We start from the raw sequence: 56,652 nt of genomic DNA on the forward strand, positions 1-56,652 counted from the left end.
TTCACCTGGGAAGTGCCTCCGGCGGTGGCAGGAACAAGGACCTCGACAATCCTCATTCTTGCTGGTCAGAGGCACTTTCTGCTTTCCTGACCGCCTGCCGGACAACCCGCTTCATGAAAGCCCGAGGCTAGAATCGATGCACGCCGCTGCGAACCCAGCGGAGTGGCGGTTCCACGCGCAGCCGCACCGGCTGGCCGACGGGCCCACCGTCCCGTCGGCCGATCGTGTGCTCCAGCGCCGCCCGGACGCAGCGGGCCTGGATATCGACGGCCCAGGCGATCTGCCTCTCGCTGCCCGACAGCTCCGGCAAGACCAGGCGTCTAGCACCCGCGCGCGGGCGGCTTCCACTTCGACCTGGGACTCGGCGCGCAGCCACTTCCGCTCCTCGACGGGCAGGGCCCGGAAAGGCCGATGATCACGGGCGTCCCCGTCTTGATCCAGACGGCACCAGCTATCAGTACAGCTGCCCGCGTGCCGTTCGCAAGGCGCCCGTGATCAGCACCCCCGGAGGTTGTCAAACACCTTGTTACACCCACCGCGTGAACCGCAGGCCGCACAACCGGCGAGTGGGCACACCGCTTCACGCACAACGCGTCCTCGATGCCGTGGTGCCCGGCCAAGTGCTCCTCGACATCATCCGCCGTCCGCTGGGCACCCGTCCCAGCCCCGAGGCCGCCACCGACTCCGTGCTCACCGAAGGCGGAGAATAGCGCACGGTTGAAATACCACTCCTTCACCAGTGAGCCCTGCGGGCGCCCGGCCGCGCACGGTGGCCTGAACGCGTCCGAGCCGCCGGAGGCACGTGCTCAGGCGCCGACGTAGGCCGCGAGGTGCTCGCCCGTGAGGGTGGAGCGGGCGGCGACGAGGTCGGCAGGGGTGCCGTCGAAGACGACCCGGCCGCCGTCGTGGCCCGCGCCTGGGCCCAGGTCGACGATCCAGTCGGCGTGCGCCATGACCGCTTGGTGGTGCTCGATGACGACGACCGACGTGCCGGAGTCCACGAGCCGGTCGAGCAGCCCGAGCAGCTGCTCGACATCGGCGAGGTGCAGCCCCGTGGTCGGCTCGTCGAGGACGTAGACGCGGCCCTGCTCCGCCATGTTCGTGGCCAGCTTGAGGCGTTGCCGCTCGCCGCCCGAGAGCGTGGTGAGCGGCTGGCCGAGGGTGAGGTAGCCGAGGCCGACGTCGGCGAGTCGGCCGAGGATCTGGTGCGCCGCCGGGATGCGCGCCTCGCCCGCGCCGAAGAACTCCTCGGCCTCGGCCACCGGCATCGCCAGCACCTCGCTGATGTCGCGGCCGCCGAGGCGGTAGGCGAGGACGGCCGCCTGGAACCGTTTCCCCTCGCACTCCTCGCACGGCGCGGCCACCCCGGCCATCATCGCCAGGTCGGTGTAGATGACGCCCGCGCCGTTGCAGCTCGGGCAGGCGCCCTCGGAGTTGGCGCTGAACAGCGCGGGCTTCACGCCGTTGGCCTTGGCGAACGCCTTGCGGATCGGGTCGAGCAGCCCGGTGCAGGTCGCGGGGTTGCTCCGGCGCGAGCCGCGGATCGGGCTCTGGTCGATCACCACGACGCCGTCCCCCGAGGCGGTGACGAGCGACCCGTGCACGAGCGAGCTCTTGCCCGAGCCCGCGACGCCGGTGACCACGACGAGCACGCCGAGCGGGATGTCGACGTCGACGTTCCGCAGGTTGTGGGTGGTGGCGCCGCGGATCGGGAGCGCGCCGGTGGGGGTGCGCACCGCCTTCTTGAGCGCGGCCCGGTCGTCGAAGTGGCGCCCCGTGAGGGTGCCGCCCTTGCGGAGCCCCTCGACCGTGCCCTCGAAGCACACGGTGCCGCCCGCCGTTCCCGCGCCTGGGCCCAGGTCCACGACGTGGTCGGCGATCGCGATCGTCTCCGGCTTGTGCTCCACGACGAGCACGGTGTTGCCCTTGTTCCGCAGCCGCAGCAGCAGGTCGTTCATCCGCTGGATGTCGTGCGGGTGCAGGCCGACGGTGGGCTCGTCGAAGACATAGGTGGTGTCGGTGAGCGAGGAGCCGAGGTGGCGGATCATCTTGACGCGCTGCGCCTCGCCGCCGGACAGCGTGCCCGAGGGGCGGTCGAGCGAGAGGTAGCCGAGGCCGATCTCCACGAACGAGTCGAGCGTCCGCCCCAGCGTCGCGAGCAGCGGGGCCACGCTCGGCTCGTCGAGACCGCGGACCCAGGCGGCCAGGTCGCTGATCTGCATCGCGCAGGCGTCCGCGATGCCGATGCCCGCGACCTTCGACGAGCGGGCGGCCTCGCTGAGCCGGGTGCCGCCGCACTCGGGGCACGCGGTGAACGTGACCGCGCGGTCCACGAACGCCCTGATGTGCGGCTGCATCGCCTCCCTGTCCTTGGACAGGAACGACTTGCGCACCTTGGGGATGAGCCCCTCGTACGTGAGGTTCACGCCCTCGACCTTCACCTTGGTCGGCTCGCGGTGGAGGAAGTCGTCGAGCTCCCGCGCGGTGAAGTCGCGGATCGGCTTGTCGGGGTCGAGGAAGCCGGACTCGGCGTAGAGCCGCACGGTCCAGAAGCTGTCGGACTTCCAGCCGGGGATGGTGAAGGCGCCTTCGGCGATCGACTTGGAGTCGTCGTAGAGCTGGGTGAGGTCGATGTCGGAGACCGTGCCGCGGCCCTCGCAGCGCGGGCACATGCCGCCGGTGCGGGTGAACGTCTGCTTCACCGTCTTCCCGCCGCCGCGCTCGACGGTGATCGCGCCGCTCGCCCGGACGGAGGGGACGTTGAACGCGAACGCGTTGGGCGAGCCGATGTGGGGCTGCCCGAGGCGGCTGAAGAGGATGCGCAGCATCGCGTTGGCGTCGGTCGCGGTGCCGACCGTGGAGCGGGGGTCGGCGCCCATCCGCTGCTGGTCGACGATGATCGCGGTGGTCAGCCCCTCGAGGACGTCGACGTCGGGGCGGGCCAGCGTCGGCATGAAGCCCTGGACGAACGCGCTGTAGGTCTCGTTGATCATCCGCTGCGACTCGGCGGCGATCGTGTCGAAGACCAGTGAGCTCTTGCCCGATCCCGAGACGCCGGTGAACACCGTCAGGCGGCGCTTGGGGATCTCGACGCTGACGTCCTTGAGGTTGTTCTCGCGCGCGCCGTGCACGCGGATGACGTCATGGTGGTCGGCGACGTGCGACGCCGCCGCCCTCTCCGCCCTCGGGGTCTCGCTCATCCTGTCTCCTCTGTCGCGCCTCAGCGTACGGTTCGCTCGGGCGTGGCCGGTGTCCGTCACCGTAGGTGAGGGCCAGGGGGCGACGCTTCTCGAATCCTGATCGGTCCCCTGCGGGGGCCCTGCGGGCGGCTCGCGGACGGCTACGGAGGGTCCGGTGGTTTGCGCCGCCTGCCGCGGTGGCTTGTTTCGTTTCCGGTGCGAGTCAGGGCTGGCACCTACGGGAAGGGGGCGTCGGGTGACCGGCCGTCCCGGTAAACGGCAGGTCTCGCCGTCGGTTGCGACCGTTCGCCGAACGGGCGCGGCCGCGACGGTAGTTGGCGGCCGTTTTCCCGGTGGTCGCTTACGGTGGCGCGCACCCTTCGGGCCTGCCCTGGCCGCCCGAAGCGTTTTCATTCCTGATGTCCGACGAGCTTATGTAGCGCGCCGGTGCTTATCCTCGGCTTATGCCGGGGCGGATGCCCTTTTCACACAGCGCACACTTTGTGTTGAACAGAACGTGCCGCGTTTCAGAAGAGACCCCGACCTCGGTGAGACTGAGCGTTTCACCTGGCGGGTGAGCGCTTGAGTTGGCGGGGCTGAGCGTTTGAGGTGGCGGGCAGAGTAGTGGTTGTCCTTCTCACCTGCGGTGTCTTTCGGGAAAGTGGTCCGGGAGGCCGTGCGGGTTGGGTGTGGTGGGGGCATGGCGATGTCCGTCCGTACGCCGGAGGCTGGGTCCCGGCCGGTGTGGTCGCACTGCTGCACGTTGGAGGATCTTGTCGCGCCGTACGCCCTCGATGCGGCGATGGCGGAACGGTTGGAGGGCGGGGCGGGGTGGGCTCGTCGGTGGACCACGGCGTGGAAGACGGCTGGGGCCGATGTGGTCTGCCCCGTTCAGGACGTGGCGGGTTTCCCGGCTCTGGCGTCGGTGCCGGTCCGCGGGTTCAGCTGGGGGACGCGGCAGCGGCATCGCCCTGGGCTGCGGCCGATGCTGGCGACGGGCCGGATGCATGGTTTCGAAAGCCTGGCGGAGCGTCGTGTGCTGCTGGCTTTGGACTTCACGGGCGATGTCGAGGAGGTGTTGTCCCAGCCGTTCACGCTGCGGTTCTTCCCCCGCGATGGCGGCGGTGAGGATCACACTCCGGATTTTCTGGTGCTGTTGCCGGGGACCGCATTGTTGATCGATGTCCGGCCTGCTGACCTGATCAAGGCGAAGGATGTGGTGAAGTTCGCCGCGGCCGGGCGGGCGGCGGATGCGGCCGGATGGCGCTATCTGGTGGTGACCGGCTGGCGCCGCCACGTGTGGGCCGGGCTGGATGCGCTGTCCGCCCGGCGCCGGCCCATGGCAGACCGCCTCGGCCTGGAGCGGGAGTTGTTGGACGTGATCGGGGAGCGTCCGCGGCGGTTCGGTGAGCTGGTGGATGCCACGTCGTTGCCGGCGGTGGCCCGCGCGCATGCCGTTCACCTGCTCTGGCATCGCCGGTTGGCGATGGATCTGGCCCAGCCGTTGAGCGATGCCGCGTGGATCTACCCGGTGGGGAGGCGGTGATGGACGGCGGACGCCAGCGGTCGCAGAGCGAGGATCTGAAGGATCACGATCTGACCAGGGCCCGGATCCGGATGGCGCATCTGCTGGAGGTGGAGACGGGCTACCGCAGTGGGAGCCGGTATTGGGCCCGGCCCGGTGAGCCCAGGCCCGAGTATGACCCGGAGCGCACCACGCTGACCGAGCGGCGCCGGGCGAAGGTGGCCGAGCTGAAGGGGATGGACCACCGGGAGGCGAAGCAGCTGGGGCTGGAGTGGATCAGCGAGCGCACGCTGGAGCGCATGGCCGCCAAGTACGCCGAGCACGGGCTGATGGGTCTGGCCGATGGGCGGTGGACGCCGCCGCTGCGCGGTCGGCGGGCGATCACCGAGGAGGTCGCCGAGGCGATCCGGGCGGTTCACGCGGAGTGTCCGCATCGCTCGAAGGTGAGCATGAGGACCAAGGAGCGGCTGATCCACCAGTACGTGCGTGAGACGTTCGGCCCGGAGGTCAAGGTCCCGCACTACACCACGCTGGCGAAGGTGTGGAAGGAGTGGTTCGGCTCCGGGGGTGCCCGGCAGCGCTATGTCCGTTCCGCCGCGGCGGTGGAGACGGGGACGGCGATAGTGGTGATCAGCCGGCCGGGCCAGGTGGTCGCGCTGGACACCACGCCGCTGCCGGTGAAGGTCCTCGACGATGTCTTCGGCGTCCCGATCTCCGTGCACCTCACCCTGGCTCTGGACGCTTTCTCGCATTCCTTGGTGGCCTTTCGCCTCACGCCGGTGTCGGACTCGTCGGTGGAGGTGGCGATGGTGCTGCGGGATGTGCTGCGGCCGTTGCCGATGCGCCCGGACTGGGGCGAGGAGATGGAGTGGCCCTACCCGGGTGTCCCGGCCGCGCTGGTCGCGGAGTTCGCCGGGCACCGGGTGGCCGGGCTGCCGTTCTTCGCCCCGGAGACAGTGACCACCGACCACGGCAGCGTCTACAAGAACCACCACGTCGTCTCTGTCGCCCGCACGCTGGGGAGCGAGCTGCTGCCGGCGCGCATGATGCGCCCGACCGACAAGGCTGCTTGCGAACGTGCCTTCGCGGGGATCCAGTCGCTGCTGCTGGAGATGCTGCTCGGCTACCGGGGCGTCGATGTCGCCGACCGGGGAGCCGATCCGGAAGGCGACGCGGTCTGGACGCTCGCGGAGATGGAACACCTGCTGGCGACCTGGATCGTCTCGGTGTGGCAAAACCGCAGGCTGGACCAGTACGCGCCGGCCTGGGACCCCGGTGGGCGGCACAGCCCGAACACGCTGTTCGCCGCTGCGGCGGCCCGTGACGGGATCAGCCTGGAGATCCCCGAGCCCGACCAGTACCACGCAGCCCACCGGCGGGCACCTCCACCAGAAACTGCTGCTCAAGCTCACCGACCAGCAGATCGATCTCCTCACCCTCGCGACACGGCTCACCCCCGGCGAAGCGGCCGGCCTCACCCTGGACGGCTGGAGAGACCGCTACCTACCCATCGACCGGTCACAGCCGCACCAGACGAGAACCTCCTGGTCGGACGCCTGGATCACCCTCGGGATCCCGCGCTACTGCCCTCAGTGCCTCGCCGGTCACGACTCCGCCGACCAGGTCCACAGCGGGGTCTGGATGAGGGGCCTCGAAGATCTCCGACAGGGACCCAATAGGGTTGGCCGGTAGACAATCGAGGGAAGCAGCAAGTGCCACGTCCAAGTCCGTACTCTGGGGGTGAGGTCCGGGAGACGTGGGGTGGGGCGTGACGGCTCGCGGCCGACCCGACCTGCGACGGTTACTGCGCAGGCGGACTACACGCATGCTGTTCGGTGCTGTTCTCTGATCCCGTTGAGCAGTTCGGGACGGGGACCGGGGAGGCGGGCGGGTGCCAGGTGAGAATCCAGCCGGCGGAAAGCGCCACCACGCCGCCTGCCAGGGCGATTGCGCCGCCTGTTCCGATGGCTGCGGCCACCGCGCCCAGGCAAACCGCCCCGACGCCCTGTAGCGTAATGCTGCCGGCGCCGAGCAGGCTGAAGGCTTGGCCCCGGCCATCCTGCGGCAGGGCGTTCAGGAACGGGCGTTGCAGGCCGAGTTGGTAGGCGTATCCGAGGCCACTGAGCAGCAGCAGACAGGACGAGACGCCTACCCCGGGCTGGGCGGCGAAGCCGACCAGCGGTAGTCCCGTCAGCGCGATCAACGGCACTACCAGTCGCTCCCGAGTGGGCGGCCGTAGCAGTCGGCCCACCAGCAGGTCACCGACAAGCATGCCGACCGGAAGACAGCCCATCAGCACCGCGTACCAGCCGGGCGCGAAGTGGCGTTCTCCCGAGTAGGCGACGAGGAGGCCTTGCGAGCCCGCTACGAACGCGACGGGTAGCCACTGGGCCAGCATCAGCCGTCGCACCGTGCGTCGGCGCAGCAGCAGGCCTGCACCTCGCAGGCTTGCACGGACGGCCCCGCTGTCGCTCCCAGCGCTGCCGGGTGTGCCGCCGGACTCTCCCGGTTGCAGCCGGGGGAGCCGGATGCGGATGGCCAGCGCGCAGCCGAGGTAGAGGACGGCGCTGGCCGCGAGCGCCCGGCGTGGGCCGAGTGCCGCGACGGTCGCACCGCCTAGCGCCAGACCGAGCAATTGCGCGCCGGCACCGGCGATGTTGTTCAGTGAACGGCCCAGTACATAGGCGTCACCCTCCAGCGACTCAGCGACCAGCCGACTTGACGCGCCGTGAAACACCGGTGTGGCGAGAGAGACCAGCGCCACGACACTGAGGCTTGCCGCGACCGGCATCCGCACCAGGGCGAGCAGCAGGGCGGCGGCGCACGTCAAGGCGTAGCCGCCGGTAATGAGCGCGCGGGGCGGCAGTTGGTCGGCCAGTGACCCCAGCAACAGCGAGCCGAACAGCTGCGGGATGAAGCCGATACCGAAGGCTGCTGCGCTCAGCGACGCGGAACCGGTGGCCGAGAAGACCAGCACTGAGAACGTGGTGATCCGCAGGATGTCCGCCGTGATCGCGACGGCGCGTGTTGCGAAGAGCAGCCGGAATCGCGGCTCGGCCAGCACCTCCCGGTAGGTGGCACGGTGATCGCCCTGCGCGGGCTCGGCGGTTGGGGTCATGACGCCCAACCTCGCCGTGCTCCCGCGCCCAACACCAATGATTCGTCGCTGGACGAATCGGAACAGACGTCCCTCGGTAGCATGGCGCGGTGCTCCGCTTCGAAGTCTCCGTCGAGGACCTGCTGCGCAGCCGCTTCGCGCTGTCGCCCGCGCTGGACCTCTGCCTGCTGCTGCGCTCACTCGCTGGCCAGGACAGACCGCTGCCGCGCGCCTGGGCCACCCGGCTCCTCCCGGCCTTCGAACGGCTTCGCCGCGAGAGTGAACTGAACGCCGCCCTCGCGCTGCACAACCCGCGATCCGGGCCGAGCTTCGTCGCCCCGCCCCCTCGCGGCCTCAACCAAACCTGGGCAAACGACCTGGCCATGATCCGGGCCACACCGCTGGAAGCGGCCCGCCTCGAAATCGCCACCCACGCGACCGGCCCGTCCGCCGGTGATCCCCGCGTACGCGCGGTGCTGGACTCGAAGGACGCCGTCTCCAGGATCGCCGAGGCGATGGACCGGGCCTGGCACGAGCTGCTCGCCGCGGACTGGCCGCAACTGCGCGCGATCTGTGAGCGCGACGTCGTGCACCGGGTGGGTACGATCGGCGAACACGGATGGGTCACGACCATCGAGAGCCTGCATCCGAGCATCACCTGGCAAGCCGGCGGTATCGAGATCGGCCACTTCTCCCACGTCGAACCAGTCCGCCTCGCCGGCGACGGACTCCTGCTGATCCCTTCGGTCTTCGTCGCGAACATCGCCGCCCACCTGGCAGACCCCTGGCCCTGGCCCAGGACCTTGGTCTATCGTGCCCGCGGCACCGCCGCCCTGTGGGGCGACCAGGAGACCGTCCCCCGACCGGACACGCTGACCGCTCTGATCGGCCGGTCCCGAGCTCGGCTGCTGTTGGCGCTGGACGCCCCGGCCAGTACCAGCCACCTCGCCCGAAGCCTCGCCATGACACCCGGCGCGGTAGGAGACCACCTCGCCATCCTGCGAGGCACGGGACTGCTCGTCCGCGCCCGGTCCGGACGGTCCGTGCTCTACCGCCGCACCCCGCTCGGCGAGGCACTCGTCGCCGGTACGGGCTGAGGGATCGGATCAGCACTGAGCCTTTTCCAACCTGCGTTGCCAGATGGCCAGTTGGCCCGACAATGTGGTGAAGCCCCTGCTAGACGGGTTTTCGACCGAGGGAACCGTGTCCACGAGAGGCTTCGCGTGATTGTCTACCCGTCCGGCATCGATGTGTCCAGCTCTGCCCTTCGCTTCCTGTCCGCCCGTCTGCGGCAACATCGCCGTGTTCTCGGCACCCGGTAGCGGCGGCTGAACGCGGGCCGACAGGCCCTGCTCACGCTCGCCCACCTCCGCAACGGTCAGCCCTACGCCCAGCTCGCGGCCGGGTTCGGCGTCGGGACCACCAACGTCTTACCGCTACGTCACCGAGGCTGTCGAGCTTCTGGCGGCCCTCGCCCCCACGCTCGCCGTAGCCGTACGGGCCGTGTCGACGAAGGCGTATCTGCTCCCGGACGGGACGCTTCTGCCGATCGACCGGATCGTCGCCGACCGGCCCTTCTACTCGGGGAAACACAAGAAGCACGGCATGAACGTGCAGGTCATCGCCGACCCAGGCGGCCGTCTCCTGTGGGCTTCACCAGCCCTGGCCGGAGCCGTCCACGACGTGCGGGCCGCACGCGAGCACGGCATCATCGACGCCCTCACCGAAGCCGGCATCGACTGCTGGGTGGACAAGGGCTATCAGGGCGCGGGCGGCACCGTCCGTCACCCGTACCGGGGCGGATGGGACAAACTGTCCGCTGGCCAACAGGCCGTCAACCAGTCCCAGGCGAAGATCCGCGCCCTGGTCGAGTAGGCGGTCACCACCCTCAAACCCTGGCGACTCCTCCGCAAACTCCGCTGCTCGACGACCCGGATCACGAGCCTCGTCCAAGCTGTCCTCACCCTTCATCTGGCCAGCTCAGACTGAAGATGGAAGAGGCTCTGTGTCTGCGTCGGGCCTCGAAGAGTTCTTCCGTTGGTTCAACAACGCTCGGGACTGACCACCTGCGGTCTTGTCAGCCCGCGAGACCACCCGCCCAACCCAAGCTCACGGAGCAGAACCTCGCCACCTCCCACGCTCATCCCCGCCAACTCAAGCGCTCACCCGCCAGGTGAAACGCTCAGTCTCACTCGGATAAGCGGCAGATAAAGAACCGGCGCGCTACCTGAGCTCAACGGGTCCGCAGGTCACGACGAGAGCGGCGGCCAGGGCAGGCCCGAAGGGTGCGCGCCACCCCAGCCACCCGCCCAGAAGTCGGCCACCCGCAAAGCGGTATGCGCCTGCGCCCGTTTGGCGAACGGTCCCGGCCCAAGAACAAACAGCCCGGTTACCGGGACGGCCGGTCACCCGACGCCCCCTCCCCCGTAGGAGCCATCCCTGACCCGCACCAAGAACGAAACAGGCCACCGCCGCAGGCGGCACGCACCATCGGACCCTCCGTAGCCGCAGCCCCTACGGTCGCGGCTGCCGCGCAGCGTCCCGTGCCGTGAGGGGCAAGCAGGGGTGCGGGGTTGCCCGGGCCCCGGTACTCCCAGCCGTCGGAGACATAGCGACCACCGCCGCCGCGACTTCGAAAGTTTCGGAGGCCCTTCGGGGCCACGGCCCCGAAGGCGCGGACAACTGCCGCGACCATTGACGTACCACCCGCCCCTCACTAGCGTGACGGGCGCCGAGAGCGGCCGAAACTTTCGTCGGTGAGAGGCGGGACCGTGGTGAGCAGCGGTGAGGGCGGGCGGCGCAGCGCGCAGTGGTTCGGCGCGGAGGGCAGGTCCGGGATGATCTACCGGTCCTGGATGCGCAACCAGGGCTTCGGGGCCGAGGTCTTCGACGGCAGGCGGGTGATCGGCATCGCGTCCACGTGGTCGGAGCTGGCCCCGTGCAACGCGCACCTCGACCGGGTCGCCGAGGCGGTCAAGCGCGGGGTGTGGCAGGCGGGTGGCTTCCCGCTGGAGTTCCCCGTGATGGCCACGGGCGAGACGCTGATCCGGCCGACCGCGATGTTCTACCGCAACCTGCTCGCGCTCCAGGCCGAGGAGCTGATCCGCGCCAACCCCCTGGACGGCGTGGTGCTGCTCTCGGGCTGCGACAAGACGACGCCGGGGCTGCTGATGGGCGCGGCCAGCGTGGACCTGCCCGCCGTGATGGTGACGGGCGGGCCGATGCTCAACGGCAAGTACCGTGGCCAGGACGTCGGTTCGGGCACGCACGTGTGGAAGTTCGAGGCCGAGATGAAGGCCGGGCGGATGACCGCGGCGGAGTGCGCGGTCGCCGAGGGCTGCATGGCGCGTTCCAACGGGCACTGCATGACCATGGGCACCGCCTCGACCATGGCGTGCGTGGCCGAGGCCCTGGGCATGCAGCTGCCGGGGTCGGCGACATGGCCCGCGGTGGACGCGCGCCGTTTCGAGGTGGCGCAGGAGGCCGGGCGGCGCATCGTGGCGATGGTCGATGAGGACCTGCGGCCGAGCGCGATCATGACGAGGGCGGCGTTCGAGAACGCGATCCGCGCCAACGCCGCGATCGGCGGCTCGACCAACGCGATCGTGCACCTGCTCGCGCTGGCCGGGCGGCTCGGCGTGGAGCTGGCGCTCGACGACTTCGACGCGCTGGCCAGGCCCGTTCCCACCGTGGTGAACCTGATGCCGTCGGGGCGTTTCCTGATGGAGGACTTCTGCTACGCGGGCGGCCTGCCCGTCGTGCTGCGCCAACTGGCCGACGCCGGGCTGCTGAACGCGGACGCCACGACGGTCACGGGCGCGTCGGTCGGGGAGAACGTCGCGGGCGCCGAGTGCTTCGACGCCGAGGTGATCACGCCGCTTGACGAGCCGTTCCAGCCCGCGGGGACCGGCACCGCGGTGCTGCGCGGGAACCTGTGCCCGGGCGGCGCGGTGATCAAGCAGTCGGCCGCGTCGCCCGAGCTGCTCACCCACCGGGGCCGCGCGGTGGTGTTCGACACGCCCGAGGAGTACCACGCGGTGTGCGACGACCCGGAGACGGACATCGCGGCGGACGACGTGATCGTCATCAGGGGCGCGGGCCCGCGCGGCTACCCCGGCATGCCCGAGGTGGCCAACGTTCCGCTGCCCGCCAAGCTGCTCAAGGCGGGCGTCACCGACATGGTGCGGGTGTGCGACGGGCGGATGAGCGGCACGGGCTACGGCACGGTCGTCCTGCATGTCACCCCCGAGGCGGCCGTGGGCGGCCCGCTGGCCCTGGTGCGCACCGGCGACACCATCGAACTCGACGTGCCGGGGCGTTCGTTGACCCTCGACGTGCCGGACGACGAGCTGGCGCGGCGCCGGGAGGCGTGGCAGGAGCCGCCCGCCGCGGCCGACTCGGGGTACGCGTGGCTGTACACCGAGCATGTCCTCCAGGCGGACCGGGGCGCGGACTTCGGCTTCCTGGTGGGCTCGCGCGGCGCGGCGGTCCCGCGTGAGTCGCACTGAGCCCGCCAGGGCCACCCGGCGCTCCCCCGGCGCCGCCCGGCGGGTGACGATCGCGGAGATCGCCGCCGAGGCGGGCGTCTCCGAGGCCACGGTGAGCAAGGTGCTCAACGGCCGTGACGAGGTGGCGCCCGCGACCAGGGCCCTGGTGCGCGAGCTGCTGGAACGCCGCGGGTACCGGCGGCGCGGGACCCACCGAGTCGACCGCCCCGGCCGCCCGGGCCGTGCGGGGCTGATCGACCTGGTGATCTCAGGGCTGGACTCCCCCTGGGCCACCGAGCTGCTGCGCGGCGCGGAGCGTGAGGCGCGGCGGCACGCCGCGGCGGTGGTGGTCACCGTGGCCGATGGCGACCTGGCGGACGGCGCGTGGCTCGACAGGGTCGCCGGGCGCCGCTCGGACGGGGTGCTGCTCGTGCTCTCGCCGCCGCCCCCCGCGGCGGCGCGGCGGCTGGCGGCGCTCGGGACGCCGTTCGTCCTGGTGGATCCGGTGGGCGGGTTCGACCCGGCGGTGCCGACGGTCGGCGCCACCAACTGGGCGGGTGGGCTTGCCGCGACCGAGCACCTGATCGGGCTCGGCCACCGGCGGATCGGGATCGTCACGGGGCCGCGCGAGCTGGTGTGCGGGCAGCAGCGGCTCGACGGCTACCGCGCGGCGCTCGGCCGGGCGGGGATCGCGTGCGACCCGGCGCTGGTGCGGTACGGCGACTTCCGCCCCGAGGGCGGGGCGCGGGGGGCCGCGGCGCTGCTCGACCTGGCCGAGCCGCCGACGGCCGTGTTCGCCGGGTCCGACCTCCAGGCCAGCGGCGTCTACGCGGAGGCGCACCGCAGGGGGCTGCGCGTCCCCGACGAGCTGAGCGTGGTCGGCTTCGACGACGTGGCGCTGTGCGACTGGGTCTCGCCCCGGCTGACGACGGTGCGCCAGCCGCTGGCCGAGATGGCGCGCGTCGCGGTGCGCACGGTGCTCGCGCCGCCGGGCGACGGGCGGCCGGGGGAAGGCCCTGACGACACCCCGCGCATCGAGCTGGCGACGAGCCTGGTGGTGCGCGCCAGCACCGCGCCCCCGCTCAGGCCCGCCCGGGGTGGGAGCATGGGCCGCGACGGGGGCGGCTGAGGAGGAGATGGCGATGGCCGGGCGTTCACTCGCGGTGTTCGACCTGGACGGGACGCTGACGGACACGCGCCACCGGCTGCGTTTCCTGGAGCGCTCGCCCCGCGACTGGGAGGCGTTCTTCGCCGCCGCGGCCGACGACCCGCCGCTCGGGCGCGGCGTCGCGCTGGCCCTCGAGCACGCCGCGACGAGCGACCTGGCCTATGTCACCGGGCGGCCCGAACGCCTGCGCGGGGCGACGGTCGACTGGCTGCGCGCCCATGGCCTGCCGCGGGGCGAGCTGCTGATGCGGCGCGACGGCGACCGCCGCCCGGCCCGCGTCGCCAAGCCGGAGCTGCTGCGGCGGCTGGCGCGCGGCAGGAAGGTCGCGGTCGTGGTGGACGACGACCGGCTGGTGTGCGACGCCTACCGCCGCGCGGGCTTCCGCGTCGTGCACGCCGACTGGATGGCCGCCACGCCCGAGGTGCTCGAGGAGGCCCAGGAGCGCGAGGGCCGGACGTGAGCTCGTCCCCGCGGGGCCCTGGCCGCGGGAGGGGCGTTCTCGCGGGTGACGGCTCAGGCCACGAGCAGGCGGAGGCCGAGTTCCGCCGCGTCGAGGGCGACGAGGTCGCGGTTGCGCTCGGCCCAACGGCCTGAGGAAAGGTCGTCGCGGAGTCCCTCGACCGCCCGCCGCTCGGCCTCGGGCCCGACCCTGGTCCATACCGATATCGCGCGGCGCACATGGTCGTCCAGGTAGGCCTCGGGGCGGCGCCAGTAGGCCTCGAAGAAGCCGTCGGCACAGTCCCACGGGATGAGCACCGGCTCCGCGCGGCCCCCGATCGCGCGGGTCAGGTCGGCCAGGGAGGGCCAGTCGACGAGAAGGTCGGCGAATTCGGGCAGGTAGTCGCGGGTGAGCCAGAACCGCTGACGCCAGCCGGGGTCACTGGCGTCATAGGTGAACACCACCACGCGGCGGGCCACGCGCCGCATCTCACGCAGCCCGGCGATCGGGTCCCGCCAGTGATGAACAGTGCTCAAGGCCATGGCGGCGTCGAAGGACCCGTCCTCGAACGGGAGGCTCTCCGCGGCGGCGGCCACACACGGCGCCGCGCCAGCGGGACGCTGCGCCCGCATGACCGCCGACGGCTCCACCGCCGTGACGTCGCGATCGGGGGGCTCGTAGGAGCCGGTGCCCGCCCCGACGTTCAGTACCGTCCGCGCGTCCCCGAGCGCCTCCCAGATCCTCGCGGCGATCCTCGGCTCGGTGCGCCGCGTCGCCGGGTAGGCGGACCCGATGACCTCGTACAACTGCGCGCCGAACACCTTCAGTTGCTCCTCCGGCGTCGTCCTGATCCCCATCGCCCTTGCCTCCAGTTCCCTGTCGATGGCCGTCACCATGGCGGCGGCGCGGTCGCGCTGTTCCCGCAGCAGGCCGCGCAGCCGACGCAGGTGCGCGACCGCGTCGGTGGCCGGGTCGTCGACCAGATCCGCGATCTCGCGCAAGCCGAAGCCCAGCCGCCGGTAGGCGAGCACCTCACGCAGTCGCTCCACGTCGCCCGCCGCGTAGGCCCGGTACCCGGCCGCGGTCCGCGCGGACGGCTGCACGAGGCCGATCTCGTCATAGTGATGCAGCGTGCGGACGGTCACGTCGGCCAGCTCGGCCACGCGTCCCACGGTCAGGTGCGCCTCCACGCCACCGACTATGTGGCATGACGCCACGTGAGGGTCAACAGCCGTCCAGGTGACCGGACCCGACATCGCCGCAACGTTCCGCCGTCGGCCCGGTGACCCGGACGAAACGCCTAGTGCACACCGCCCGTGAGGTAGCCCGAGTCGGCCACCGCGATCGCGGGGAGGTCGGGGGACAGGCGTAGCTGTTCGAGGAAGAGGACGACCATCGCCGCGGCCGTGCGGTGGGTCAGGTCGTTGAGCGCGTCATGGCGCGTTCCGGCGAGGGTCACCAGGTGGACATCGGGGAAGCCGCTGTACACCCGGCGCACCTCGGCCAGCGGGCTGACCCGGTCGTGGGTGCCGTGCAGGGCGAGCACGGGAACGCTCACCCGGTCGAGGGCGGGGGCCGGGGCGGTGGCCTCGCCGGGGGACGTGCCGAGGGCGCCACGGCGGAAGCGGCGGTCGAGGGTGAGATGGCGGCGGTGGTGGGGACAGCCGGTGCGCAGGTCGAGCTCGGCCTCCCAGCCCTCGACGGGCGGCGGCGCGCCGGTGCCCGTGGGCAGCCCGACCAGGATCAGCCCGTCGAGGCCAGGCGTCGACTGGGCGGCCAGGGTGATCGCCCGCTGGGCGCCGGTGTCGGCGCCCAGCAGCACGCGGGGGCCGGGGCCCGCGTCGTTGAGCGAGCCCGGCAGCGGTCTGGCCCCTTGGCCCGCCTCGTCGACGGCCACCACCCGGTAGCCGTCGAACGCCAGGCGGCGGCCCAACCGCTCGTACACGCCCGGGTGTTCGCCCCGGCCCGGCAGCACGACGACGGTGCCGCGCGGCGCGGTGCCCGGCGGGGGGTTCCAGCGGTGGTCCCAGAAACGCGGAGCCGGCTCGGGAGTCACGGCATGCCTTTCGCGAAAGGTGTGGGGAGGGTGGGGGGAGACGGGCGAGGCGGTCGGACGACGCGCCGCGGCGCGTCAGCCCCTTCGACAGGCCGTGGTGTTCACCAGGCCGAAGTCGACCACCCGGCGCCGGGTCAGGCCGTACCCTCTCGCGGTTCGTGGCATGGACTCAGGATGGCTTCCCGACCCGGCTCCGGCCAACGGGGGTTCAGCATCCGGACGGCCGCGCGGGCGCCACGTTGCCGTTCATTGCGGACACATTGCGCCAGGTCAACGGCGCTTGCGGTCTCGTGGCCATCGCGCGCCGAGCCTTCCTCGGGCCGTTCGGCGCTGCCTAGGGTGACCGACACCCGCCGCCCGTACCTCTCCCGGGAGAGCCATGACCGAGTCCCCCGAGTCCGTCGACTCCGCCGCGCCCGCCTGGTCGTTCGAGACCGAGCAGCTGCACGCGGGCGCCGAGCCCGATCCCACGACCGGGGCCAGGGCGGTGCCGATCTACCAGACGACGTCGTTCGTCTTCCGCGACACCCAGCACGCCGCCGACCTGTTCTCGCTGGCCGAGCCCGGCAACATCTACACCCGCATCCACAACCCCACGACCGATGCGCTGGAGCAGCGCGTCGCGCGCCTCGAGGGCGGCGTCGCCGGCGTGGCGCTGGCGTCGGGGCAGGCGGCCGAGACGCTGGCGATCCTCAACGTGGCCGGGGCGGGCGACCACCTCGTGTCCTCGACGTCGCTCTACGGCGGCACCTACAACCTGTTCCGGCACACCCTGCCGAGGCTGGGCATCGAGGTGTCCTTCGTGGACGACCCGGACGACGCCGACGCCTGGCGGGCGGCGATCCGCCCCGGGACCAAGGCGCTGTTCGCCGAGACGCTGGGCAACCCGCGCGGCAACGTCCTCGACGTGCGGCTCGTGGCCGACGTCGCGCACGAGGCGGGCGTGCCGCTCATCGTGGACAACACCGTGCCGACGCCGTATCTGCTGCGGCCCATCGAGCACGGCGCGGACATCGTGGTGCACTCGGCGACCAAGTTCCTCGGCGGGCACGGCACGACCATCGGCGGGCTCGTGGTGGACGGCGGCACGTTCGACTTCGGCGGGGACCCCGAGCGCTTCCCCGGGTTCAACGAGCCCGACCCCAGCTACCACGGCCTGCGGTACTGGCCCGACCTGGGCCCCGGCGCGTTCGCCATCAAGCTGCGCGTGCAGCTGCTGCGCGACATCGGCCCCTCGCTGTCCCCGCACTCGGCGTTCCTGCTGCTCCAGGGCGTGGAGACGCTGAGCCTGCGGCTCGAACGGCACTCGGAGAACGCCCTCGCCCTGGCCGAGTGGCTGGAGCGGCGCGACGAGGTGCGGACCGTGCACTACCCGGGGCTGCCGTCGAACCGCTGGCACGGGGCGGCCCGGCGCTATCTGCCGCGCGGCGCGGGCGCGGTGGTGTCGTTCGAGCTGCGCGACGGCGCGGAGGCGGGGCGGCGCCTGGTGGACGCGGTCGAGCTGTTCAGCCACCTCGCCAACATCGGCGACGTGCGCAGCCTGATCATCCACCCGGCCTCCACGACCCACAGCCAGCTCGACCCCGAGCAGCTGGCCGCCACCGGCACGGCGCCGGGGCTTGTGCGCCTGTCGGTCGGTCTCGAGAACGTCGCCGATCTGCGCGCGGACCTGGCGGCCGGGCTGCGGGCGGCGAAGGGAGCGTCCTGACCGGCGGCGCCCCGGCGCCCCCCGTGTCGGGGGCGTGGCGCCATGGCGTCTCCCCCGTGGGCCGCCGCCGCTGGGTGGCGTTGGAGAAGCCGCTGCGCCTCGAGGGCGGCGGCGCGCTTCCCGGCGTCCGGCTGGCGTACGAGACATGGGGGACGCCCGCGCCCGACGCGTCCAACGCCGTGCTCGTGCTGCACGCGCTCACCGGGGACAGCCACGCGGCGGGCCCCGCGGGTCCAGGGCATCCCACGCCGGGCTGGTGGGACGGGTTGATCGGCCCCGGCAGGGCGCTCGACACCCGCCGCTGGTTCGTGGTGGCGCCCAACGTCCTCGGCGGCTGCCAGGGTTCGACGGGGCCCGCGAGCCCGCGGCCCGACGGGCGGGGGCTCTGGGGCGGGGCGTTCCCGCGGCTGACGCAGCGCGACCAGGTGGCGGCCGAGGCGCGGCTGGCCGACGCGCTGGGCATCGGCGCGTGGGCGCTGGTGATCGGCGGCTCGATGGGCGGGATGCGCGCCCTGGAGTGGGCGGTCACGCATCCGCACCGGACCAGGGCGCTGCTGCTGCTCGCCACCACGGCGGCGGCCGGTGCCGAGCAGATCGCGTGGGCCACCGTGCAGGTGGGCGCGATCAGGGCCGACCCGGGCTGGCGCGGCGGCGACTACCACGACGCGGCCCCGGGCCGAGGACCGCACGCCGGGCTCGGGCTGGCGCGGCGGCTCGCGCAGGTGACGTACCGCAGCGAGCCTGAGCTCCAGGCCAGGTTCGGCAGACACCCGCAGGACGGCGAGGACCCGGCGCGCGGGGGCCGTTACCGGGTGGCGTCCTATCTCGACCACCACGCGGCCAAGCTGGTGCGGCGGTTCGACGCGGGCAGCTATGTGGTGCTCACGGAGGCGATGAACGCGCACGACGTGGGGCGCGGGCGCGGCGGGCTCGCCGCGGCGCTGCGCCGGGTGACGGCGCGGACGCTGGTGGCGGGCGTGGACTCGGACCGGCTGTATCCGTTCGCGCAGCAGCGGGAGCTGGCCGACGGGATCCCGGGCGCGGACGCCGCGAGGATCATCGCGTCGCCGTACGGGCACGACGGATTCCTTCTTGAGACGGCCCAGGTGGGGGCGTTGATCCGGGAGTTGACGGCGGCCGATGCCTGAGCGCGGCGGGGCGGTACGGTGGCGCGCATGCGCTGGCGGGGACCGATGTATCGCAGGGTGGACGGGGAGCGGATCGACGGGGTGTGGTGCCACGTGTGGCGGCGGCTGCCGGTCACGGGTGACCACGTGGTGGACGACCTGGGTGTGTGGGCGGACGGCGCGATCCGGTGCGAGGAGGAGCTGAGCCTGGCCGGTCTGCGGCGCGCGCTCGACGAGGGGCGCATCGCGCTGACCGCGCCGGGCGCCGCCGCGCCGCCACCGCCCGAGGGGCCGCGGTGGGATTCGAGGGCGGGCGAGCCGCTGACCGTGGACGGGTTCCTGCTCGATGTGGCCGACCGGATCGAGGAGTTGAACGGCCGCCCCACCGCCGCCGACCGGCTGTGGGACGCGCTCGCCCGCTGGGTCGCCGAGCCGGGCGACGAGGCGAGGGAGGCGCTGGCGGCGGCGTACTCCGCCGTTCCGCCGCACCGCCGCGTCTACGTGCTCGGCGACATGGACCACCAGGACCGGCCCCTGCGGGTCCTGCTCGCCAGGCCGGGCGAGGCGGTGGACGGGGACGGGCCCGAGGCGACGGAGGAGCTGCGCGCGTGGGCGCGGACGTATGCGGAGCGCGCGGTGCGGGCCGTGGACGACGCGGCGCGGCGGCGGGCGGAGGGCCATCCCGACGACCCCCCGGGCCCGGTGTCGGCCACCGTGGTCTCGCACGAGTCGGCGCACCCGCGGGGCTGGCCGACCGGGCCAGGGCTGTTCGTGCTGCGCAACGACCACCCCACGCCCGTGCCGCACGCCGGGGTGACCTACGCGTCGGTGACGCACGCCTACTGGGCCCTGTCGGCGGCCGACCCCGAGGACCGGCGGCGCATCGCGGCGGCCGGGAGCGCGCGGGAGGCGCGCGAGCTGGGCGCGGGCGCCGCGCGGCGGGCGGACTGGGCCGACGTGCGCCTGGCGGTGATGGCGGCGCTGCTGCGCGCCAAGTTCGGTGAACGCCCCGAGCTGGCCGAGGCGTTGCTGGCCACCGGGGACGGGCGGATCAGCTGGACGGGCTTCTCGGATTCCCCGTACTGGCGGGACGTCCCCGACGCGTCGGGCCGGAACTGGATGGGCCGCCTGCTCGAGCTGACGCGCTCCGAGCTGAGGGCCGGGCGCGCCGCGCCCTGAGGGCCGTCCCGGGCCGAGGCGTCAGCCGCGCGGGGGGCGGCCCGTGCGGAGCATGGCGAGGACGGCCTGCTCGACCGGGCCCTGGGTGGCGGGGGTGCCGATCACGGCGTGGGAGCCGAGGCGGTGGAGGACCGGCTCCATGGTGACGCCGTCCTCGTACAGCTCGATGACGCGGGGGTTGATGTAGGAGGCGCGGCACACGGCCGGGGTGTTGCCGAGGTAGTCGGCGACCTCCCGCACGGCGCGCGTGATGGCGCGGCGGCGGGCCGTCTCGCTGCGGGCGGCGTGGCCCGAGACGGCGAGCCCGACGGCCGCGAGCACCGTGCCGTGCCACGTGCGGAAGTCCTTGGCGGTGACGTCCACGCCGCCGAGCTCCCGCAGATAGGCGTTGAGCTCGTCGCCCGTGACGTCGTGCCAGGCGCGGTCGCGCCAGTACGCCAGCAGCCGCTCGCCGCCGCCGCGGCGGCGCTTGAGCGCGGTGACCGCCCGGCACACCTCGGGGTCGTTCACCGCCTGGTCCTGCTGCCGCCCGTGCTTGCCCGGGTAGGTGAACGTGACGCGGCTCGGGCCGCAGCGGACATGGGCGCGCAGCAGGGTGGTCAGCCCATAGGTCTGGTGCCGGTCGGTGTAACGCTCGCTGCCGATGCGGAAGAAGCCCATGTCGAGCAGGCGCGTGGCGCTGCCGAGCACGCGCTCGGCGGTCAGGCCGCGCTGGCCCAGATGGCCGCCCGCCGCCTCGCGGATGCGGGGCAGCGCCTCGGCGACGTCGAGGACGTGGGCGTGCTTGGCCCGCTCCTGCTCGGCGCGGAACTGTTCGTGGTAGAGGTACTGGCGGCGGCCCGCGGCGTCGGTGCCGACGGCCTGGAGGTGGCCGTTGGGGTGGGCGCAGATCCACACGTCGCGCCAGGCGGGCGGGATGACGAGGGACGTGATGCGGGCGAGCGCCGCCGCGTCCCGCAGCGTGCGCCCCGCGGTGTCCAGATAGCGGAAGCCGCGGCCGTGGTGCCTGCGCAGGAAGCCGGGGTCGGTGGGGCGGGTGTGCCGCAGCCTGGTCGGCCGGGCGCGGGGCGCCGAGGTGTCAGCGGGCTCATGCATGGGGAAGCCGCTCCCAGCGCGTGATCGAGAGGGGGAACGCCACGGGAACGCCGCCGCGGCGGCCTGCCCACCGTAATCGGCGAGGCCACGGGGCGCGTACCTGACACGCGGGCGCGGGGCTGCCGCCGCTTTCGCTGGTCAGGGGGCATGCCGCCCGGGTGGCCAGCGGGGTCTTCGGCAACCCGCACTCGGCGAACCCCGCCTCGCTGGCCTCGACGGACGACCTGCCCGAGCTGGGGAGTTTCGACGACATGTGCTTCCCCGGGGCACGGTGGAGGCCCGCCGAGGACGGGGTGCCGAGCAATTCCCTTGCGGGAGGCGGAGCGTTGGGGTGGGCTTGGCTGCCTGGACGAGAGGAGCGGGATGGCGGTCGTGGTGGTGGGCGCGGGGATCGTGGGGGCCTCGGTGGCGTACCACCTGGCGCGCCGCGGGGTGGCGGTGACGCTGGTCGAGCGGGACGCGCGCCCCGCGGCGGGGGTGACGGGCCTGTCCTTCGCGTGGATCGGGAACGCCGGTGGCGAGTGGCCAGGCGGCGCCGAGGATCTGCGGGGTCCGGTGCTCGACGACCACCGGCGCCTCGAGGCGGAGCTGCCGGGCGTCGCGGTGCGCTGGACCGGCTCGTTGAGGTGGGGCGACGGCCATCTGGGCGGGAACGTCGTGGGGCGCAAGGAGATCAGGGCGCTCGAGCCTCGGCTGCGCACCCCTCCCGAGTGGGCGGCGCACATCCCGTCCGACGGCGGCGTTGACGCCCCCGCGCTCACCGAGGCGCTGGTGCGCGGGGCGCGCGCGCTCGGCGCGCGGGTGCTGCTCGGCACGCCGGTGACCGCGTTGAGCGTCGAACGGGGCCGGGTCACGGGCGTGGTCACCCCGGCCGGGTGCCACACCGCCACCACGGTGGTGCTCGCGGCGGGCACGGGATCCGCCGCGTTGGGCGCGCCACTCGGGGTGGCCCTGCCGGTCGCTGCGTCCCCCGCGTTCCTGCTGCGGCTCGCGGCGCCGCCCGGGCTGGTCAACGGCGTCGTCGCCACCCCCGAGTTCGAGGTGCGCGAGGTGGCCGATGGGTGCCTGCTGATGACGCTGCCGCCGGAGGGTGAACGGGCCGGGGAACGGCTCGCGCGGCACGGCGTCCGCCTGCTGCGCGAGGCGTTCCTCGGCGCCGAGCCCTGCCATGTCGTGGGGTATGGCGTCGGCGCGCGGCCCTTGCCCGAGCGCGGCCCGCTGCTCGGCCCCCTCACCCCCGACGGTTCCCTCTACGCGGCCGTGCTGCACCCGGGGGTCACCCTGGCGCCCACGGTCGGGCGGCTGGTGGCGCATGAGCTGGCCACGGGCGAGCCCGTCGCGGAGCTACGGCGGTGCAGGCCACGGGTCGCCGGGCTCGGCTGACTCGGCTCACGGCCGGGCCGGTGCCCGAAGGTGGAGCTTTCGTGGGCGGGCGGCTACTGGCTGGACGTCCTCCCGTTCGCCGCCTGCCGAGTGTCTGGTGTGGTGGGGGTGCGGGTCAGTGATGGCACCTACGGGAAGGGGGCGTCGGGTGACCGGCCGTCCCTGTCACCGGTCGATTTCGTTGTGGGCCGGGACCGTTCGCCAAACGGGCGCAGGCGGATACCGGTTTGCGGATGGCCGACTTCCGCGTGGTCGGCCGGGGTGGCGCGCACCCTTCGGGCCTGCCCCGGCCGCCGCTCTCGTCGTTCACCGCGCGCACGTTGAGCTCAGGTAGCGGGCCGGTTCTTTATCCGCCGCTTACCCGGGGTCGGGGTCTCTTCCGAAACGGGGCACGTTCTGTTCAACACAAAGTGTGCGCCGTTTCACAAGAGCATCCGCCCCGGCATAAGCCGCGGATAAGCACCGGCGCGCTCCATCAGCTCGTCGGACATCAGGAATGAAAACGCTTCGGGCGGCCAGGGCAGGCCCGAAGGGTGCGCGCCACCGCAACCGACCACCGGCCAGGCGGCCGCCAACTACCGTAAGCGGCCGCGCCCGTTCGGCGAACGGTCGCAACCGACGGCGAGACCTACCGTTTACCGGGACGGCCGGTCACCCGACGCCCCCTCCCCCGTAGGTGCCAGCCCTGACCCGCACCCACCACGAAAGCAGAGGTCGGCCGACGGCGAGCGGGAGGACGTCCAGCCAGTAGCCGCCCCACGGCAAAACCCGCGCGGGAAGCGCAAAGCTAGGCAGGCACCTCGTAGACGGCGGTGACCGAGAGCAGCGCCACCCCGTCGTTCGCGCAGGCCGTCAGCCCGTCGAACGGCAGGAACAGCGCCTCGGTCTCGTCCGGGGGGAAGACGCGCAGGCCACCGGAGGGTTCGGGCTCGCAGTCCTCGGCGGGGTAGTTCTCCGCGGTGCCCACCCTGAGGTCGGCCAGCGCGACCTCGCCGGGCGCGAGCTCGACCGGGACGCCCTGCCCGCGCTCGTCGCCGCGCCGCGCCGGTGCCCCGACCTGCTCGCCGACGTTCTCCCCACCGTTCTCCCCGGTCAGGGAGACTCCCGGGTAGCCGACCAGCGCGCATGTCACCTCGCCCACGTTGGTGAACTCGAGCGGGATGGTGAGCGAACCGGCCGCGCCGTCGGACTGCCCCGCGGTCAGGACGAGCGCCGCGCCGACGCACGTGGGGACGGCCTGGGGCGAGCCCTCGGCCGAGGCGCCGTCCTCGGTGGCCTGGGGCCCCTCCTCCCCCTCGTCGTCGGGCACCGGCTCGGTCGACTCGGTCGGCGCGCTGGGCTCGGCGGGGGCGGACTCATCCGGCTCGGCGGGGGCGGTCGTTCCAGCGGGGTCGGGGGCGCGCTCGGGCCCGGGCCCTCCGTCGGCCACGGAAGGGCCCCGCGCCTCGTCTCCCCCGCCGGTCAGGCCGAGCAGCGCGGCCGAGCCCGCGAGGCACACCACCGCGGCGGCGCCCGCGGCGACCACCCCGCGGCGGCGCCTCGCGGCGGCGCGGCGGCGGGCCTCGGCGAACGCGCCGGGCGGCGGCGCCAGCGGGGACACCGGCGCCCCGAAGACCTCGGTGAGCTCGGACGGCTCGGGGCCGCCCTCATGGCGTGGTGATGTCATGCAACCCCCTCAGGGCGCTCCGCAGTCGTTGTCGGGCTTGGTGAAGGTCGCTCTTGACGGTGCCGGGCCTGCGGCGGAGGACCGAGGCGATCTCGTCCACCGGCAGCCCGGCGTAGTAGTACAGCAGAACCGGCACGCGCAGCCGCTTGGGCAGCGACTCCACCAGGGAGCGCACATCCACGCCCTGGTCGGCGGCCGGGGCGTGCTCGCGGCTCTCGGCGCTGAGGTGCCGGGTGGTGCGGCGTTCGCGCTCGCGGGTGCGCCAGTGGTCCTTGACCAGGTTGGCGGCCACGCTGAACAGGTACGACTCGGGGCTGCGCACGGTGCCCCAGCGGGACCAGAGCCGGGTGAACGCCTCGGACGCGATGTCGTGCGCCACCGCGTCGCCGTCCACGAGGCCGCGGCACCAGCCCGCGAGCCGGGGATAGAAGTCCTCGAAGAGCCGCTCCGCCTCGCGCTCCCCGCTCACATCTCCGCCCTCATGACCCAACCCCCGCTATCCCGTCACCACCGTCTCCCATCCCGCCATGGGACTCTCCCCCACCGCCAGACCCTGGAGATTGGCGACGACCCGGGGATCCTGGACCTCGAGCCAGTCGCAGAGCTGACGGAACGAGACGAAGCGCACGTCAGGGCGGCTCGCCATCTCGCGCAGCGCGTCTTCCACCGCGTCCATGTAGATGCCGCCGTTCCACTGCTCGAAGTGGTTGCCGATGAACAGTGGCGCGCGATTGGAATCGTATGCCCGCTCGAACCCGGCGACGAACGCGCCCCTGGCCTCCTCGCGCCAGGTGGCGTGCAGGGCGGGGTCGCCTTCGGTGGCGCCGCCCGACTGGTTGGCGAGCATGCTGTAGTCCATCGACAGCACCTCGAAGTCGTGCCCGGGGAACGGAACGGTCTGGAGCGGCAGGTCCCACAGGCCCTCGGCCGTGCGCACCGGCCAGGTCTGGAGGCCACCGGGCGAGCTGGCGTCGTAACGCCACCCCAGCTCGGCGGCGGCGGGCAGGAGCGCGGACCGGCCGAGCAGGCAGGGCGTGCGGCCGCCGACCAGCTCCCTCCGGTAGTCGAACGGCAGCGGGTCGAGGTCGTCGAAGCCGGTGAGGGTGCGCCACTCGGTGACGAACGCGACGGCCTGGTCGATCTCGTCGCGCCAGTCCTCGGCGGTCCAGTGCTCGACCGAGCCCGCGCCCCCGCAGAAGTGGCCGTTGAAGTGGGTGCCGATCTCGTGCCCGTCGAGCCACGCGGTGCGCAGCCTGACGATCGTCGCGCGGATGTGCTCGTCGGTGAGGTAGCCGATGTCGGAGGCGCCGACGGGGTTGTTCGGGGGCGCGTAACGCTGGGCCTGCGCCTCGGGCAGCAGATAGAGCCCGGAGAGGAAGAACGTCATGGCCGCGTCGAGGTCGCGGGCCAGGTCGAGGAAGCGGTCGAACTGGCCGTCCCCGAGCGCCGCCGCGCCGTCCCACGAGACCACCACGAACTGCGGCGGCCGTTCGCCCCTGGCCAGCCGCTCGGGCTCGGGCTGGTGCGGCTGTGGTCCCGTGTCGGCGGTCGAACCGTCGCCTATCGGCCTGGGGTTGTCCACGCTCGGCCCCGGGTCAGGTCCTGGGCTCGGCTCGGGGTGGTCGCCGTCCGGCCGGTCCGCGGCGTTGGCCGAGCTCTCCGTGCCTCGCAGGTAGCGGGTCAGCGCGTAGCCGCCGCCCGCGCCGACGACGCCGAGGGCGCCAAGGCGCAGGACGGTTCTGCGGCCGGTCGCCCGGTGCCGCCGTTCTTCGTCGTGGTGCCGAGGGGAACCCATGAGGCGGCTCGCTTTCTGTCGTACGGCGCGCGGTGGAGACCGCGACACCGCATCGACCCGGCGGCCGCCCCATCGGTTGTCACAGCTGTGCAACAGCCCTGACGGGGCGCGCCTCACTCCCCCTCGAGTGGCTGCTCGGTCCAGATCGTCTTGCCGCTCGGGGTGTAGCGGCTGCCCCAGCGGTGGGCCAGCTGTGCGACCAGGAAGAGGCCGCGGCCGCCCTCGTCCGTCGAGCGGGGGCTGCGCAGGTGCGGCTGGGTCTCGCTGGGGTCGGAGACCTCGACGATCAGCGTCTCGTCGCGGATGAGCCGCAGGCCGACCGGGCCCCCGGCCCAGCGGATCGCGTTGGTCACCAGCTCGCTGACGATCAGCTCCGTGGGGAACGCGTTGGCCGCGAGCCCCCACTCCGTCAGCCGCCGCGTGACCGCCACGCGCGCCTCGCCGACCACCGCGGGGTCCGCGGGGTACTCCCACGACGCCACCATGCCGTCGGGCAGCGCCTGGACGCGCGCGACCAGGAGGGCGACGTCGTTCGCCGGGGAACGGGCGGGTTGCAGCGCGTCGAGCATCGCCTGCCCGATCTCGGCGGGGGAGCTCTTGGCGCCGCAGTGCGCCGCCAGGACGTCCCGCAGCCGTTCGAGGCGCTGCTCCGAGGTCTCCGCGGGGGCGCCCTGGCGGGGCTCGCCCGTGGGCTCGGCCACCAGCTCGTCGCTGAACATCACCAGCGTGCTCCCCGGCGCGAGGCGGAGCCGCGCCAGCTCGAACGGGGCCGCGCCGACGCCCAGTACAGGGCCGGGCTTCAGCGGCGCGGGCTCGGGCCGTTCGCCGGGGACCACGATCATCGGCGGCTGCCGCCCGGCCGCCGCCATCTCGCACTCTCCGGTGACCGGGTCGTAGACGCAGTACAGGCATGTGGCGCCGACCGCGCCCGCGTTGCCCTCGACGGGCGGCTCCGCGTCGGCGAGCCTGATGGCCAGGTCGTCCAGGCGCGTCAGCAGCTCGTCGGGCGCCAGGTCGAGATCGGCGAGCGTCTGCACCGCGGTGCGCAGCCGCCCCATCGTGGCCGTCGCCGCGAGGCCGTGCCCGGCCACGTCGCCCACCACGAACGCCACGCGCGCCGACGACAGCGGGATGACGTCGTACCAGGTGCCGCCAAGACCTGCCGCCGTGCCCGCGGGCAGGTAACTCCCCGACGTCTGCGCCGCCTTGAGGTCGAACACCGGCTGCGGCAGCAGGTTGCGCTGAAGCGTCTCCACCGTCCTGCGCTCCCGCAGGTACCGGCGCGCGTTGTCCAGGCCGAGCGAGGCGCGCGACCCCACCTCCTCGGCCGTGTCCGCGTCCTCGCGCTCGAACGGGCCCGAGCGCGAGTAGCGCCACAGCGCCACCACGCCGAGCGCCAGGCCCCTGGCCCGCAGCGACACCACCATGAGCGACCCGGGCTCGGGCGGCACCAGCGAACGCCCCTCCACCGCGATCGCCGACGCGCCCCCCGTGGTCCGCACCCACAGGTCCTCGCGCCGGGGCTCCAGCGTCGCGGGCCTCTCGTAGCGGCCGATGCCCCGCGCGTGCTCGACGCGGAACGACGCCCCCACCGGGATCACCTCGTCGGGCCACCGCCCGCGCGCCGACACCCCCGCCACCCGCCGCATCGGCACGCCGAACGTCACCTGCCCGGGCTCGTCCCCCTCGAGGACCGCCTCGGCCAGGTCCACCGCCACCAGGTCGGCGAAGTCGGGGACGAGGACCCGCGCCAACTCGTCGGCGTCCCTGGCCACATCGAGCGAGACGCCGATGCGCTGCGCCGCCGAGTGCAGCAGCGCGACCCGGCGGCGCGACCGGTGTTGCTCGGTCACATCGGCGAACACGCTGACCACGCCGATCAGTTGGCCCCGACCGCCGTCCAGGGGCAGCGACGAGAGCGACAGCACCCTCTCGCGGTCGGGCGTCCGCTTCAGGCGCGCCGACTGCTCGTAGTTCACCTGGGGCTCCCCGCTCGCGGCCACGTCGCGCAGGCGTTCCACGATCGCGTGCGCGTCCTCGGGGACGAGCAGCTCGTCGAGCGGCTGCGGCAGCGGGCGGTCGACCGTGGGCTCGCCCTGCGGGAGGAACGCGCCGGGCGGCATGTTCAGCCGCGTGACGCGCAGCTCCGCGTCATGGATGACCATGCCGATGTTCGCCTGCGCGAACAGCGACCGCACCACCGCGTCGTCCTCGTCCTCCCGGCGCGCGGCCGACTCCGCCGCCATCATCACCACGTGCCGCGCCCCTTCCCCGTCCGGCACCGCGAGCACGTCGAGCCGCACCCGCGTCGTCCGCCCGTCGGGGCGGGTCAGCTCCGCGGTGAGCGAGTCGGAGCGCCCGGCGAGCGTCTGCCAGGGGGCGGGCGCGTGCACCACCTCGTCAAGGGGGCGGCCGTGCAGCCGGGACGGCGGACGCCCCGTCAGGCCCTCGGTGCCGGGCGTGGTCGCCAGCACCTCGCCGTCCACGCCGAGCACGAGCACGACAAGGCCGCTGCCGGGCACGGGCGGGGACGGGTACGGCGGAGTGTTCACGTCCTCACTGTCGCGGACCCGCGGGGGGTCGGCGACGCCGCCCGGCGCATTCGGGTGACCGCTGGAACGGCCGGACCCGGCCCCGGACCCCGCCCCGGTGGGCCGGGGGGCTCAGCGGGCCGGGTCGAGGGCCACCTTGAGCCAGCCGGGGCTGCGGTGGTCGAACTCCTGGTAGGCGCCCAGCACATCGCGCAGCGGCTCGTGCCGGGTGAGCACCTTCTCCGGGTCGACCGCGCCGGTCTTCACCAGGTCGAGCAGCCTGGGGATGTAGCGCGGGTGGTCGCCGTTGCCCATCTTGACGGTGAGGTTGCGGTTCATGGCGCGGCCGATCGGGAAGAAGCGGTCGCTCGGCGGGTAGACGCCGACGATGCCGAGCGTCCCCGCCTTGGCCAGGCTCTCGACGGCCCACCAGTGCGCCTGGGTCGGCGCGTCACCGGGGAGCCAGTGGCCCTCGGTGGGGCGCGCCCTCGGCGCGATCTCGGCCAGCTCCTCGCGGTGGCGCTCGTCGTCACGGCGGGCGCGGTCCGCGGCGGGCCCCTCCTTGGGGCTCTCGGCGTCCACGCCGACCGCGTCGATGGCCCGGTCGGGGCCGATGCCCCGCGTCATCTCGAGGATCTGCGCGACGGGGTCCACCGCGTTGAAGTCGATGACCTCGGCGCCGAGCGTCCTGGCCCGCTCCAGGCGGTCGGGGTGGCCGTCGACGGCGATGACGCGCCCGGCGCCGCGCTGGAAGGAGGAGAGGATCGCGAACTGCCCGACGGGCCCGCACCCCCACACCGCGACGACGTCGCCGTCGGAGACCTCGGCGATGACCGCGCCGAACCAGCCGGTGGGGTAGACGTCGGCGAGCGGCAGCGCCTGGGCGTCGGTGATCTCGTCGGGGAGGTGGACGAGGTTGGTGTGGGCGTAGGGCACGCGGGTGTACTCGGCCTGCACGCCGTCGAACGGGCCCGTCTCGGCCGGGGCGCCGTAGAACGCGGTGGTGGCGCGTGAGCCGTTGGGGTTGATCGCGTCACACTGCGCGAAGTACCCGGCGCGGCAGTAGGCGCAGGAGCCGCAGCCAAGGACGGCGGAGAGGAGGACGCGGTCGCCCGGGCGGAAGTTGCGGACGGCGCTGCCGACTTCCTCGACGACGCCGACGCCCTCGTGCCCCATGACCGTGCCCGGCTTCATCCCCGGCACGGTGCCGCGGACGAAGTGCAGATCGGTGCCGCAGATGGCCGACGCGGTGATGCGCACGACGGCGTCCGTGGGGTGCTCGATCGTCGGGTCGGGGACCGAGTCGAGCCTGATGTCGCCGATGCCGTGGTAGACGACCGCTTTCATGAGCCCTCTCTCCGCATGTCGGGGAACCCCCGCAGCACGGTAATGGCCGCCCCCCGCCCACGCCGCGTGGCGCGCCATGACCATACGGTGATCATCCCCGGTTCGCGGGGCGGGGCGCGTTCACTCGCACAGGGCGTGGTCGATCAGGGCGCGGGTGGCGGTGTCCTGCTCCGTCTGGCGCTCGTCGAGGCTCATGGTGAAGACCGCGGCGGACGCGGCGGCGGAGCCGTCGTCGGTGACGGCGCCCTCGGAGATGGTGCCGAACGACGTGCCGCCGTGGAACCACAGCCCCTCGTCGTCGCCGCACCGGGGCGCCCACGCGATGCCGAGGCCGTAGCCCGTGCCGGGGCCGCCGAACTCCTCTGCGGGCACGGTGCGTTTCATCTCGGCCAGCTGCTCGGGCTCGAGCAGGGTGCCGTCCATGAGCGCCCTGAGGAACGTGTTCATGTCGGCGGTGGTGCTGATGATGCCGCCGTCGGGGCCGCCGCCCACGGCCAGCGTGGTCTCGGTCAGCTCATCGACGCCGGGGAAGCGGGTGTAGCCGGAGGCGGTGGGGTGCGGCACATAGGCGGACGTGCCGGGGGTGAGGGTGTGGTCGAGCCCGAGCGGCTCGATGACGCGCTCGTGGACCTCGCGCTCCCAGGAGTTGCCCGTGGCCGCCTCGATGATCAGGCCCGCGAGAAGGTAGTTGGTGTTGGAGTAGCCCCAACGGGTCTCCCCCGCCGGGTCGTCGGCGTCCGGCCGCCAGTACGGGGGCTCGGTCAGCGCGACGGCCACCAACTCCTCGTCGGTCCACTCGGCGAACCGGCTCTCCAGGTAGGACTCGGGGGTGAGTTCGGCGGGGTCGGCGAAGAGGACGTCGGTGTAGTCGGCCAGGCCGCTGGTCTGCCGGAGCAGGTTGTCGAGGGTGACGCGCGTGCCGTCGTTGCCGTTGCCCCGCAGCAGCCCTGGCAGCCAGCGCTCCACGGTGTCGTCGAGGTCGAGCGTTCCCTCGGCGACGAGTTGGAGGGCGACGACGGCGGTGAACGTCTTGGTGTCGCTGCCCACGCGGTAGTACGCGTCGTGCGGCACGGGCGCGTCGTCGTCCAGGTCGGCGACCCCGGCGCGCGCCCTGGCGTTGCGGCCCTCCTCGTCCTCGGCGGCGGCGATGACGCCGGTCGCGCCCGTGGCGTGGACGGCCTCGGCGTCCCGCTTCAGCTCGGAGCCGCTGACCGTGCCCGTCCCCCCGGACGCCGTCTCGGTCACCAGGGCGGTGAGGACGAGCGCCCCCGCGGCAAGTCCCGCCCTGGTCCAGGTCGTTCCCCGTATCCCCATGTCCCCTCGCTCCTCCGCATCGGTTGGCTGTGACGCTACGGAGTCGGGGGGATCGTATGCCATCGGGTATTCGGGCCTCTCGGGGGTGGGGGCAACCCCACCCCCTCACGCGGTCAGCGCGCGCTCCTCGGCACCCGGCGCCGCGGGCTCGTCGGCGCACGCGGCGGCCAGCTCGTCGAGCGAGACGCCGAGCGCCGCGGCCAGGGCCGCCACCGTGAAGAACGCGGGCGTCGGGGCCCGCCCCGTCTCGATCTTCCGCAGCGTCTCCGCCGACACCCCGGCCGCCGCTGCGACCTCCACCATGCTGCGCTCGCCCCTGGCGCGGCGCAGCAGGGCGCCGAAGCGCTCGCCGCGTTGCCGCTCCCACGGGGTCAGAGGAGTCCTCACCATGAACGTGATACTAAGACCGGTCAGCGCCGTGGGGCGCCGGTCCCCTGTCCCGGTGAGGCGATCCGCGCCAACTCGTCGCCGGTGAGCCGCAGCGCGCCCGCGGCGACGTTCTCCGCCAGGTGGCCGGGGTCGCCGGTGCCGGGGATGGCCAGCACGTGCGGGCCCTGGTGCAGGGTCCACGCCAGCCGCACCTGGGCGGGGCTCACGCCCCGCGCGGCCGCGACGGCGGCCACGCCCGCGTGCTCGTCCGCGTCGGCCCCGGCCTCGCGGCCCGCGCCCTCGATCGCGAAGAACGGCACGAACGCGACGCCCTGCTCGCCGCAGGCGCGCGGCACCGCGTGCTGCTCGGCGGGCGCGTCGACGCCGTAGGCGTTCTGCACGCACACGACCGGGGCGATCGCTCGGGCCTCGGCGAGCTGCCCCACGCCGACGTTGGAGAGGCCGAGGTGGCGGATCAGGCCCGCGTCGCGCAGCTCGGCCAGCGCGCCGAAGTGGTCGGAGATCGGCCCCTCGCCGACGCTCGGCGGGAGGCGGAGATTGACGAGGTCGAGGTGGTCGCGGCCCAACTGCCGGAGATTCTCCTCCACTTGCCCGCGCAGCTGGTCGGGTGACGCCCACCACCACTGTCCCGAGGGGTCCCTCGCGGGCCAGACCTTGGTGGCGATGACCAGCCCGTCGGGGTAGGGCGCGAGGGCGGTGTTGATCAGCTCGTTGGCGGAGCGGAGCGGCGAGAAGTAGAACGCGGCGGTGTCGATGTGGTTCACGCCGAGCTCGACCGCGCGGCGGAGCACGGCGATCGCCCGCTCCCGGTCGCTCGGCCCGCCGTCGGCGCGCGAGGTCAGGCGCATCGCGCCGAACCCCATGCGGCGGACGGTGAGGTCGCCCAGGGTCCACGTTCCGGCGGCGTCCGCCGTGACGGTCTCGGAGGTCATGCGGGGATTCTGACACCGGCTCAGGGGCGGAAGAAGGCGGCGGGCCGGTTCCTCATCAGCCGCTTGTCCGGGGTCGGCGCCCTCGGAAACCTCTCCGCCAGCGGCTTCACCTCGCGCGCGACAAACCCCTGCGACATCGGTGGTGATCCCGCGACAATGGCCGACATGGCAGAGGTCGAGGTCGTCGTCGCCCATGAGGAGCGCGCGACGCTGCGCGTCGGCGAGGTGTTCCTGAAGGTCGACGCCGATCAGGCGCGCATCGACGTCGAGGTCGAGGCGATGGCCTTGGCGCCGATCCCGACTCCTGAGGTCCTGTGGCGCAAGCCGCCCGTGCTCGCGCTTGCCGCCCTCCCTGGGGCGGCGCTCGGCCGCCTCGCCGAGCCGTCGCCCGCGTCGTCGGCGGCGTGGGCCGCGGCGGGTGCCGCCGTGCGGACGCTGCATGACGCGCCGTTGCCGCCATGGCCCGGTCGAAGCCTCGAGAAGTTCGCGTCGCACCTCGACGGCGAGTGCGAGTGGCTCGTCGCGAACGGCGTCATCCCCGTCGACGTGGTCACGCGCAACCGCCGGGTCGCCGAGGCCGCGCTCCGGCCATGGACGCCGGTGTTCACGCACGGCGACCTTCAGATCACCCATGTGTTCGTCGAGGGTGACGAGATCACCGGCGTGATCGACTGGTCCGAAGCGGGCCAGGGCGACGCCCTGTTCGACCTCGCCATCCTGACGCTCGGGCACCCGGAGCGCCTTGACGACGTCGTCGCCGGCTACGGCGCCGACGTCGACCTCGATGTGATCCGCGCGTGGTGGTCGTTGCGAAGCCTGAGCGCGGTCCGCTGGCTGGCCGAGCACGGCTTCGACCCGGCGCCCGAGATCGCCGTGCTGAGATCCATGATGTGAGGCGGCAGAAGCCCGCTGGCTTCCCCACCGGGCTGGATGACCGGGGAACGCCGCGCCGGGAGGAGCGAACGCGCCGCATGACGGGGCGGCAGCGCGCACGGTTCGCCGAGCCGCCCGCGGGGCACCGCTCCAGGGCCGCGGCGCTAGTACCGCGGCGCGGCGGGCAGGTCGAACCGCCAGCCCCGCGCCTTGAGTTCGGGAATCACCCGGTCCACGGCGGTCACGGTCGCGCTCCGGTCGCCGCCTCCGTCGTGCATCAGCACGACGGCCCCCGGGGTCACGCCGCTCCGCAACCGCCGCGCCAACTGATCGGCGGTGGCGGGCTCCCAGTCGTTGATGGCCAGGCGCCAGCCGAGCGGCTGCATCCCGAGGCTGGCGGCCACCTGGGGTGTCTGCCCCCAACTGCCGTTCGGCGCACGGAAGTACGGGATCTGGGCGCCCGGCACGGCCTGCCGGATGGCGGCGCTGGTCTGTTCGAGGTCCGCGCGGATCCGGTCGGGCGTCCAGGAGCCCATGTCGCCGTGGTACATCGAGTGGTTGCACAGGGTGTGCCCGTCCGCGACGATCTGCCGGACCAGCCCGGGGTTCTGCCTGACGTGATCGCCCCACAGGCAGAACACGGCGGTGACGTCGTGCCGCCGCAGCACCTCCAGGAGGCGCGGGGTGTCGGCGGGGTTCGGTCCGTCGTCGAACGTGAACGCGACCGACTGCCCGCCGCCGCGCGTCGAGTCGACGATGGTGGCGTCAGCCGCCCTGCTGGCCCGCGCGGTCGCCGCCGTGACGGTCAGCACGGCGGCGAGGCACAGCCCGAGCCCGATCAACGACGCCAGCCCGCGTCGGCGCCCCCCTCGGCGACCACCGGTCCTCCACATGCCGATCACCCATCCCTTCTCCGTCTCTCCGACCTCGACCGTCGCACGCGCCGCGAGGGCCGGTCATCAGACAGGCGAGGGGCAAAACGGCCCCCACGATCCGCCACTCGCGCGCCACGACCGACACGACGACGACGTTCAGTCCCTGGCGGCCGTGCAGCGCGGTGAGTGAACCGCCGCCGTGCGCGGGCCGGGCAGCGCCACGCCACGGCGCGCCGCGCAACCCTCCCGGCTCAGGGGGCGGACATACCTATCCGCAGGCGATTCCCGTCGGGGTCCCGCACCTCGAACTCCCGCCCCCACGGCACCTCTTCGACCCGCGGGATCGGAATGACCTCGTCGTCCATGACCCCATCGTGCCGCCCGCCACTGACAACGGCCTCGGGCAACCGCTCGGGCAAGGGGCTCAGGCGTCGAGCACCCCGAGGTCGACGGAGGCGAGGCGTTCGGGCGCCGCGACCACGTCGATGCCGGTGATCCGGTCGTCGACGACCGTGAAGCGCAGCGCCGCGACCAGGCGTCCGAGCGGCGCGATCACCAGGCCGACCGCCCCGTCGACCAGCGCGGGCCACGCGCCCGAGACGCGGTAGCGGGGCGAGGACGCGCCCCTGGCCACGTTTGTGGCGCCCTCGACCAGCACCGGCGTGCCCGTCGCGCTCGCCTCCTTGTCCGCCCTGAGCACCACGTCCGGGTCGAGCACCGCGAGCAGCGCCTCGAAGTCCCCGCCGCGCGACGCCGCGAGGAACGCCTCGACGACGCGCCGCTGCCGCGCCACATCGACCTCGGGCACCGGCGCGGCGCCCCGCACCCGGCGGCGCGCGCGGCTCGCGAGCTGCCGCGTGGCGGCCGGGGTCCGCTCCAGCATCGACGCGATCTCGTCGAACGGCACGGCGAACATGTCGTGCAGCACGAACGCCAGCCGCTCGGCGGGCGACAGCGTGTCAAGCACCACGAGCAGCGCAAGCCCGACCGAGTCGGCGAGCAGCGCCTCCTGCTCGGGGTCGGCCCCCTCGTCCGCGCCGCCGCGCGGCTCGGACCCATGGGTCTCCAGCGGCTCCTCGCCCCGGGTGCGGCGCGTGCGCAGCATGTTCAGGCAGACCCGGGCCACCACGGTGGTCAGCCAGCCCGCGAGGTTCTCGACGCCGCTGGTGTCGGCGCGGCGCAGCCGCAGCCAGGCGTCCTGAACGGCGTCGTCGGCCTCGCTCGCCGAGCCGAGCATGCGGTACGCCACCGCCCGCAGCCGGGGCCGCTGCTCCTCGAACCGCTCGGTCAGCCATGCGTTCTCGTCCACCGTGTCACATTCCCTTCTCGCCCGGGTTCACCGGGATGACCCATGAAACCCCTCCGGTGTGACCCGGGGCGGCTACGGGCCGGACGTCCTCCCGTTCGCCGAACGGGCGCGATGAGCTCACGTAGCGCGCCGGTGAGCCAGTGCGGGACGCATTCTCCGGAGGGTGGGGCCGTCTTCATCCAGCGCTTACCCGAGGAGGGTTGCCCTTCTGAAACGCGGCACGCTCCGTGTTGAACAGAACGTGCCCCCGTAATCGACAGAGATGAGCACCGGCCCGCTGCCCGAGCGGGCCCGCAGGGCGCGCGCCACCCCGGCCCCGCAAAGCCCGCGCAGCGGAGTAGCTTCGGGGGTCATGACCCACGACACCGCCCGGCCCCGGATCGGCCGTCCCACCACCGTTCTCGACTCCCCCGACGCCCGCGCGCTGGCGCGCTTCTACGAGCGGCTGCTGGGGTGGGACGTGATCGCCGACGAGCCGGACTGGGCGCAGTTGGCCGAGCCGGGTGGGCCTGGGCGGCTGTCGTTCCAGACGGAGGGCGCCTACGAGCGGCCCCAGTGGCCGACGCGGCCTGGACGGCCGCAGATGGGGATGCATCTCGACCTGGAGGTCGATGACGTGGAGCGCGCCGCGGCGCACGCGGAGGCGGTGGGCGCCGTGCTCGCGCCGTTCCAGCCGCAGCCGGATGTGCGGGTGTGCCTCGATCCGGCGGGGCATCCGTTCTGCCTGTGGGCGCGCGACTGAGCGAGGCGGCGCAGGACGGATCGCCCCTTGGCGGGATGCGTCCCCCGGGACATTTCCCCCGTCACACCCCTTGACAGACACCGAGGCATCATCGCCGTGCCCGCGGGCGGGCGGCGCTCACGGGCCTCGACGACTTCGAGCCGGCCGATGTGCTGGGCCTGCCGCTGATCGTCGAGGTGTACGACAGCGACGAGCTGGGCCGCGAGGCGGGCCGTCTGCTCCTCGACCGCGTGCGGTCCGCCCCGGGCGCGGGCGCCCAGCCGCGCCGCGCCGCACGGTGATCCCGACCCGCCCGATCCAGCACGGCACCCCCCGCCCCGGCCCTAGCCGAAGATCTTCCTGAGTCCCGCGATGTTCTCCTGCGTGACGTCCCACAGGGCGCGCTGGCGGTCGTGGACGTCCGCCACCGCCGCGTCGTGGTCGGCGAGCAGCATCTCGGCCCGTTCGGCGAGCCGCGTGCCCAGGTGGCGTTCGTGGACCGAGACGCCCCACTCGGGCCGTTCGATGTCCGAAAGGAAGTACGCCAGCTTCGGGTGCGACACCAGGCTCAGGATGGGCGTGCCACAGCCGAACGGGATCATGCCCGCGTGGCCCCGCATGCCGATGACCAGGCGCGTGCGGGCGTAGAGGTCCCGCAGCTCGTCGTTGGTCGCGTCGTACAGCGGCTCGACCGGGAGGGTCAGGCCGTGCTCGCGGCGCAGGTCGTTGACGAACTTCTCGTCGGTCGGCATGTGCGCGGCGTACCTGACCTCGGCGTGCTTGCCCAACGACCGCACCGCCGTGGCCATCTCGGACAGGAAGTGCCCGTAGTCGTGGCCGAAGCGCAGCCCGGCGCGGTCGTACGCGCAGTTGACGAGCACCGTGTCGTCGCGCCGCTCGGGGTCGGTCCAGCCGGGGGCGAGGCGGCGGGTGACGGTGGTCGGGCACGGCTGGTAGAGCACGCGGTCGCGCAGCTCCGGCGGCAGCAGCTCCCTGACGCGCTCGACGGAGCCGCGGTTGCGCAGGCCGAAGAACGCCGACGAGCGGACGAGCGCGCGCAGCGACTCGGCGAACCGCTCGCGGCGGTAGACCTGGCCGTCGAAGATGTTGTAGCCGACCGCGAACACCGCGATGGGCACGGTGATCCGCTGCAACGTGGCGTCGGCGACGTTCCACTGCCACGTGCTGTTGCCGTTGGGCGCGGTGTCGGGCAGGAAGAGGCCGCCGCCGCCGATGACCAGGCCGCGGCGGGCGTTGACGCGTTCGAGGGCGCGCTCGTCGAACAGCCGGTGGACGTGCACCGAGAGCCAGCGGCGCGGGCCCGTGTCGGTGTCGAGGCACATGCGGACGGCCTCGGGGAGCACCTTGTCGCCCGCGTTCTCGTTGCCGTCGGCGAACAGGGCGACGTGCGCGTACTGTTCGGCGGCGGGCGCGGCGGCCGCGTCGGCCTCGTCGCGGCGCAGCGCGGCGGGCAGGGTCCGCTCGTGCCACGCGCGGCACGTGCCGTCGGTCGGGTCGGCGTCAAGGCCCTGGCGCGCGTAGTCGTGGGCGGCGTGCTCGTCGCCGCGCAGCCACGCGAGGCGGGCCAGCTGGCCGAAGTTCCGGGCGGCGATGTCGGGCGCGGCGGTGGCGAGCAGCATGTGCCGCTCGGCCTCCTCGTAACGCGAGAGCGCCATGAGCGAGGCGCCGAGCGTCTGGTGGCAGCGCGGGCGGTCCACGTCGCGGCCCGCGACGGGCGTGAGCACGGCGACGGCCTCGTCGTGACGCCCCTGCTGCCGGTGGACCTCGGCCACCGCGCGGGCCAGGTCGACGCGGGGCTTCCGCTCGAGCAGCGGCCCGGCGCAGTGCAGCAGCAGATCGGGGTGCTTGGCCCCCGGCAGCGCGCAGTAGGCGTCGCGGAACGCGTCGTCGTCGAGCTCGTAGGGGCGCCTGGCCTCGTCGGCGGGGCCGTAGCCAGGGCGTCCCTCCTGCCCGGTGAACCGCAGGATCGCGACGTTTTCGGGCACGGGCGCGTCGTCGAACAGGCGGTGGGCGAGGAAGTCGTGGCGGGCGTCGACGCGTTCGAGCACGCCCTTGAGGGCGCTGTCGAGGGAGCCGTCGTTCGGGGAGCCGCCGTCGAGGCGGCCGAGCAGTCCTTCGTCGAGGGCGGCGGTCTGGATGACAAGCAGCCCGTCGTCGAGCAGGACCCGCCGGTCGTCGGCGGGGTCCTCGGGGAGCAGCTGGGGAACGGCGCCCACGCCGTCGCGCATGCGCAGCAGCTCGCCCAGGTCGCCGAGCACGACCATGCCGGTGTCCAGGGCGATCACCGTGTCGTAGTCGGTGACGCGCAGGACGTCGAGGCGCGCCGCGGCGGGGCGCGGGAACAGGCGCGGGTGGAGACGGCGGGCGGGCTCGAACGCCTCGTCGGGCAGCCCGGGGTGAAGGACGAGGAAGTCCTCGCACACCGCGGGGTTGGTCAGGGCCAGGCTGCGCAGCAGCACGAGCAGCCCGGGCAGCCGCCCCTCGTCGGCGTAGGCGGCGAAGGCGATGCGGCGCTTGCCGGTCACCGCGCGTCGGTCGTCAACGGCACGGGTCATCGCAGGGCGGTCCTCGTCTCGGTGCTGGCGTTCTTCCGCGCGTGGGCGGTGACCCACTCGTTCTCCTCGGGGCGCAGCTGGCCGGTCCCCACGAGGCCGATCAGGTCGATGCGGGGGTTGACGTCAAGGAAGTCGAGCAGGCGCAGCACGGTGAACGCGGTGCTGCCGCCGCGGGGCCAGTCGCCGTCGCCGACCAGGGCGGGGTCGTGGAGGGGGCGGCGCAGCGAGGCGTCGCCGATGTGGCGCTGGGCGCCGGGGGTGAGCCGCTTGCGCAGCGAGCGGCGCCACGCGTCGGCGGGGTCGCCGAAGACGAGCCGGGTGGGGACCTCCCCGGTCCAGCGGGGTCCCTCCCACGGGGTGGGCCCGCGCAGGGTGACGGCGTGCACATCGGTGCGCTCGCCGGTCCTCGGGGCGTCGAGGCGGTAGGAGTCGCAGCGGATGACGACGTCGTACGCGTCGATCTCCGCGCCGAGCGACGCCCCGGCCCCGGCTCCGGTCCCGGCTCCGGTCAGCGCGTCGGCGCCCGCGACGAGGCACACGGCCTTTCCGGCGATCATGTTCCTGAAGGGCCCGGCGCCGAGCGGCACCGCGTCGCCCACCAGCGGGTCGGGCACGCGGCCCTCGGCGGTGAGGCGGCGGTAGGTGGCGTAGAGCTCGATGAGCCGCCGCGTGGCGGGGTCGGGCGCGCGGGTGGCGCCGTGCGCGTCGAGGTGGGCGAGGCGGGCCTTGACCTGGTCGGCGAACGCGGTGCGCAGCTCGGCCCGCGTGTGGCCATCGGGGGCGGCGAGGGCCGTGGGGGCGCCGGGGAAGAGGCGGGCGGCCTCGTCGAGGCACGAGCGGGTCTCGTCGAGGATGTCCCGGCGCAGCACGATGTCCTGGCTCTCGGTGTACGACTGCCGCAGGTCGAGATGGCGGTCGTAGGCCTCGATGGCCTCGCCGTGGCGGCCGAGGGCCTCGAGGACGAGGCCGCGCAGCCGCCAGGCGCCCTTGGAGCGCCCCCGCAGCTCGACGGCGGTGTCGGCGAGGGTGAGGGCGAGCCCCAACTCGGCGGCGGCGCCGTCGGGTTCGCCCGCCTCGAGGGCTCGGTTCCCGGCGGCGAGCAGGGCGTCGAACGTCTCGGCCGATGACGCGGGCCTCGCGGTGGTCAGGGTGCCGATGGCGGCGGCGAGCCGCACCCGCCGGGCCTCGGGCCTGCCGTCGAGCCCGGCGAGGTAGTCGGCGGCGGCGCGCACGGCCGCGGCAAGCGACTCCTCCTGCCGTCCGGCGTTCCTGCGTCTCGCCCCGAACAGCCCGGACAAGGTCTTCGTCATCCTCGGTGCTCCACCTTCCCTGGAAGGGCCGACTGTGCCCCACGGCCACCGGCCGTATGCAACCACGAGATGTATAGCCGATGAACTGTCGCGCCCGTGGGGCGTGGGTCGGTTTCCGGCGGGCAGGCAGCCTGGTTTCGGGGCCCGTTGGGAAAGGTGCGGGAACGGCGTCGCGCCGGGCACGGGGCCCGGCGCGACGGTGAACGGGTGGGTCACTCGGTGGCGGCCTGTCCGAAACTGACGCGGAACAGCTGCCCCGGCAGGTCGTTGACGACGTACAGCTCGCCGTCGGCCGCGGCGCCGAACGCCGTGACCTGGGTGGGCATCTCGCCGATGACCGCGTCGCTGTAGCCGCCGTCGGCCTCGGGGCGCAGGGCCCAGATGTTGTTCGAGCAGTAGTCGGTGGCCACGTAGGTGCCGTCGGCCAGGTCGGCGTACTCCTGGCCGCGGTAGACGTTGCCGCCGATGACCGCGCAGTTGCCGTCCTGGGCCGTCGGGTAGACGAACACGGGCTCGGTCAGCTCGACGCCAGGCGCGCACTCGTCGGGGTTGAACTCGAAGCCGCCCTCGCGGCACGACCAGCCGTAGTTGGCGCCCGCGCGGTCGGCGGGCACGTGGTTGATCTCCTCGCTGCGGCCCTGGCCCACGTCGGCGATCCACTGCGACCCGTCGGCCGGGTCGAACGAGAAACGCCAGGCGTTGCGCAGGCCGTAGGCCCAGATCTCGGGCCTGGCCTCGGGGTTGTCGACGAACGGGTTGTCCTCGGGGACGCAGTACGGCAGGTCGCCGCACGCGCCGCCGACGTCGACGCGCAGGATCTTGCCGAGCAGCGTGTCGAGGCTCTGGCCGTTGCCCTCGGGGTCGCCGTTCCCGCCGCCGTCGCCGATGCTCCAGTAGAGGAAGCCGTCGGAGCCGAAGGCGAGTTGGCCGCCGTTGTGGTTGTCGTAGGTCGCGTGCTCCTGGGAGATCAACGGCTCCAGCGTGCCGTCGGCGACGGAGTACCTGGCCAGGGTCACGGCGCTGTCGGCGGCCGCGGTGTAGGCGAGGTAGAGCGCCTGGCTTTCGGCGTAGTCGGGCGCGGGGGCGATGCCGAGCAGGCCGCGTTCGTTGTACGTGGAGTCGACCTGGTCGGTGATGTCGAGCAGCGGCTCGGCGGCGAGCCCGGTCGCGGGCTCGTAGACGCGGACCGTGCCGGACTTCTCGGTGATGAACAGCCGTCCTGTGCCGTCGTCGGGCGCGGCGATCGCGGTGGGGCGCGTGAGTCCCGTCGCGACCTCGGTGGTGGCGGCGGTCAGCTGGTCCACCGGCAGCGCCGCGGTCTCGTGGGCGGCCGCGGTCCCTTCGGCCGTCTCGGGGGCGGGCGCGGCGCCCGCGGTCAGGGCGGGGGCGGCCAGCGGGGCCATCGCGGTGAGCGAGACGGCCAGCAGGAGGCGGCCGGTCCATGGGCGTCGTTGCATGTCAGCTCCAGAAGATGTGGGGGTCCTCGGCCCGCGGCGCGGTGACGGCGATGCGTCGGTCAACCGGCGTGGCCGAGGGTGGAGTTGAGTAGCGGGCGGCGTACGGGACGCTACCGGCTCCCCGCCGCGGGCGCCAGGGCACGGGCATGGCGGCGTGGCATGGCGGCGTCCCCGGGGTGGTAGGGAACAGCCTTGTGAACGCCCCCGCTTCGCGCGCCACGCGCGCCCCGCACACCGTCATGACGCCCGCCGAGGGGTCGATGGTCGCCTTCGACGACCGGGCGGGGGTGCCCGCGACGATCGCCGCCGTGCTGTCCTTCGACGGGCCGTGCCCCGACGTGGCCGAGCTGGGCGCGCGGGTGGACGAGCGCTGGTCGCCCCTCGCGGCGCTGCACCGCACGATCGTTCCGCGCCCCGACGGCCGCCCCCGGCGCCCGTACGCGTGGCACGCGCCCGGCGCTCCCTCCCCCGCCGCGCGCCCGCGCCTCGTGGACGCGGCGAACGGGCGTGAGGGGCTCGCGGCGCATGTGGGGGCGCTGTTGGAGGAGCCGCTGCCGCCCGGCGGTCCGCTGTGGGGGCTCGATCTGCTCCCGGGTGACAACGGGTTCACACTGGTGCTGCGCGCCCATCACGCCCTGCTGGACGGGGCGTCGGTCGGCACGCTGCTGCGCGCGCTGAGCGACACCCCCGAGGTGCTCCCTCCCCCGGCGGGCGCTCCCCCGCTGCCGCCCGGGCGGTGGGCGCGGGCGGGGGCGGCGCTGGGCTCGGGGCGTTCGGCGTTCCCGCCGGGGCGGGCGCTGGGCTTCAACCGCCCGGTGGACCAGGCGCGTTCGGTGGCGTGGGCCGGGGTGCCCATGGCGGAGTTCGAGGCGGCGCGCGCGGCGCTGCCGGGGGCGAGGGCCACGGTCAACGACGTGTTCCTCGCGGCCGTCGCGGGCGCCCTGCGGCGGGTGGTGACCGACGGGGCGTCGGTGCGGGCGATGGTCCCCGTGAACCTGCGTGGACCGGAACGCCACGACGAGATCGGCACGGTGATCGGCGGCGCGCGCGTTGCCCTGCCGGTGGCCATGGCCGACCCGGTGGCCCGCCTGCGGGCGGTGCGCGACGCGATGGCGCGCACCAAACGCCGGTACGAGCCCGGCGGGTTGACGCGGCTGATCGACGTGCTGGCCGTTCCGGCGCCGGGCGCGGCGGGGGCGTTGATCGGCCACCTGCTGGGCTCGCCGTCCCTGTGGAACGTGCTGTGCTCCAACATCCGCCTCCACGACGGCCCGTTGGAGGTGGCGGGGCGGCGGCTGCGCGAGGCGTTCGTCGCGACGTGCCTGCCGCCCCGGATGGGCTTCGTGGCGGTGCTGACGCGGTACGCCGACGCCTGCACCGTGGCGTTCACGAGCGACGGGGCGCACCGCGCGCTTGCGGCGCCGCTGGCCGACGCGGTGCGCGAGGAGGTCGCCACGCTGGCCTCGGGAGCCCTCCCGGTGGCGGGGCCCTAGATTCGGCCGCGCGTTCTCCCCCCTCGGGGATGGCTGGCCATCCCGGCGGTGATCGTGTTCACCGTGGCGGGCCTGGCGGCCGGTCTCGGCCTCGCCAAACTGCTGTTCGAGCTGTTCGGCGCCCTGCCGATGGCCCTCGACGCCCACGCGTCGGAACGGAATCGGCGGGTGGTGTGGGTGGCGTGGGTCGTGCGCCTTGCGGTCGTGGCGCCGCCCGCCGTCGTTCGCGTCCGAGTTCGCCTCCGGGCCGGGGGCCTCAGGCCGGTTGTGGACGGGCCTCCGGCGGGGCGTTCACGGGTTGGCGGATGAGGGAGCCGGGGAGCCCGTCCCCGATACGCGCAGACCACGGACGAGAAGCCCGATCATGTGGCGGGGGTCGTACCGGGCGTCCGTCTCGTGCCCGACGCAAAGATTTCCGATGCCGCGCATCAGCTCGTAGGCGTCCACCCCTGGCGTGATCTGACCGGAACGCTCGGCGGCGGCCAACAGCTCCGCGCACACGGGGACGAGCCTGTCGAGGAAGTAGGCGTGCAGGCGCTGGAATCCGGCGTCGTCCGAGCCCAGCGCGTCGGCGAGACCGTGCTTGGTGATGACGAAGTCGACGAACCGGTCCACCCACACGAGAAGCGCGTCAAAGGGCGAAGCCGCCGAAGTCGCCGAAGCCGCCTCGGCGAGCAGCCGCTGGCCGACGTCCACACACGCCTCCACCTGGTGCCCGTACACCGCGACGACCAGCTCGGTGCGCGTCGGGAAGTGTCGGTAGATGGTCCCCAGGCCGACACCCGCCTCCGCCGCGATCGTACGGATCGGCGCGTCGACGCCCGACGTCGCGAAGACGGTGGCCGCCGCGTCGAGAAGCCTTTGCTCGTTCCGTCGGGCATCGACGCGCCGAGCGCGACGCGGGGGCGTCGCCGGGTCCTGTTCTGTCATCCGGATAGTCCCTGAGGGGCATTGGTGCTGCGGAACATCCTCCGCGCCGCCGGTTACTGGAGCACCGATCCGGTACGAGTGTAGTCGGCCGGATCGCCCAGGTCATCGCTTCTTTCGGGCCGTGCCCGGGGTCATTTGACAATCCGGAACGCGGTTCCGTATCGTTTTAGCGGAACACTGATCCGCTAAGTGGGCCGTGAGTCGGCCGCGATCTTCCGGCGGCCTCGACCGAACCCGTTCACGAGAGGGAGCACACTCATGAGCTACACCAGCTACACCAGCTACACCCGCGACCCCGTCCCCGTTTCACCGGTGCTCTCCCTCGCGCCGGTGACGCTGCCGACCCCGGGCCGCGCCGTCGATCTTCAGCTCCGGGTCTCGGCCCCGATGTCCGGCGCCGACCTCCCCATCGTCCTGCTGTCGCACGGGCACGGACCGTCGAACTTCCTGTCCTCGCTGCACGGCTACGGGCCGCCGAGGGACTTCCTGGCCGCGCGTGGCTTCGTGGTGCTCCAGCCCACGCACCTGGACTCGGCAGCGCTCGGCCTGCGCGAAGCCGACGATCCCGAGGCGCCGCTGTACTGGCGCTCGCGCGCCACGGACATGTCGTTCGTCCTCGACCACCTCGACGATCTCGAGGAGGCACTGCCCTCGCTGCGAGGACGCGTCGACCGGAGCAGGGTCGCGGTCGTCGGGCACTCGATGGGCGGATTCACGGCGAGCATGCTGCTCGGCGCCCGCGGCGTCGATCCGACGGACGGATCGCCGCTCGATCTCACCGAGCCGCGCGTCACGGCGGGCGTCGTGATGTCCGCGCCCGGGCGTGGTGGTGACTCACTGAGCGAGTACGCCAAGGAGCACTATCCGATCCTCTCGGGCACCGACTTCTCGCTCATGAGGACGCCCACGCTCGTCGTCGCGGGCGCCGAAGACGTCTCGCGCCACCTGAACGTTCGCGGGCCCGAGTGGTACACGGACCCCTACGCGCTCTCACCCGGCCGTAAGGCGCTGCTTCAGCTCTTCGGCGCGGGCCACGCCCTCGGAGGCGTGTCCGGCTACGACGCCGCCGAAGCGACGGACGAGAACCCCGAGTTGGCCGACGCCGCCCTTTGGCTCACCTGGGCGTTCCTGCGCACGGAGCTGGGCCTGGACGAGCACGCCTGGGACTTCGCCAGCAAGGCGCTCACGACCGTACCCACCCCGCTCGGGCGCATCGAGACCAGGTGAGCGGCGCGACGGGCCCGCAGGACGAGAACAACGCAGTGAGGAACAACGCAGTGCCGGACGACAGCACCCCCGTGAACACCCCGGTGGACACCCCCGCGAACACCCCCGTGGACGACCGCCCCCACGACGCGACCGGTCCCCTCGTGACGACCGCCCTGGTCACCGCCGCGGCACGCGGGATCGGCGAGGAGGTCGCCCGGCAGCTGGCCCGGCTCGGAACGCACGTGGTCATCACCGCGCGAGACCCGGCCGACGCGGCGGCCGCCGCTGAACGCATCGACGGAGCCGAGGCCATGCCCGTGGGAGTGGACATCGCCGACCAGGCGTCGGTCGACACCGCGGCACAGGCGTTCGCCGACCGTTGGGGGCACCTCGACATCCTGATCAACAACGCGGCCGCCCACCCCGACAGGGACGAGACGCCGTCGCAGGCGAACCTCGCGGCGGCCACGGACGCCCTGCGGGTGACGCTCTTCGGAACGTGGCGGATGACGCAGGCGTTCCTGCCCCTGCTGCGCCGGTCGAGCCACCCCCGGATCGTCAACGTCAGCTCGGGCGCGGGATCGCACACCGACGAGCAGTACGGCTTTCCCGTGTTCGGCGGCGCGGCGGCGAGCCACGCGATCGGCAAGGCCGCGCTGAACGCGTTCACCGCCGTCCTCGCGGCCGAGCTGTCCGACACTCCCGTGATCGTGAACGCGGTCTGTCCCGGCGTGACGGCGACGGTGCCGGGCGCCGAAGCCTTCGGCGCGCGCCCGGTGGAGGAGAGCGCGCCGGGCGTCGTCTGGGCCGCGACCCTGCCCGACGACGGCCCGCGGGGCGGCTTCTTCCGCGACGCCCAGCCTCTCGGCTGGTGAACACGCCTCGGCTCCGCCGCCTCGCTCGGGCGAGAGCTGTCGGCGAGCCGCCGGTCGCGGTGTGCGGCACGAGGCGGCCGCACGGCCCTGATCTGCTCGAGCGAGGCGTTCGCGGCGGCCACCGCCTGGGCTCAGGCCCTTGCGGTGTCCTCGCCGCAGTACTCCCGCGCGCTGTTCGGGCCGGACTTCAGACACGCCGTGACATACACGATCTTCTCCTCCGCGATGTTCGGGAGGTCCGCGTAGGTGCAGCCGCTCTCGTAGTCCGACGCGCCTTCATCGATGAGATCGAAGAACTGCCACTCGCCGTTCACCTTCCACTGCGCCATCGCGTAGGCGATCTTCCCGTCGCCGTTCTGCTTGTCGCACGCCGCGAGAATCTCGCCGTCGCCAGGGCCGGGGTCATCGCCCCAGAAGAGCGCCGTCCCGCCGACCGGCCCTGAATCGGTCGTCCTGACCGAGATCGTGGTGGACGCGGCGGCGGGCGTGGTCTGCAAGGCGCTCAGCGTCGCCACGGCCGCGGCGGCCGTCAGCAGCCGCAGCGCCCTCGCCGATCCCCCGCGCCGCCCACCCGTCGTGGGCGGCCGCGCGGCCGCCCGCGCGGCGCTCGCCGCGCGAGACCTCTCCTCACTCATGGCGCTTCCCTTCCCTCGACGGCTCTCCTGACGACGTTCGACGCTCAGTCCCATTCGACCTCATCCGCCTTGTTGCTCCATGAGCCGCCGTTGGGGTAGTCGATCCTGCCGAAGTCCTCGTGGTAGGAATTCGGCGCGAAGCACAGGCGGGGATCCCGCATGAACGTGCGCCAGTCCACGAGGCACACCCGGCGATTCGTGTCGTTCGACGCGCTGGTCACGCGATCCCTGAGCCCGAGCGGCCCGAGCCATTCGTCGTCGCCCACCGGGATGGCGGCCCGATCTCCCCTGCCCTCCATGTTGGCGAAGACGCAGAAGCGGTTCTCGCAGGGGTCGGCCGCCTCGGCCGATGGCACGAACCCGATGAAGGCGACACCGACGAGGCCTGCTGCCGTGAGTTTTCTGAGCATGTGTTTCCTCCCCCTTGCTTCGAAGGCTCCACGCCTTCTCCGGTGGTGGAAACGTATGCCGCACCGGGGCGGTCGCGGCAGCGTGCACGGTGCTCGATCCGCCGGGCGAGGCGTGCACGGTGCCCGGGCGGCCGAGCCGCGGCCCGGGGAGCCTGGCGAGCCCGCGCTCGCGGAACGGATGTCCGCCGGACCGCGCACGGGCCTCGTTCAGCGCAGCGCGATGCCCGTGTCCGCTGAACGCAGCGCCTCCGTCAGGAGGCCCGCACCAGGGCCCGCCAGCCAGCGGTCGAAGCGCAGCAGGAAGGGGAACTCCGCGCGCAACGCGTCGAGGTCCGCGTTCCCCACCAGCCTGCCGCTGTCGACGAGTGCCACCGTTCTGCCGAGGACCTCGTCCTGCTCGAGCAACGTCGTCGGCAGGCGGCCGTAGTTGATCGGCCGACCGACGGCCCGGGTCAGCTGCTCGGCCAAGGCCTCGCCGGTGAGGGCGTCACCGGCGATCTCCACGGTGCGGCCGACGTAGCGATCGGGCGAGCCGAAGACCGCGGCGACGATCCGGCCGATGTCGCGCACCGCGATGAACTGCATGGCCTGGTCGGGGCGCATCAGAAAGGACAGGCGCCCCCGGTCGAGGCCCATCCCGGGGAGCGTCAGGATCTCCATGAACGTGGCAGGCCGAACGACGGTGCTGGCGATGTCCAGATTCCGGACATGGGCCTCGACACGGCTCTTGGTGTCGAAATGGCCGATGCCCGTCGGCGTCGGCCCCGCGGCGACCGTCGAGCTGTAGACGAGGTGGGCGACGCCGCCGCGCTCGGCGATGTCGGCCACCGCCGTACCGAAGCGGACCTCGTCCTCGTCGGTCACACCGGCGCCCGCCTGGCCCGAGCTCGGCTGCACACTGAAAACGCCATGGGCGCCGGAGAACGCCGCGCGGAGCGACTCCGGATCGCCGAGGTCACCGCGAACGGTCTCGACACCGGCGGCGGAGAGGGCCCTGGCCCGGGGGCCGGACGGATCGCGCACGACCGCGCGCACCGCCCAGCCGTCGGCCCGCAGCGCCGCGGCGACCGATCCCCCCTGCTGACCCGTGGCGCCCAGGACGACAACGGTCTTGTCGATGTTGGCCATGCCGGTCGCAACTCCCCGTCCTACGGCCCTATTCCAGCGCCGCCGTCGCCGTGGAAGCCCTGCACTCATACGTCGTCAGGCGAGGAGCAGCAGCGAGTCCCAGGGGACAGGCGGGTTGGAGGGAAGGAACCCGGCGTGGTCGGCGAGGGCGAGGGCGACACCAGCCGCGCCGGTGAGGAATCCCGGGTTCTCGAAGGCGGCTCCCGCCTCGACCTGGGGGAAGCCGAAGGGCCGGTGCCGGTCCCGGAAGCTCAGGGTGTGTTCGGCGGCTTGCCGCGCCACAGCCCCGCACTCCGTCCTGGCCGCCGTCTGAAGGACCCCGGCCGATCCATGGCAAAGACCGGGGCCTTCGGTGTCCCACCGAGGGGGAGCGCGTTCGGCCAGGGCAGCAATCGCGGCGTGACCGGCGCGGCGGAGGTCGAGGTCGTTCAGGGCGTCTCCCGCGAGGGTGAGGGCACGCCCGATGCCGGGGACGCCGTAGCACCAGGCGTCGCGCCTGCCGGATCGCCGGTCACGCGTCACGCTGGTGGGCGTCGAGTCGAGGGCGTCGCCGTCGATGAACGGTGCCCACGCCCCAGTAGGTTCCTGCCAGGCGAGCAGCCACGAGGCGGTGCTCCTGATGGCGTCGGCCTGTCCGGGTGCGGTGTGGCCCGCGCTGTAGCTGATGGCCAGGAGGGCGAGAGGGCCAGCGATGCCATGGGCCAGACCGGTGGTGGCGGCGCCGGAGGGGTGAACGGTGACGGACGAGGGATGGTCGGCGGCGGGGAGCCACCAGCCGGGGCGGGAGCCGTGCGCGGCCTGGGAGAGCGTGGTGAGGGTGGTCAACGCCGCGGCCAAACCTGGTTCGGCCGCGTCCTCGTGCCCTGTGGAGTGGGCGGCGAGGAGAACGCGCCCGATTCCGGCCACTCCTCTGATCGCGTCGTACACGGCCCAGGGAGCGCCCGGCAGGCCGCCGTCGAGGCGTCGTTGCTGATGCCGGGCAAGTCCTCGGGCGCGGGCCGACAGCCAGGTCGTGGCCTTGCGGACAGTGGCGCGGTAGGGGGCGGGGTCGGGTAGGTAGCTGGAGCCGACGATCAAAGAAGCGGCCAGGGCGCCGGGACCGGTGTGGATCCCGTTCGGTGGTGCGTCGCCGGGCATGCGGGCGGCCGATTCCCAGTGACGGGCGGCCGCGGCGGCGAACTCGGGGCCGGTGTGGGCGAGGCACGCGTGCAGGAGTGCGGTGCCAGCGAGCCCGTCGCAGAGCGTCGCGGCGGCTCGGGGAGTGAGGGCGGCTACGACGCGTTCCGGATCGAGCAGGCCACGCGCCGTGGCAACGGCCGATTCGCCCGGGGTGTCAACGTCGGTGGCCATGGACGTGAAGGAAGTCGCTGGCCAGCGAGCGGGCGACGCGTTCGCGTCCGGGGTCAGGCCCGATGAGCCGGTTGCAGTGCATGTGCACGAAGTCGGACGCGCACAGGGCGCTCAGCCCCGGCCCTCTGAGCGCGGACCCGAAGGTGATCAGCCCCTCGTGCCGCGCGTTCCAGGCATCGGTCAGCGGTTCGGGGATGAGCGAGGCACACCGGGCGCGCAGTCGGGGCCGGATGGCGTCTCGTGTACGGCGGTCGGGTGTGGGCAACGCGGCGCCGCGTAGGGCCTGATGGGCCTGGTCGGTCAGAGTGCGGACGATGTCTGCCGCCGACACGGCGGCAACCACAAGACGGTCGTCCATGGAAGCCGTGAGGGCGAGGCACCAGGCGGCGAAGGCGCTGTCGGCGGCGAAGACCTCTTCCGCCGCACCGATCGCACGCGGACCGCCGTAGCGTTCGGTTTCCGGCTCGTACGGTTCGAGCACCAACCCGCTGGCGAGCCGCTGGTCGGCGAGCGCGGTGCACCAGTCGGTGAGCAGCGGCAGTACGCGGGCGGTGAGGGCGCGGGGATCGCCATGGACACGGATGCGAAGGTGATCGCCGAGAGCCGAGGTGTGGTAGCGGAGCCAGAACAAGCGGCGGATGTGCCCGGCGGCGGGCGCCAGCACAGCGGGGAGCTGCCGCAGCACGGTGTCTTGATGTGGGGCGGCGACCGGGAGGGCGGCCGACAGCCACGGCCCACCGGGAAGGTGAACGGTGCCAGGTCGGCGAGGTGTGGCACGCGCGTCCGGGTGCGGCGCGAAGGAGTGGTCGCGGCGGGAGAGGCCCACCACCAGCTCGGCCACATGTCGTCCGCCCGGCCCCTCGATGATCGCGTCGTCGGCGACGATGCCCCCGAAGGGTTCGGCGACGGTCCTGGCTCCGCGGCACACGCTGCGGCGCAGCAGCTCCCGGTCCTCGTTCCGCCGAAGGTCCAGTGGTAAGTGACGGTCGGACTCCTGGACCACCACGAGATCCGGCGGCGGTGGAGTGGCGGCGGTGTGCCAGGTGGTCAGCGCCTTGTCCCAGGCGGGACGGCGGGAGGCGGCAGTGGCCAGTTCCTCGGGGAGTCTCCAACGGGCGGGAGCGAGCAGGACGTTCTTGTACCGGACGCGGGGGGTGAAGGGTGCGTGGGCCGCAGAGCCCCAAGACCACGGGTGCCAGGGGCGGGTGCCGGAGTGGCCGGTCAGGCGGAGGAGGTGTGCTGCCGGGGGCAGCAGATCTCGGGCGATGCGGCTGAACAGCACGGGGACGACGACCCGTTGGTGCCGGGCGGACCAGATGGCGAGGTGCTGGCCGGTCGTGGTGACCATCAGGTCGTCGGGCGCGAGGTCGCCGTCGCGTTCGGGAACGCCGAGGGGGATGCGGTGGGAGGCGAAGCCGGTCTCGACCGTCAGGGCGGCAGGCGGACCGCTCTGTGGGCGGCACACGATCTCAGCGACGATCGGCCCATCGGGCCCGGTCGTCGGAGGGGCGAGTCGGGGCAGCCAACGAGCGAAACGCCCAGCGGCCGATCCGGCGTCCTGCGAGCCCATGTCGCAGACGGCTACCCGCAGGTCGCCGCCGTGGCGCAGCAGCCGGATGTGGATCTCCGCGGTCCGGGGCGGTGAGGCGCCGTCGCTGTGGGCCAATCGCTGGACCAGATCGTCGTCGAGGTCGATCTCGGCCTGTCCCCTGACCGTGGCCTCGGCGTGCAGTCGGGTCAGTAGCTCCGCCCGGCGGGGGTCAAGGTCTCGCCGCGCGCCGATGTCGTCGGTGTCGTCGGGCGGCCCGATCCCAGTGACGGGGTCGATGACATCCAGCAGTGGCACCATCCGGTGATGACCATAGGCGCGGACGAACCTCTCGTGGTAGTCGGCCAAGGGGGTGCCGAGCTGGCCGATGCGCCACAGGAGGCTTGCGGCCCTGGCTGCCTGTGCCCCGATCGTGTGAGGCACGGCGAGGGTGGCATCGGCCAGCGTATCCGCCGTCAACGAGCGTTCCACCGCCACGATCTCGTCGGCCGCCCGGCGAGCGGAGCGCAGCAGTTCCAGCCGTTGTGGCGCCCCTGGCCGAAGTGCGTCGGCGCGTATCAGCACATCCCGCAGAAATGCCAGGGCCGACCGGAGTGGCGCCGATTCGGGGAGGCGTTCGAGGAGGTGGCCGAGCGGGTCGTCCCGCAGGTGGGCGGGCAACAGGTCGGTGTGGAGAAAGCCGGTGCGGATCATCTGCCGTGCGGCGTCGGCGATCCTCGCCGTTCCCGCTGCCGGGTGGCGCTCGGCCAGTCCGGCGAGCACCTCCTTCCCTGGCATGCCCCTTCGGCAGGTCTCCAGCATCCACAGAGACACCGGGGTGGCGCGGATGCTGCTGCGCTGGGCGACGCCGCCGTTGAGTGCCGGATGCTCCGCCTCCAGCCGGTCGCCGCGTCGCACCACCAGGTTGTTCGCGGTGAGGGTCAGGCGAGGCAGCAGCTTTTCGTCGTCGAGGAGTCGATCCGTCACCGCGGCCAACCACTCGGGGCTCGGGGTGGTGACCGCACGGTGCTGATCCCCCAGGCGCAGCGTCGTGACGTGGCCGCAGAAGGCCGCGGGGGCGACGCCGGAGAACACGCCGTGCGGGGTGGTGCGGGTGCGGGAACGGATGTCGTACGCGCGCCATGTCGCCATGAGTCGCGCACCCGCGGGCGATGCGTCGGCGGCCTGGGACGTGGAACGGCTGGCGAGGAACACGCCTTCGGCCAGCAGCCCGGCGGTGTTCTCGGCCTGGCCGGGCTCGGCCGGGCGCAGCGGGATACGAGCCATTGCCACCGGATGGTGGACGAACACGCTCTGAACCATCACGCGTCTCCCTGTCAATGGATTGCACCGGGCGCGGCGCTGACGCCGGTGCGCCGCACCCGGTGCGAAGCGGAAGTGCGAGGTGCTGGTGCTGGTGCTACGCGAAGTTGCAGCCGTTGCCGCCGCCCTTGCCCATCGCCAGGCTGTCCGGCGTGGCACAGCCGGAGGTGGCTCCCGCGGTCGGGGATGGCCCGCAGTTGTCTCCGGTGCAAGGCTCGGAGTCGGCGAATCCGGGGCCGATGGTGGACAGGTCGGTGGTCTCCAGATCGAGATCGAAGACGTCCTCCAGCGCCAAGGCGGCGTTCTGATGTGTCATAGCTGTCTCACAGCTCCTCTGGTGAGTGGACAGGAGAGGTACACCCGGCCTCGATGAGCCGGGGGTCGATGGAGTGGCAGGGGTGGTCAGGGCAGGGAGACGACGAGGCGGGAACGGCGGTTGGTGATGACCTGGCCCGGAGGGAGCCGGTCGTACGGCGTGGCGCGTGGGTAGACGCGGACGGTCGGCTCCACCGAGCCTCGGTGGCCACCGCTGTCCCAAGCGCGGACGCGGTCCGCGAGTCGTTCTGCGAGCGTCTCCCGGTCCGGGCCGTAGGCATGCACGCCAAGCTCGAAGTCGCCTGGCCCGTCAGTGGTGTTCGACCGGATGGTGAGGTAGGCGAGAGTGCCGCCGTCCCATGTGGCGGCCGTGATGATCGACCAGCCGGACAGGCCGCGCTCCACGGCCTTGGGACTGGCGTGGAGCGTCCTGGCGCAGGGTTCGAGAGTGCTGATCAGCCACAGGTCGAGGGACGGCAGGGCGCCCTCGTTCGCGCGCAGGTCCACTCCGGTCCACACGGTGGTTCGCCGAGAAGAGGCGACGGCGGAACGCAGCGCATCGGTGTCGGCTCGCTGATCGTCATCCAGCGTCAGCCGCAGATCCTCACCGCTGAGGTCGATGGTGCGTCCGCCGTGGCGGTTGTCCCCCCTCATACCGACGAAGCCGCACTCCGTCCGCCCACGGCTCACCAGATGCCCGCCTTCACGTTCGAAGGCGAGGATCTGACGGGTGCCTCGGAGGCTGAGCGGCACGACGAGCCGTCCCTTCTCGGCGAGTTGCCCGGACCAGGCGGGCGGCACGTCGGGCGCCTGAGCGGTGACGATGATGGCGTCGAAGCCGCCCTCAGGGGTCAGCTCACCGCCTCCGTATGTGCCGTCCGCGCACACCACCCGCACCATGTCCGCGTAGCCGGTCTCGGCCAACAGCTCGGTCGCCCGCTCGGCGACATCCTGGTCGATGTCAACGCTCACCACTTCGCCGCCCGCGCCGACGACCTCGGCCATCAACGCGGCGTTGTAGCCACCCGAGCCGATCTCCAACGCCCGCATGCCGGGCCCGAGTCCTGACAGCTCCAGCATCCGAGCCTGTACCCAAGGGGCGGACACGGAACTGATGGGGTGGCCACGCTCGTTCCGCTTGGTGATCACGGCATCGTCGGCGTACGCCTCTTCCACCGACGCGCGGGGAGCGAAGCGGTGCCGCGGCACCGCCGCGAAGGCCGCGGCGAGCTTGTCGGTCCCGATATCCCCCCGCTCGCGCAGCTCGTCGATCAGCTTCTTACGCAAGACGTCCGCGTGTGCCGCTTCGTCGGTGGTGTCAGCGCTCATAACTCTGAGTGTAGGCAGGTGTGCGGCTGCGTCAGCTGCTTGTCAGCGGCGGCGCGCTCCCGCGTAGCGGCGGGGGTGGGGGGCCAGGAACCCCGGGAGTTGGGAGATGTGGCGGCTGGCCCACAGGATCGTGAAGCAGCCCATGTGGAACGTCTCGCCGCTGGTGAAGTGCAGCAGCTTGCCGCCGCCCGCCAGGGCCGACATGTCGCACACGGTGTAAGGCCGTCCCCCGACGACCAGTTGATCACCGCGCTTGACCGTGGCGGCGGTGATCTCGATCGCCACCATTCCGCTCTGGCTCATCGCGCCACCACCGCCAGGCCGATCGCGACCACCAGCGCGCAGCCGACCACGACCTGGGCCACGATCTCGCCCTTGGTGGGCAACGCGTGGGCGTGGGCCGGGAGTCGGCTCACCCAGAACGTGCGCGAGCGCATTCCCGGGACGTCCGTGCGCAGCGCGGTCATCGCCGTGGCCTTTCGGACGGAAAGCGACTCCCCCGTCACGAACGTGATCCCGAACTCGCCGTCGCCCAAGGACGCGTGATCCAACACCACGAACGGGCGTTCGCCGATCGTCAGAACATCACCTCGCCGTATGGACGCACCATCCACCTCGACCTGCCGGATCTGCCCCGTCACTTTCGCCTCAGCTCCTCAAGGTGTGCGTCGATTCGCTTGTTCAACTCCGCCCAGCGCGCGGCCAGTTCTTCCGACGACGTCGGGGGCGGCGACAACTCGCCCTCCCCCGTTCCGCTGTCGGGTGGCGGCACCGGGTCCTGCGTGTTCATGGGGGTGTTCACCTCACGCTGTTCGCCTCGATCGGGCATCGCCCGTGGCATCGGGCGGCCGGGAGCGCGCACAGAGGACACATACCGTTACGGTGAAGGTGCTGTCCGTGTGGCTCGGGTACAGCATGGCCTTCCGACCAGGCAGGGTGCACGCCGTGGGCGTCACCAGTTGGATCGGGTGCCCAGTGAGTAGACGTCTAGAGGGGGCGTGCACAGTGGAGTTGACCAGCGAAGACGCCGAACTGTCGCCGGACGCACGGCTCGGCCGTCGGGTTCGCAGCCTGCGCGAGGGAAAGGGTTTGTCCCTGCGGCAGTTGTCGGAAAAGGTCGGGGGGTATTCACACAGCTACCTCGGCCGCGTGGAGTTGGGAAAGCAGTCCGCGTCCGCCGGGTTGATCGCCCGGCTTGACGCCTATTTCGAGACCGACGGGGTCCTCGCCGAGCTGCATGGCCTGGCCCAGGACGTCTTGGTCGCCAGGTACAGCCGTCACTTCGTCAGGAAGGAGCGTGACTCCCTTCGAATCCAGGTATTCACAAGCAGTGTCATTCCCGGGCTGCTTCAGACCAAGGAATATGCGCGAGAGCTGTTCCGCACAGGACTGCCCGCCTCATCGGCGGATCAACTGAGCGCCAAGGTCGACGCTCGCCTGGACCGTCAAGGGATCTTCGACCGTGACGAACCGCCGTACTACTGGGCAATCGTGGACGAAGCATCGCTCAGGCGCCCGACTCGGGACAAGGGAGTCATGAAGCGGCAGTTGGAGCACATCCTCACCTTCTCGGAGCGCTCACGCGTCACGGTCCAGGTGCTTCCGTTCGACCAGGGGTTTCATCCCATGCTCGGCGGCAGCCTCACCCTCCTGACCCTCAAGGACGGAGGCAGGGCCGCCCTCGTCGAGAGCTTCGATTCAGGAGAGGTAGTAGAATCGCCACGGCAGATCGTCGACCTTGTGCAGCGCTTCGACATCGCCTGCGCAATGGCGCTCCCGGATCATGAATCTGCCGATCTCATGCGACGTTATTTGGAGGGGTACTCCCATGACGGCTAACCGCGCTCCGCTGAACTGGCGCAAGTCCAGCTACAGCGGCTCGGAGAACGGCGCCTGCGTCGAGGTTGCTGACGGTATTCCTCACGTTGTCCCCGTCCGCGACTCGAAGACCAAGAACGCGGCGGAGCTTTCGTTCTCCACCGCGTCCTGGGACCACTTCATCACCGCCGTGACGACGGATACCCTGCCCACCGCATAGGCGTCAACCCGGCTGTCAACGGAGGACTCGGCCACAACGCTCAGGCCGACGATTCCGACCTGCGTCCCGTCGTCGAACAGCAGGTCGGCCAGGCGGACGGATCCCTGCCCCTGAAGGTAGCGGACAAGGACCGCCGCCCGGCCGGACAGCCGGTACAACATGGACGTTGCCGAACTCCGCACGCCCAGGCCGCCGTTGGACCAGATCACCGTTGACCGTGACGCCCCACTCGAGCTCCGCCGAGGCCATGGCGAGCGACGCTTCGCCGTCCGCCTGAGCCGCGCCGTGCGAGAGGAGTCCGAAACGCACGGCGGAGGCCACCATTCCGTCATCCAGGACGCCGATCGCCCGTTCAAGACTCAAGGACGGCGGCAGGGCTGCCCTGGTTGAGAGCTTCGATTCAGAGGAAGTAGTAGAATCTTCGGGGCGAATCGTTGACCTTGTGCAGGGCTTTGACACGGCATGCGCAATGTCGCTCTCGGATCACGAATCCTGGAGGAGTACACCCATGACGGCTAACCGCGCTCCGCTGAACTGGCGCAAGTCCAGC

Annotated in this window: 50 protein-coding genes and 1 pseudogene (1 of these 51 only partly in view); 21 read left to right on the forward strand and 30 right to left on the reverse strand. The window is 72.8% G+C overall.

Going from position 1 to position 56,652, the window contains the following annotated elements:
- Positions 1 to 806: 806 nt before the first annotated feature.
- Positions 807 to 3,200, reverse strand: a complete 2,394-nt coding sequence (locus D7318_RS09405; protein ID WP_120696446.1) for an ATP-binding cassette domain-containing protein — start codon at positions 3,198 to 3,200, stop codon at positions 807 to 809.
- Between the two features lie 904 nt (positions 3,201 to 4,104).
- Here D7318_RS09405 and D7318_RS09410 point away from each other — a divergent pair.
- The gene (locus D7318_RS09410) at positions 4,105 to 4,725 is read left to right on the forward strand and encodes a TnsA-like heteromeric transposase endonuclease subunit (protein ID WP_230423620.1); all 621 of its coding nucleotides are present in this window, start codon (positions 4,105 to 4,107) and stop codon (positions 4,723 to 4,725) included.
- Positions 4,725 to 6,383, forward strand: a complete 1,659-nt coding sequence (locus D7318_RS09415) for a DDE-type integrase/transposase/recombinase (protein ID WP_120744995.1) — start codon at positions 4,725 to 4,727, stop codon at positions 6,381 to 6,383. The genes D7318_RS09410 and D7318_RS09415 overlap by 1 nt, the downstream gene beginning before the upstream one ends.
- 122 nt (positions 6,384 to 6,505) lie before the next feature.
- Here D7318_RS09415 and D7318_RS09420 read toward each other — a convergent pair whose 3' ends face one another.
- Positions 6,506 to 7,822, reverse strand: coding sequence for an MFS transporter (locus tag D7318_RS09420; protein WP_120696666.1), 1,317 nt, complete (start codon positions 7,820 to 7,822; stop codon positions 6,506 to 6,508).
- Between the two features lie 89 nt (positions 7,823 to 7,911).
- On the opposite strand from D7318_RS09420, the gene D7318_RS09425 reads away from it, so the two are divergent.
- The 5 genes and pseudogenes from D7318_RS09425 (at position 7,912) to D7318_RS09445 (ending at position 13,916) form a co-directional block, all read left to right on the forward strand.
- Positions 7,912 to 8,898, forward strand: a complete 987-nt coding sequence (locus D7318_RS09425) for a winged helix-turn-helix domain-containing protein (protein WP_120696448.1) — start codon at positions 7,912 to 7,914, stop codon at positions 8,896 to 8,898.
- Positions 8,899 to 9,024: 126 nt separating this feature from the next.
- Positions 9,025 to 9,790 (forward strand): annotated as a pseudogene (locus D7318_RS09430) (transposase family protein).
- A gap of 848 nt (positions 9,791 to 10,638) precedes the next feature.
- On the forward strand, positions 10,639 to 12,309 hold the full coding sequence (locus D7318_RS09435) for an IlvD/Edd family dehydratase (RefSeq protein ID WP_230423621.1): 1,671 nt from the start codon (positions 10,639 to 10,641) through the stop codon (positions 12,307 to 12,309).
- On the forward strand, positions 12,296 to 13,417 hold the full coding sequence (locus tag D7318_RS09440) for a LacI family DNA-binding transcriptional regulator (protein ID WP_230423575.1): 1,122 nt from the start codon (positions 12,296 to 12,298) through the stop codon (positions 13,415 to 13,417). Before D7318_RS09435 ends, D7318_RS09440 begins: the two co-directional genes overlap by 14 nt.
- 7 nt (positions 13,418 to 13,424) lie before the next feature.
- Positions 13,425 to 13,916 carry a phosphatase domain-containing protein gene (locus D7318_RS09445; protein ID WP_456243335.1) on the forward strand — a complete coding sequence of 164 codons (492 nt, stop codon included), beginning with the start codon at positions 13,425 to 13,427 and terminating at the stop codon, positions 13,914 to 13,916.
- A gap of 53 nt (positions 13,917 to 13,969) precedes the next feature.
- On the opposite strand, the gene D7318_RS09450 is transcribed toward D7318_RS09445, so the two are convergent.
- Positions 13,970 to 15,058, reverse strand: coding sequence for a MerR family transcriptional regulator (locus D7318_RS09450; RefSeq protein ID WP_220729603.1), 1,089 nt, complete (start codon positions 15,056 to 15,058; stop codon positions 13,970 to 13,972).
- A gap of 137 nt (positions 15,059 to 15,195) precedes the next feature.
- Positions 15,196 to 15,951 (reverse strand): alpha/beta hydrolase, encoded by a 756-nt coding sequence (locus tag D7318_RS09455; RefSeq protein ID WP_120696450.1) that lies wholly within the window; start codon positions 15,949 to 15,951, stop codon positions 15,196 to 15,198.
- Between the two features lie 379 nt (positions 15,952 to 16,330).
- Here D7318_RS09455 and D7318_RS09460 point away from each other — a divergent pair, with 379 nt between their 5' ends.
- From D7318_RS09460 to D7318_RS09470, 3 genes are read left to right on the forward strand one after another with little or no spacing between them, the layout of a single operon-like run.
- Entirely contained in the window at positions 16,331 to 17,659 is a 1,329-nt protein-coding gene (locus D7318_RS09460) for a bifunctional o-acetylhomoserine/o-acetylserine sulfhydrylase (RefSeq protein WP_120696451.1), read from the forward strand.
- A gap of 23 nt (positions 17,660 to 17,682) precedes the next feature.
- The gene (gene metX, locus D7318_RS09465; RefSeq protein WP_230423576.1) at positions 17,683 to 18,807 is read left to right on the forward strand and encodes a homoserine O-acetyltransferase MetX; all 1,125 of its coding nucleotides are present in this window, start codon (positions 17,683 to 17,685) and stop codon (positions 18,805 to 18,807) included.
- Positions 18,808 to 18,834: 27 nt separating this feature from the next.
- Positions 18,835 to 19,965 (forward strand): NADAR family protein, encoded by a 1,131-nt coding sequence (locus tag D7318_RS09470; protein WP_120696452.1) that lies wholly within the window; start codon positions 18,835 to 18,837, stop codon positions 19,963 to 19,965.
- Between the two features lie 21 nt (positions 19,966 to 19,986).
- On the opposite strand, the gene D7318_RS09475 is transcribed toward D7318_RS09470, so the two are convergent.
- Positions 19,987 to 21,060 (reverse strand): DNA topoisomerase IB, encoded by a 1,074-nt coding sequence (locus D7318_RS09475; RefSeq protein WP_120696453.1) that lies wholly within the window; start codon positions 21,058 to 21,060, stop codon positions 19,987 to 19,989.
- Positions 21,061 to 21,423: 363 nt separating this feature from the next.
- Between D7318_RS09475 and D7318_RS09480 the strand changes: the two genes are divergently transcribed.
- Positions 21,424 to 22,443 (forward strand): NAD(P)/FAD-dependent oxidoreductase, encoded by a 1,020-nt coding sequence (locus D7318_RS09480; RefSeq protein ID WP_120696454.1) that lies wholly within the window; start codon positions 21,424 to 21,426, stop codon positions 22,441 to 22,443.
- Between the two features lie 787 nt (positions 22,444 to 23,230).
- Here D7318_RS09480 and D7318_RS09485 read toward each other — a convergent pair.
- The 8 genes from D7318_RS09485 to D7318_RS09520 all read right to left on the reverse strand — a co-directional run bounded on the left by D7318_RS09485 (position 23,231) and on the right by D7318_RS09520 (position 32,418).
- Positions 23,231 to 24,109, reverse strand: coding sequence for a DUF4232 domain-containing protein (locus D7318_RS09485; protein ID WP_147437649.1), 879 nt, complete (start codon positions 24,107 to 24,109; stop codon positions 23,231 to 23,233).
- Complete coding sequence (locus tag D7318_RS09490) at positions 24,090 to 24,578, reverse strand: RNA polymerase sigma factor (protein ID WP_120696456.1); 489 nt, start codon at positions 24,576 to 24,578, stop codon at positions 24,090 to 24,092. The genes D7318_RS09485 and D7318_RS09490 overlap by 20 nt, the downstream gene beginning before the upstream one ends.
- Before the next feature lie 27 nt (positions 24,579 to 24,605).
- Entirely contained in the window at positions 24,606 to 25,904 is a 1,299-nt protein-coding gene (locus tag D7318_RS09495; protein ID WP_230423578.1) for a polysaccharide deacetylase family protein, read from the reverse strand.
- Positions 25,905 to 26,017: 113 nt separating this feature from the next.
- Complete coding sequence (locus tag D7318_RS09500; protein ID WP_147437650.1) at positions 26,018 to 28,456, reverse strand: SpoIIE family protein phosphatase; 2,439 nt, start codon at positions 28,454 to 28,456, stop codon at positions 26,018 to 26,020.
- A 111-nt stretch (positions 28,457 to 28,567) separates the two neighbouring features.
- Positions 28,568 to 29,782: an alcohol dehydrogenase catalytic domain-containing protein gene (locus D7318_RS09505; RefSeq protein WP_120696458.1), complete on the reverse strand. Its 1,215-nt coding sequence runs from the start codon at positions 29,780 to 29,782 to the stop codon at positions 28,568 to 28,570.
- A 120-nt stretch (positions 29,783 to 29,902) separates the two neighbouring features.
- Positions 29,903 to 31,096, reverse strand: a complete 1,194-nt coding sequence (locus D7318_RS09510) for a serine hydrolase domain-containing protein (protein WP_120696459.1) — start codon at positions 31,094 to 31,096, stop codon at positions 29,903 to 29,905.
- Positions 31,097 to 31,201: 105 nt separating this feature from the next.
- Positions 31,202 to 31,486: a helix-turn-helix domain-containing protein gene (locus D7318_RS09515; protein ID WP_120696460.1), complete on the reverse strand. Its 285-nt coding sequence runs from the start codon at positions 31,484 to 31,486 to the stop codon at positions 31,202 to 31,204.
- A 20-nt stretch (positions 31,487 to 31,506) separates the two neighbouring features.
- Entirely contained in the window at positions 31,507 to 32,418 is a 912-nt protein-coding gene (locus D7318_RS09520; RefSeq protein WP_120696461.1) for an aldo/keto reductase, read from the reverse strand.
- Positions 32,419 to 32,583: 165 nt separating this feature from the next.
- Between D7318_RS09520 and D7318_RS09525 the strand changes: the two genes are divergently transcribed.
- Positions 32,584 to 33,312 carry a phosphotransferase gene (locus tag D7318_RS09525; protein ID WP_120696672.1) on the forward strand — a complete coding sequence of 243 codons (729 nt, stop codon included), beginning with the start codon at positions 32,584 to 32,586 and terminating at the stop codon, positions 33,310 to 33,312.
- A 143-nt stretch (positions 33,313 to 33,455) separates the two neighbouring features.
- Here D7318_RS09525 and D7318_RS09530 read toward each other — a convergent pair whose 3' ends face one another.
- Entirely contained in the window at positions 33,456 to 34,184 is a 729-nt protein-coding gene (locus D7318_RS09530; RefSeq protein WP_120696673.1) for a polysaccharide deacetylase family protein, read from the reverse strand.
- Between the two features lie 406 nt (positions 34,185 to 34,590).
- On the reverse strand, positions 34,591 to 35,475 hold the full coding sequence (locus D7318_RS09540; protein WP_120696462.1) for a sigma-70 family RNA polymerase sigma factor: 885 nt from the start codon (positions 35,473 to 35,475) through the stop codon (positions 34,591 to 34,593).
- A gap of 352 nt (positions 35,476 to 35,827) precedes the next feature.
- Between D7318_RS09540 and D7318_RS09545 the strand changes: the two genes are divergently transcribed.
- Both D7318_RS09545 and D7318_RS34570 read left to right on the forward strand, forming a co-directional pair.
- Positions 35,828 to 36,217, forward strand: a complete 390-nt coding sequence (locus D7318_RS09545) for a VOC family protein (RefSeq protein ID WP_120696463.1) — start codon at positions 35,828 to 35,830, stop codon at positions 36,215 to 36,217.
- Between the two features lie 149 nt (positions 36,218 to 36,366).
- Entirely contained in the window at positions 36,367 to 36,498 is a 132-nt protein-coding gene (locus tag D7318_RS34570; protein WP_268987339.1) for a hypothetical protein, read from the forward strand.
- A gap of 42 nt (positions 36,499 to 36,540) precedes the next feature.
- Here the strand turns inward: D7318_RS34570 and D7318_RS09550 are convergent, their stop codons facing one another.
- The 3 genes from D7318_RS09550 to D7318_RS09560 form a co-directional block, all read right to left on the reverse strand.
- Positions 36,541 to 38,772, reverse strand: coding sequence for a polysaccharide pyruvyl transferase family protein (locus D7318_RS09550; protein ID WP_120696464.1), 2,232 nt, complete (start codon positions 38,770 to 38,772; stop codon positions 36,541 to 36,543).
- A complete protein-coding gene (locus D7318_RS09555) occupies positions 38,769 to 40,082 on the reverse strand; it encodes a tetratricopeptide repeat protein (protein ID WP_120696465.1) in 1,314 nt (437 codons plus the stop codon). Before D7318_RS09555 ends, D7318_RS09550 begins: the two co-directional genes overlap by 4 nt.
- Positions 40,083 to 40,294: 212 nt before the next feature.
- Positions 40,295 to 41,539 carry a PQQ-dependent sugar dehydrogenase gene (locus tag D7318_RS09560; protein WP_120696466.1) on the reverse strand — a complete coding sequence of 415 codons (1,245 nt, stop codon included), beginning with the start codon at positions 41,537 to 41,539 and terminating at the stop codon, positions 40,295 to 40,297.
- Positions 41,540 to 41,733: 194 nt separating this feature from the next.
- Here D7318_RS09560 and D7318_RS09565 point away from each other — a divergent pair, with 194 nt between their 5' ends.
- Together D7318_RS09565 and D7318_RS09570 are read left to right on the forward strand one after the other, a co-directional pair.
- The gene (locus tag D7318_RS09565) at positions 41,734 to 43,032 is read left to right on the forward strand and encodes a WS/DGAT domain-containing protein (protein ID WP_183091337.1); all 1,299 of its coding nucleotides are present in this window, start codon (positions 41,734 to 41,736) and stop codon (positions 43,030 to 43,032) included.
- A gap of 48 nt (positions 43,033 to 43,080) precedes the next feature.
- Positions 43,081 to 43,341 (forward strand): hypothetical protein, encoded by a 261-nt coding sequence (locus tag D7318_RS09570; RefSeq protein WP_120696468.1) that lies wholly within the window; start codon positions 43,081 to 43,083, stop codon positions 43,339 to 43,341.
- Here the strand turns inward: D7318_RS09570 and D7318_RS09575 are convergent.
- The gene (locus tag D7318_RS09575; RefSeq protein WP_120696469.1) at positions 43,324 to 43,962 is read right to left on the reverse strand and encodes a TetR/AcrR family transcriptional regulator; all 639 of its coding nucleotides are present in this window, start codon (positions 43,960 to 43,962) and stop codon (positions 43,324 to 43,326) included. The two genes, D7318_RS09570 and D7318_RS09575, sit on opposite strands and share 18 nt — an antisense overlap.
- 258 nt (positions 43,963 to 44,220) lie before the next feature.
- On the opposite strand from D7318_RS09575, the gene D7318_RS09580 reads away from it, so the two are divergent.
- The gene (locus D7318_RS09580) at positions 44,221 to 45,189 is read left to right on the forward strand and encodes an alpha/beta hydrolase family protein (protein ID WP_120696470.1); all 969 of its coding nucleotides are present in this window, start codon (positions 44,221 to 44,223) and stop codon (positions 45,187 to 45,189) included.
- 50 nt (positions 45,190 to 45,239) lie between these two features.
- Positions 45,240 to 46,046 (forward strand): SDR family NAD(P)-dependent oxidoreductase, encoded by an 807-nt coding sequence (locus D7318_RS09585; protein WP_230423580.1) that lies wholly within the window; start codon positions 45,240 to 45,242, stop codon positions 46,044 to 46,046.
- A 131-nt stretch (positions 46,047 to 46,177) separates the two neighbouring features.
- On the opposite strand, the gene D7318_RS09590 is transcribed toward D7318_RS09585, so the two are convergent.
- The 10 genes from D7318_RS09590 to D7318_RS32750 form a co-directional block, all read right to left on the reverse strand.
- Positions 46,178 to 46,681: a hypothetical protein gene (locus D7318_RS09590; protein WP_147437651.1), complete on the reverse strand. Its 504-nt coding sequence runs from the start codon at positions 46,679 to 46,681 to the stop codon at positions 46,178 to 46,180.
- Positions 46,682 to 46,725: 44 nt separating this feature from the next.
- Entirely contained in the window at positions 46,726 to 47,091 is a 366-nt protein-coding gene (locus D7318_RS09600) for a peptidase inhibitor family I36 protein (protein WP_120696473.1), read from the reverse strand.
- 207 nt (positions 47,092 to 47,298) lie between these two features.
- A complete protein-coding gene (locus D7318_RS09605; RefSeq protein WP_120696474.1) occupies positions 47,299 to 48,219 on the reverse strand; it encodes an NmrA/HSCARG family protein in 921 nt (306 codons plus the stop codon).
- Positions 48,220 to 48,294: 75 nt separating this feature from the next.
- Complete coding sequence (locus D7318_RS09610; protein WP_120696475.1) at positions 48,295 to 49,569, reverse strand: lanthionine synthetase C family protein; 1,275 nt, start codon at positions 49,567 to 49,569, stop codon at positions 48,295 to 48,297.
- The gene (locus D7318_RS09615) at positions 49,553 to 52,420 is read right to left on the reverse strand and encodes a lantibiotic dehydratase (RefSeq protein WP_120696476.1); all 2,868 of its coding nucleotides are present in this window, start codon (positions 52,418 to 52,420) and stop codon (positions 49,553 to 49,555) included. Before D7318_RS09615 ends, D7318_RS09610 begins: the two co-directional genes overlap by 17 nt.
- A gap of 97 nt (positions 52,421 to 52,517) precedes the next feature.
- Positions 52,518 to 52,736 carry a hypothetical protein gene (locus tag D7318_RS09620; RefSeq protein WP_120696477.1) on the reverse strand — a complete coding sequence of 73 codons (219 nt, stop codon included), beginning with the start codon at positions 52,734 to 52,736 and terminating at the stop codon, positions 52,518 to 52,520.
- Between the two features lie 86 nt (positions 52,737 to 52,822).
- Entirely contained in the window at positions 52,823 to 54,064 is a 1,242-nt protein-coding gene (gene fxlM / locus D7318_RS09625; protein ID WP_120696478.1) for a methyltransferase, FxLD system, read from the reverse strand.
- Between the two features lie 42 nt (positions 54,065 to 54,106).
- Positions 54,107 to 54,367, reverse strand: coding sequence for a hypothetical protein (locus D7318_RS09630; RefSeq protein WP_147437652.1), 261 nt, complete (start codon positions 54,365 to 54,367; stop codon positions 54,107 to 54,109).
- Positions 54,364 to 54,705 (reverse strand): hypothetical protein, encoded by a 342-nt coding sequence (locus D7318_RS09635; RefSeq protein ID WP_120696480.1) that lies wholly within the window; start codon positions 54,703 to 54,705, stop codon positions 54,364 to 54,366. The genes D7318_RS09630 and D7318_RS09635 overlap by 4 nt, the downstream gene beginning before the upstream one ends.
- Complete coding sequence (locus D7318_RS32750) at positions 54,702 to 54,854, reverse strand: hypothetical protein (protein ID WP_183091338.1); 153 nt, start codon at positions 54,852 to 54,854, stop codon at positions 54,702 to 54,704. Before D7318_RS32750 ends, D7318_RS09635 begins: the two co-directional genes overlap by 4 nt.
- A 215-nt stretch (positions 54,855 to 55,069) precedes the next feature.
- On the opposite strand from D7318_RS32750, the gene D7318_RS09640 reads away from it, so the two are divergent.
- Both D7318_RS09640 and D7318_RS09645 read left to right on the forward strand, forming a co-directional pair.
- Positions 55,070 to 55,903 carry a helix-turn-helix domain-containing protein gene (locus D7318_RS09640; protein WP_120696481.1) on the forward strand — a complete coding sequence of 278 codons (834 nt, stop codon included), beginning with the start codon at positions 55,070 to 55,072 and terminating at the stop codon, positions 55,901 to 55,903.
- On the forward strand, positions 55,848 to 56,102 hold the full coding sequence (locus tag D7318_RS09645) for a DUF397 domain-containing protein (RefSeq protein WP_329604564.1): 255 nt from the start codon (positions 55,848 to 55,850) through the stop codon (positions 56,100 to 56,102). Before D7318_RS09640 ends, D7318_RS09645 begins: the two co-directional genes overlap by 56 nt.
- On the opposite strand, the gene D7318_RS34775 is transcribed toward D7318_RS09645, so the two are convergent.
- Positions 55,985 to 56,311 (reverse strand): hypothetical protein, encoded by a 327-nt coding sequence (locus D7318_RS34775; protein WP_329604566.1) that lies wholly within the window; start codon positions 56,309 to 56,311, stop codon positions 55,985 to 55,987. The two genes, D7318_RS09645 and D7318_RS34775, sit on opposite strands and share 118 nt — an antisense overlap.
- Before the next feature lie 299 nt (positions 56,312 to 56,610).
- Here D7318_RS34775 and D7318_RS09650 point away from each other — a divergent pair, with 299 nt between their 5' ends.
- Positions 56,611 to 56,652 carry the 5' portion of a DUF397 domain-containing protein gene (locus D7318_RS09650; RefSeq protein WP_120696483.1) on the forward strand. Its footprint extends 168 nt past the window's final position, so 42 of the gene's 210 nt are visible here — the first part of the coding sequence; the start codon lies at positions 56,611 to 56,613; its stop codon lies beyond the right edge, outside the window.

The organism is Streptomyces radicis (assembly GCF_003626575.1).
Lineage (GTDB): Bacteria > Actinomycetota > Actinomycetes > Streptomycetales > Streptomycetaceae > Streptomyces > Streptomyces radicis.

Excerpts from the sequence above, each read along its gene's own strand:
- D7318_RS09495 (WP_230423578.1), bottom strand. The coding sequence starts at position 25,904 with ATGGGTTCCCCTCGGCACCACGACGAAGAACGGCGGCACCGGGCGACC.
- D7318_RS09435 (WP_230423621.1), top strand. The coding sequence starts at position 10,639 with ATGATCTACCGGTCCTGGATGCGCAACCAGGGCTTCGGGGCCGAGGTC.
- fxlM (WP_120696478.1), bottom strand. The coding sequence starts at position 54,064 with ATGAGCGCTGACACCACCGACGAAGCGGCACACGCGGACGTCTTGCGT.
- D7318_RS09600 (WP_120696473.1), bottom strand. The coding sequence starts at position 47,091 with ATGCTCAGAAAACTCACGGCAGCAGGCCTCGTCGGTGTCGCCTTCATC.
- D7318_RS09645 (WP_329604564.1), top strand. The coding sequence starts at position 55,848 with ATGAATCTGCCGATCTCATGCGACGTTATTTGGAGGGGTACTCCCATG.
- D7318_RS09630 (WP_147437652.1), bottom strand. The coding sequence starts at position 54,367 with ATGAGCCAGAGCGGAATGGTGGCGATCGAGATCACCGCCGCCACGGTC.
- D7318_RS09525 (WP_120696672.1), top strand. The coding sequence starts at position 32,584 with ATGGCAGAGGTCGAGGTCGTCGTCGCCCATGAGGAGCGCGCGACGCTG.
- D7318_RS09575 (WP_120696469.1), bottom strand. The coding sequence starts at position 43,962 with ATGACAGAACAGGACCCGGCGACGCCCCCGCGTCGCGCTCGGCGCGTC.
- D7318_RS09420 (WP_120696666.1), bottom strand. The coding sequence starts at position 7,822 with ATGACCCCAACCGCCGAGCCCGCGCAGGGCGATCACCGTGCCACCTAC.
- D7318_RS32750 (WP_183091338.1), bottom strand. The coding sequence starts at position 54,854 with ATGAACACGCAGGACCCGGTGCCGCCACCCGACAGCGGAACGGGGGAG.
- D7318_RS09515 (WP_120696460.1), bottom strand. The coding sequence starts at position 31,486 with ATGGTGAGGACTCCTCTGACCCCGTGGGAGCGGCAACGCGGCGAGCGC.
- D7318_RS09460 (WP_120696451.1), top strand. The coding sequence starts at position 16,331 with ATGACCGAGTCCCCCGAGTCCGTCGACTCCGCCGCGCCCGCCTGGTCG.
- D7318_RS09580 (WP_120696470.1), top strand. The coding sequence starts at position 44,221 with ATGAGCTACACCAGCTACACCAGCTACACCCGCGACCCCGTCCCCGTT.
- D7318_RS09590 (WP_147437651.1), bottom strand. The coding sequence starts at position 46,681 with ATGAGTGAGGAGAGGTCTCGCGCGGCGAGCGCCGCGCGGGCGGCCGCG.
- D7318_RS09620 (WP_120696477.1), bottom strand. The coding sequence starts at position 52,736 with ATGACACATCAGAACGCCGCCTTGGCGCTGGAGGACGTCTTCGATCTC.
- D7318_RS09615 (WP_120696476.1), bottom strand. The coding sequence starts at position 52,420 with ATGGTTCAGAGCGTGTTCGTCCACCATCCGGTGGCAATGGCTCGTATC.
- D7318_RS09545 (WP_120696463.1), top strand. The coding sequence starts at position 35,828 with ATGACCCACGACACCGCCCGGCCCCGGATCGGCCGTCCCACCACCGTT.
- D7318_RS09480 (WP_120696454.1), top strand. The coding sequence starts at position 21,424 with ATGGCGGTCGTGGTGGTGGGCGCGGGGATCGTGGGGGCCTCGGTGGCG.
- D7318_RS09530 (WP_120696673.1), bottom strand. The coding sequence starts at position 34,184 with ATGTGGAGGACCGGTGGTCGCCGAGGGGGGCGCCGACGCGGGCTGGCG.
- D7318_RS09445 (WP_456243335.1), top strand. The coding sequence starts at position 13,425 with ATGGCGATGGCCGGGCGTTCACTCGCGGTGTTCGACCTGGACGGGACG.
- D7318_RS09415 (WP_120744995.1), top strand. The coding sequence starts at position 4,725 with ATGGACGGCGGACGCCAGCGGTCGCAGAGCGAGGATCTGAAGGATCAC.
- D7318_RS09510 (WP_120696459.1), bottom strand. The coding sequence starts at position 31,096 with ATGGGGATACGGGGAACGACCTGGACCAGGGCGGGACTTGCCGCGGGG.
- D7318_RS09485 (WP_147437649.1), bottom strand. The coding sequence starts at position 24,109 with ATGACATCACCACGCCATGAGGGCGGCCCCGAGCCGTCCGAGCTCACC.
- D7318_RS09610 (WP_120696475.1), bottom strand. The coding sequence starts at position 49,569 with ATGGCCACCGACGTTGACACCCCGGGCGAATCGGCCGTTGCCACGGCG.
- D7318_RS09520 (WP_120696461.1), bottom strand. The coding sequence starts at position 32,418 with ATGACCTCCGAGACCGTCACGGCGGACGCCGCCGGAACGTGGACCCTG.
- D7318_RS09470 (WP_120696452.1), top strand. The coding sequence starts at position 18,835 with ATGCGCTGGCGGGGACCGATGTATCGCAGGGTGGACGGGGAGCGGATC.
- D7318_RS09405 (WP_120696446.1), bottom strand. The coding sequence starts at position 3,200 with ATGAGCGAGACCCCGAGGGCGGAGAGGGCGGCGGCGTCGCACGTCGCC.
- D7318_RS09555 (WP_120696465.1), bottom strand. The coding sequence starts at position 40,082 with ATGACGAAGACCTTGTCCGGGCTGTTCGGGGCGAGACGCAGGAACGCC.
- D7318_RS09475 (WP_120696453.1), bottom strand. The coding sequence starts at position 21,060 with ATGCATGAGCCCGCTGACACCTCGGCGCCCCGCGCCCGGCCGACCAGG.
- D7318_RS09560 (WP_120696466.1), bottom strand. The coding sequence starts at position 41,539 with ATGCAACGACGCCCATGGACCGGCCGCCTCCTGCTGGCCGTCTCGCTC.
- D7318_RS09505 (WP_120696458.1), bottom strand. The coding sequence starts at position 29,782 with ATGAAAGCGGTCGTCTACCACGGCATCGGCGACATCAGGCTCGACTCG.
- D7318_RS09605 (WP_120696474.1), bottom strand. The coding sequence starts at position 48,219 with ATGGCCAACATCGACAAGACCGTTGTCGTCCTGGGCGCCACGGGTCAG.
- D7318_RS09550 (WP_120696464.1), bottom strand. The coding sequence starts at position 38,772 with ATGACCCGTGCCGTTGACGACCGACGCGCGGTGACCGGCAAGCGCCGC.